This is a genomic window from Parasediminibacterium schistidii (genome assembly GCF_046546515.1).
In the GTDB taxonomy this organism is placed as follows: Bacteria; Bacteroidota; Bacteroidia; order Chitinophagales; family Chitinophagaceae; genus Parasediminibacterium.
Genome location: NZ_JBKHKJ010000023.1, coordinates 1 through 57,671, shown reverse-complemented (window position 1 = coordinate 57,671; position 57,671 = coordinate 1). Strand labels below are relative to the sequence as shown.

Genomic DNA, 57,671 nt, shown 5'->3' with positions numbered 1-57,671 from the left:
CATTTTTAAGAAAAGCACGGTAAAAAGGCACGTCCTGGCTTATCCTGTCTATAATTACAGCATAGCCAGAAGCTTCGCCCTGCATCACTTTGCTTATCAGTACAGGCTCGGCTACAATACCTTCTATATTTTTGCTATTGATAGTGGCTATCAATGCCTCGGGAAAACTACGTTCCTTGCCATAAAGGATACCAATCTTTTTCATAAGCCAATATATTGGCTATAAATATATGATTTTTTTCTTTTTATAGAAATGGAAAAATGGCTATTACGCATGTGTAAGTTTGGTTAATCTGCCACAAAGGCTCGAAGACGCAAAGAGGCACAAAGTTTTAAGGCAAGAAGATGAAAAGAAAAAAAAAGAAAAAGTATGTTATCAATCCCTTTAACCTATTTTTATTTATGCTTCTTTGTATTTTGAGACTTTATGGCTAACCTATTTTTATTCAAAAAATGCCTTTATCGGTTTCAGCCCCCTTACATTTTTACAATCTTCCATGCTCAATGGTTTTTCAAAAAAGCCAATTACGTGTGGGTATTTAGTGGCTTTTTGCTTGTCCCGCATATCAATGGATGATGTTACCATTACTACATACACAGGTGGTAAATCAGGTTGGTTTTGCAGCCCTTCAAGAAAACCCCACCCATCCATTACAGGCATATTTATGTCGAGCAGTATTAAGTATGGGTCATTTTTTTTATTTTCTGAAAGCATTTGCAATGCCATTTGCCCATTGATGGCCGATAAAGGATTTTCTGACAATCCACTTAGTGCCAATATCTCTGTATGTAAAAAAACAACAATATCGCTATCATCTACAATTAGTACTTGCAATTCCATTCTCTCGCGTCGTTTAAGGGGTTTATCGTAATACTTAAAAATAACAAAATGATTTCAAAAATGTACACTACTAATAATAACCCCTAGCCTATATTTATAGCATTTAGTGCTACAACTTGGTGTATATTTCATCAGGATATTTATTTAGTACTCAAACAATCGATAGTGGACTCAATTGTTTGAATACTAAAGATATATAATTGGCAAATAAAACAAATAAAAATTTGAATAAAAACAAATAAAGCAGATAATTTTTTAGCTAAATTCCAATCACTGTAACATAAATTATTACAACCGCCAATCCTGACCCAAATATCTAAAACAAAAAGCCCGCACAAAATAGCACGGGCTTTGCATATAATCGTATATTCCTTTTATGCCTTTGCAGTTGCATCAGGCCTTGGCAGCAATGCCTTGCGGCTTAGCTTGAATTTGCCAGTACGTGGGTCAATTTCCATTAACTTCACTTTTACCTTGTCGCCCTCTTTCAGCACACCTTCCATTGTTTCCAAGCGTTTCCAGCTTATTTCACTTATGTGTAGCAAGCCTTCTTTCTTAGGTAGGAATTCTACAAAAGCACCAAATTCCTTAATGCTTTTTACAGTACCTTCATATTCAGTACCTACTTCAGGCACCATCACTATGCCTTTAATCCAGTTCAGTGCTTTTTCCACGGCTTCTTTGCTGCTGGAGAAAATGCTTACTTCACCCCTATTGCCTACTTCTTCAATATTAATAGTAGTGCCTGTTTCTTTTTGTATTTCTTGTATTATTTTGCCACCTGGCCCTATCACAGCACCAATATATTCTTTATCAATGCTAATTTTAATTACGCGAGGCGCATGAGATTTTACTTCTTCACGGGCAGTCGGCATCGCTTCGTACATGGCATCCAATATATGCAAGCGGCCAGCGCGGGCTTGGTTTAATGCTTCACGCATTACATCCATGCTCAATCCATCAACTTTAATATCCATCTGCACGCCGCAAATACCTTCACGGGTACCTGTTACTTTAAAGTCCATGTCGCCCAAATGGTCTTCATCACCCAAAATATCTGTAAGGATAGCATATTTGTTGTCCTCACGGGTAATCAACCCCATTGCCACGCCACTAACGTGTTTTGGTATTGGCACACCAGCGTCCATCAATGCAAGCGAACCTGCACAAACAGTAGCCATAGATGATGACCCATTGCTTTCTAAAATATCGCTTACAATACGTACTGTATAAGCATAAGTGCTGCTATCTGGCATCATTTGTTTTAGAGAACGTTGGGCAAGGTTGCCATGCCCAACTTCGCGGCGGCTTTGGCCACGCATCATTTTTACTTCACCTGTGCTGAACGGAGGGAAATTATAATGAAGGTAAAATTTGCTGTCAACAGATTTTGCTGCGCTTTCTACCAGCAGTTCATCTAATGGCGTACCGAAGGTAACCGATGTAAGTGATTGTGTTTCACCACGGGTAAACAAAGAAGAACCATGTGGCCCAGGCAAAATATCTACTTCCATGGCCAATGGGCGCACTTCGTCTAGCTTCCTTCCATCCAAACGGAAACGGTCGTCTATTATCATGCTCCTTACTACTTCCCACTGCAAATCGGCGTAGTATTTTTTGGCCAATTTCTTTTGAACATCCGTAATTTCTGTGCCTAAGCTACCAATCAGTTCATCTTTCAATGCACTGTACGCATCGCTTCTTTCATGTTTTGCAGAGCCTTTGCGGGAAATTTCGTAGATTTTGTCTTTTGCAAAAGCTTCAACTTTAGCTTTTATATCAAGGTCTTCAACAGGTTTTTTATAATCCCTTTTGGTAGTGATACCTTTTAGTTCCTTTAATTTTTCCTGTGCTTTTATTTGTACACGGATAGCATCGTGCGCTAGTTCCAATGCTTTAATAAGGTCTTCCTCGCTGCATTCTTTTGCTTCTCCTTCTACCATCATCAGGTTCATTTCAGTTGCTGCGATGATAAATTCCATGTCGGCCTTTTCTAATTGAGACCTTGTAGGGTTTACTACAAATTTTCCGTTTATGCGGCCAATACGTACTTCTGAAATAATTTCCTTTACAGGTATGTCAGAAACTGCTAAAGCTGCCGAGGCTGCTAAACAAGCCAATGCATCTGGCATTACTTCAGGGTCGCTGGAAATAAGGCTGATTAATACTTGTACATCGCACAAATAATCTTCTGGGAACAGAGGGCGCAATGCCCTGTCTATCAAACGGCTGGTTAAAATTTCGTAGTCGTTCAAACGTGCTTCACGCTTGAAAAAAGAACCGGGGATGCGGCCAGCTGCAGCAAATTTTTCCTGGTAATCAACACTCAAAGGGAAGAAATCCTGACCTTCTTTTGGGTCTTTATTAGCGACAACAGTTGCCAATAATATGCAATTGCCTTGGCGCACGGTAACAGAACCATCGGCCTGGCGTGCCATTTTGCCTGTTTCGATGATTACTTCGGAACCATCAGGCAGTAGAAAACTAGATTGTATAGGTTGTGATAACATTATTAATGAAATTGAAGATGTAAGAGCGAAGGCCTGCAAAACAAAACCATTGGCAAATACAAATTATGTGAATATGGGTTAGCAAAATAGAACAAAAACACAAATCCCAACATCGTTGAGAAGTTGGGATTTGCATATAGCCAAGACTTTTCTTGGTGTATATGAATGTCTCCAAACCCCCCTTTGTAAAGGGGATAAGGAATTATTTTCTTAAACCTAATTTTTCAATCAAGGCACGGTAGCCCATCAAATCGGTCTTTTGCAAGTAACTCAACAAACTTTTACGCTCGCCTACTAAATGTATCAAGCCACGTTGGCTAGAGAAATCTTTTTTATTAGCTTGCAAGTGCTTGCTAATATCAAGGATACGTTCAGTTAATAAGGCTACTTGCGCTTCTGTAGAACCTGTGTTGGTTGCAGCACCACCATATTGGGTAAAGATGCTTTCTTTTTTTTCTTTAGTAATTGCCATTGTATTTACGTTTTAGGCAAACGGTATTGCCTTTTGTCATTTTTTTTATGGCTGCAAATGTAAGTGTTTTAAGTAAAGTACGCAATATTTAACAAACTATTTTTTTGAACAATGTTGATAACGTATTTAATAGCCACAAAATCTCAAAGACGCAAAGTAGCACGAAGGGAAGAAAGAAGAATAAAAAATTTGAAGCAGCTAATCTTATTTTTTGAAAAACCAATTGACTAAAATAAGCAACATTGCTATTAAATTTTATTGAATAAAAAAAGTTTAAATCAACTGTAATAATTTTTCTGCAATAAAACAAATAATTAGAAAATAAATATTACAAAGCTGTAATAAAATTTCTGCAATAATTTTATTTATTACAACCATTTTATTACAATTGGATTTGATTAGAATTTTATTCAAAAAAACTTTATGAAGTTTCATTTTCTTATTTAGTCCTCTTCTTCATTTACTTTATTTCCAAAAAACTTTTATGCCAATGTGTTGTGGGTATATATTTGCGATTGTTCCAAATGAGACTGCAATTCATTTTTAAACCATCAACAAATTGCCTCGTATTTTATTAACAGTTACCAATGATTTAACTTATGACCAGCGGATGCAGCGCATTTGCACGTCGCTTTCACAGGCTGGCTATGAAACAGTGCTTATTGGCAGGAAACTAAACAATTCAACTGATTTAAAGCTACAGTCATTTGCCCAAAAACGCTTATACTGTTTTTTTTCAAAAGGTATTTTATTTTATACTGAATACAACCTTCGGCTTTTCATCTATCTGTTATTTGCCAAGGCTGATGCGTTTTGTGCCATTGATTTAGACACCATCATGCCTTGCTACCTTGCCTCTACCATTCGCAAAAAGAAAAGGATTTACGATGCACACGAATTGTTTACAGAACAAAAAGAAATTGTTACCCGCCCGCTTATACACAAGGTTTGGTTGGCTATAGAGCGGTTTGCAGTGCCTAGGTTCCGGCATGGCTATACGGTGAACTTTTTTATAAAGCAAGAATTGAACAGGAGGTATGCTGCGGACTATGAAATAGTAAGGAACCTCCCCACCCAACAAACATTAGCTAAAGTTGAAAAATTTGCAACACCTACCCTTATTTACCAAGGAGCCGTGAACGAAGGGAGAAGTTTTGAAACCCTTATCCCTGCCATGAAGCAAATAAACGCTACGCTTTTAATTTGTGGCGTTGGCAATTTCTTAACCCAGGCAATGGAACTGGCAAAAGAACATGCTGTAGAGGATAAAGTCATTTTTAAAGGAGCTGTAGCACCCGCTGCATTGCAACCGCTTACACAGCAATGCCATATAGGCATGATGCTGTTTGAAGATACTGGCCTGAACCAATATTATTCCTTGGCCAACCGCTTTTTCGATTATATGATGGCAGGCATACCACAGGTTTGCGTTGGTTACCCTGAATATGCAGCCATCATCAAAGACCACCCGTTTGCCTATCTTATTCACAACACAAGAGAGGAAACAATTGCCGTCGCAGTGAACAAACTATTACAAAACAATGTATTGTATAATGAATTGGAGAAGAACGCAATTAATGCCTCTGGGATACTTAACTGGGGGCAAGAGGAAAAAAAATTGATTGCATTTTGGAAAGCAGTATTTGAAAATTAAAAAGAATGTTGCTACTCAAGTGCAAGTTTGTTTAATCTGCCACTAAGGCACAAAGACTCAAAGAGGCACAAAGTTTTAAGGAAGAAAAAAAGAAGAAAAAAGATGTTATCAATATCTTTTAACACTTGTCTTGCTTCGTGTTTTTGTGCCTTTGTGGCTAAAAAGCATATTCGATACGGTGAGTAGTAGAAAATTATTCAATCATTGATATACCCATCTGTTTATTTTGGAAAAACACCTACATATTATTACGCTCAATGTACCTTACCCGGTAGATTACGGAGGTGTATTTGATTTGTTTTACAAGCTGCCTGCCCTGCAGGCACAGGGCGTAAAAATTCACCTGCATTGCTTTGAATATGGACGGGGTGAGCAGGAAGAATTGAATAAGTATTGCGCATCTGTAAACTATTATAAACGCCAAGAAGGCCATAAGGGCATTTCGAGCCGCTTCCCGTATATTGTTGCCAGCAGGAAAAACGAATTGTTATTTAATAATTTATTGAACGATGATTACCCTATTTTCATGGAGGGCATCCACTGCACTTACCTACTGGCTGACCCTCGTTTTGCAGGGAGGAAAAAATTTGTACGGGTACACAATGTGGAGTACCAGTATTATCATGAATTGTTCCACCACGCCTCCTCCCCTCTTAAAAAAATATATTATTACTGGGAAAGCCGGCTGCTAAAAAAATATGAACAATCAATCGTTTCAAAAGCCACGGCATTTTGGGGCGTTACAGAGAAAGATGTAGCTGTTTATAGAAACGAGCTTGGCTGCAAAACCATAGATTACCTACCGCTCTACCTGCCACCAAACTGGGAAGTGAACTGCTTGGAGGGTATTGGCCATTTTTGCCTTTACCAAGCAGATTTAAGCGTGGATGTAAATGAACAGGCAGCCATTTGGCTAATACAAGAAGTATTTAGTAAAATAAAAGTACCATTGGTAATTACTGGCAAAAAACCATCAAAAAAATTAGAGGAATTGGCTCATGAGCAAAAACATACCTGCCTTGTAGCCAACCCTGATGAAAAAGAAATGCAGGAAATGATTGCCAAAGCACATATCAACATCCTGCCATCTTACCACAGCAGCGGTATTAAGCTAAAATTATTGAATGCTTTGTACAATGGGCGGCATTGCCTAGTAAACGAAGCAACAGTAGTTGGTAGTGGGTTAGAAGCTGCTTGCCATATTGGTAGCAATGCCAACGTTTTTGCCAATATTGTATTGCAATTGAAAAACCAGCCTTTTACTACAGAGGAAATTACATTGCGGAAAAAAATATTAGCTGGCATGTTTAACAACGAAGCAAATGCCAAACAACAGGTAAAGTGGATTTTTGGATAATTATGAATTATAAATTATGAGTTGCATTAGATTTTAGAACAAAAGAATGAAAAGTTGAAACAACTTCAGTAGCAAAAAATATCTAAATAAAAAAGTTTGCTGTACCAACAGCTATTATTTTTGCAGGATGAATAGATGTTTTGTGCCGCTGCTTGTTGTATTTTTTATAGGCTGCAAGAATAATACTGACCAAAAAAATCCCCCCGCTGCAAATGGAACAACTACACCTACTTATGTTGCCAATCTGGGGAAGGCTGTGCAACAAAAACCAGACAGCACGGGGCTAAGGTTCAACTATGTTACTGCACTTGATAGCATTGGCAATTACAAGCAGGCATTGGCACAACTAGATTCGCTTATTGTGCGTGACAAGGGCAACTACGCCCTTTGGTACAAAAAAGGGCAGGTATGCCAACACGCTGGGGACACAACGTCAGCCATACGCTATTACACCACAGCAGTTAATATTTACCCTGCGCAGGATGGGTTGCTAGCACTAGCCAACCTTTATGCAGAAACCAAAAACCCAAAAACACTCGTTATATGCCAGCAGATAGACGAGCTACGGCTTGGTAGGGAATACGATGCGTACACTGCTTTTTTTGCAGGCGTGTTTTTTGCACGCTCTGGCAACAAGGAAAAAGCCCTTTTCTTTTTTGACAAAAGCATCGATAATAACTATACATTCATGGACGCCTATCTTGAAAAAGGCTATGTATATTTCGACAGCAAGAAATACAACGAGGCATTGAATGTATTTAGCACAGCAGCAAGCGTAAGCAACAGGTTTGCCGATGCTTATTACTGGCAAGGCAAATGCTATGAGGCATTATTGAAAAAAACAGAAGCCATTGCCAAATACCAGCAGGCTTTTGCTTTAGACAACGCCATGGTAGAAGCCGAAGCGGCTATTAAACGGTTGCAATAACTTTAAAAAATTACACATGCCCATTATCGCTCCTTCCCTACTAGCATCCAACTTTTTAAGATTGGCGGACGAATGCAACATGCTGAACAACAGCGAGGCAGACTGGCTGCACTTAGACGTGATGGATGGGCGTTTTGTGCCCAACATTAGTTTTGGCCTGCCCGTTATAGAACAAATAAGGACAGCCACGACCAAAATACTGGACGTACACCTAATGATAGAAGACCCGGGGAATTATGCGGCAGCATTTGCAACGGCAGGTGCAGATATACTTACCGTGCATATAGAAGCTTGCCGCAACCTGCATCGCAACATACAACAGATAAAAGGGCTGGGCATGAAGGTTGGGGTAGCCGTAAACCCGCACACACCCATACACCTGCTAGTTGATATTATAGCAGATATAGACTTGGTAAACCTGATGAGCGTGAACCCAGGCTTTGGCGGCCAGCAGTTTATACCCTATACACTAGAAAAAATAAGGCAATTAAGGCAACTGATTAATGAAAGAGGGCTGGCTGTTGATATTGAAATTGATGGAGGGGTTACGCTTGCCAATGCGGCTACAATTGTGGAGGCAGGCGCAACGGTATTGGTAGCTGGCAGCTCCGTTTTTAAAGCTGCTGACCCCATCAAGGCCATAGCAGATTTGAAAAATGTAGTTAATACTCACCACATAGGCACATAGGAAACTAGCAAGAAAAAGAAAGAAAAAATAGTATGTTGCCTTTCTTTTTTAGCCCCTAGTGGCTTATAAAGAGATAGCAATAAGGTTAAAAACTATTTTTTCTTTTTTTTACCGGTTTAAAACTATGTGTACTATATGCCTATGTGGTGAATAATAAGTGTGCCTTCGTGGTAATATGTAAACCTCTATTTTCGCAAAAATTGAACTTGTTTGACTAGTCCTTCAGTAGCTATTGTAATTTTAAACTTTAACGGAAAGCAGCACCTGCAAAATTTCCTTCCGTCTGTGCTGGGCAGCACTTACGCCAATAAGCGTGTGGTTGTTGCAGACAATGCTTCTACAGATGAGTCTATTTCTTTTGTAAAGGAACATTTCCCTAGTGTAGAAATACTGGTTAATAACAAAAATGAAGGGTTTGCAGGTGGCTACAACTGGGCATTGAAGCTGGTGGAGAGCGATTATTATGTATTGCTTAATTCTGATGTGGAGGTTTCTAATAACTGGATAGAGCCTATTATTAGCCTGATGGAGGCAGATGCCAGCATAGCAGCCTGCCAACCCAAGCTTATTTCGTACAAACACCGTCATTTGCTGGAATATGCAGGCGCATCTGGTGGGTGGATAGACAAACTGGGATACCCCTTTTCGAGAGGGCGTATTTTTGATGTTTTGGAGGAAGACAGGCACCAATATGACGATATCCAGGAAATATTCTGGGCAAGCGGGGCAGCCATGTTTGTGAAAAGCAAGGTTTTTCATGCGGCAGGCGGTTTTGATGACTTCTTTTTTGCACACCAGGAGGAAATAGACCTCTGCTGGCGGATGCAGCTAATGGGCTACCGCATCATGGGTTGCCCGCAATCTGTTGTTTACCATGTGGGTGCAGGCACCCTGCCACGGGGTGGCCGAAAAGTTTTCCTCAATTTCAGGAACAACTTGCTGATGCTTTCTAAAAACCTTACTTTCAAAGAGAAAATTACCATTATCCCTTTACGTTTTTTGCTAGACGCTATTTCTGCATGGAAAGGGTTGTTCCATGGCGACAAGTATTTTTTTGCAGCTATCAGCAAAGCCCACTTTTCAGTATTGGGGATATGGCTCCGTGGATACAAAACACATTCACTAAACCGAGTGCCTATTTGCCAGTTGAAAGGCGTATATAATGGCAGCGTAGTGTACCAATATTTTATATTAAATAAACAATATTTTTATCAGATTGTGGATAAAAAAGAATAAATAAAAAAATGTTTCAAGCATGGCATCGTTGTATATGCTTGAGCCTTATTTTTGCACCGTAATTGAGAAATATATGAGCAACCACTTGATAGAAAAAGAAGAAAACAAAAAAGACTTTACCAAAAATTGGGTAAACTCGTCTAAGTTCTTGTTTTATTTAACTGTATTTTGTTTTATATCTTTTGTATTTGGCAGTTGCTACAAGTTGTACCAATCACGCTACAAAGGGCATCCTGATGTAGAAGTACAAAGCAGTTCAAAATACGTTCCTGAATACAAATAAAAAAAAACAGTAAAAAATAAAGAAAAATTTTGCAGATAAAAAACAACACTTATATTTGCACTCCCAAAACAAACGAAAAGGTCTTAAAAATGCGAAAGTAGCTCATTTGGTAGAGCGCGACCTTGCCAAGGTCGAGGTGGCCAGTTCGAGCCTGGTCTTTCGCTCTCTTAGAAAATTCCATCCAAAAAGATGGAATTTTTTTTTCAGCCTTGGTGGTGGAACTGGTAGACACGCAGGACTTAAAATCCTGTTCGACGCAACTCGAGTGCGGGTTCGATTCCCGCCTGAGGCACATAACCCGCTTTTATAGCGGGTTTTTTTTTGCCTGAAAATGCTTATGCTTGAGGTAAAGTACTGCGACCGTCAACAAGCCAATATAACTTGCAAGGAAAGAAACTAAGGGTGCAGCAACAGATAAAATAATTAGCCTATAAAACTCAATCATGCAATCGCTTCAAATAATACGGACGGATTTATTGAATTACTTTGAGAAAAAAGTAAAGGTTATCGATTCAGTAGCATTATTTCAAAACTGCCCTAATTAAAATACAACCAAGCTCAAAATAGCCATAAGCAGCAAAATAAATAAAGCCTTTCAAAATCAATCGATTTTAAAAGGCTTTAATGGTAATTGTCGGGATGACTGGATTCGAACCAGCGACCTCACGCCCCCCAGACGTGTACGCTAACCGGACTGCGCTACATCCCGAATTTGCAATGGGCAGCAAATATAAGCGTGTATCGGCTTTTTACGTTTATATTGCACAAAATTTTTAGGGCATTCGATGAAATTACTGATTAAAAAGGTATTAATAGCTGATAAAAATTCTCTTTTCGCAGGGCTGGTAAAGGATATTTTGGTGGTGGATGCCACAATAGCCATGATTGATGATGCTATTGTTACTGAAGCCGATGAAACAATTGAAGCACAAGACCTAGCCATATCGCCGGGATGGGTAGATATTTTTGCAGATTTTGCCGACCCTGGCTACGAACACCGTGAAAGCCTAGAAAGCGGCGCAGCAGCAGCACTTGCAGGTGGCATTTCCCATGTGTTTGTGTTGCCCAACACTAAGCCAAGCCTGCAAAACAAGCCCCAAGTGGCTTATATAGTAGAAAAGCAAAAGCAATTGCCCGTGCACCTCTACCCTATTGGTGCCATTTCTAAAAATATTGAAGGCAAAGACCTTGCAGAAATGTACGAGATGCAGCAATGTGGTGCTATTGCTTTTTCTGATGGGTTGCAGCCTGTGCAGTCATCTGGCTTGCTGCTGAAAGCATTGCAATATATCAACGCATTTAATGGCACTATCATCCAACTGCCCATTGACAAAAGCATCGGGGCTTTTGGCTTGATGACAGAAGGTATTATTTCTACACAAATGGGCTTGCCCGGCATCCCCGCACTCGCTGAAACAATGCTTGTAAAGCGGGATATTGATTTACTGCGATATACAAACAGCAAACTGCACATAACAGGTATTTCTACAGCAGAGAGCGCGGCATTAGTAGCCGAAGCAAAAGCTGAAGGCTTGGCTATTTCTAGCAGCGTTACGCCTTACCACTTATTTTTTTGCGATGAGGATTTAGAAGGCTATGACACCAATCTAAAATTAAACCCACCTCTGCGAAAGAGAGCAGACATGATGGCCTTGAGGTCTGCCGTGGAAAATGGAACGATAGACTGCATCACCAGCCACCACCTGCCACAAAACTGGGACAATAAAACCTGTGAGTTTGAATATGCAGCCCATGGCATGATTGGCTTGCAAACAAGTTTTGCAGTCGTTAACCATCTTTTTGGTCATTTGCCGGAAGATAAATTGGCCAAATTGATGGGGCAAAATGCACGACAATTATTCAATCTGCCGGATGCTACAATAGAAATAAGTGCAATGGCCGATTTTACAGTATTCAGCAAAACAGGCACTACTATTTTAAATAAAGAAAACAACAAAAGCAAAAGTGCCAACAGCCCATTTATAGGAATACCTTTAACAGGAAGTATTTCAGGCGTGTTCACCAAAGGCAAGTGGAATGGGAATAAATAAGCAAGTTTAACCGCAAAGAAAAGCAAAGGCTTAATTAGGAATAAGAAAATCGCAACACTTATGAATTCACAAATAAATTAATGGACAAACAGAAAACACATATAAAAAAAGGGGTAGTGATTGCAGCAATATTGGTGCTGCTGGATATTGTGCTGCAACTAACCCATCAAAAACTACAGCCTTGGGTCATGTATGCAAACAGCGGCATACTAGCAACGGGCGTGTTAACATCGATATTTATCAGTAATAACAGCAACCCGGAAGATGTAACCTTTAGCTTTCAGTTTGGCTATGGCTTTAAAGTAGCCGTGGTGGTGGTTTGCATCTTGTTTATTTACACGCTTTTATCTACATATATTGTTTTTCCAGGTTATATAAACGACCTTTACCAGCAGCGAATGCTGGAAGCTAAGCAACAAATGACTAAATTAAATGTTGAAGAGGCAAAAGCGCAACAGGCAATGGCGATAAAAGTAATTGGCCTGATGGTAATGTCGGGCATGGTAATGCTGAACCTTGCAGTGGGCATTGCCGCTGCATTTGTTGGATCGGTAATTGGGTTGTTGATGAAGAAAAAAGCAAATAGTCACCAAATAGGCACATAAAAATTATAAAGAAACTGGTTCATGGACATATCTATTGTAATCCCTTTATTGAATGAAGACGAATCGCTGCCCGAATTGTGCGCATGGATAGAAAGGGTAATTACTGCACATCAATATACTTATGAGGTAATACTTATAGACGATGGTAGCACAGATGATAGCTGGGAGGTAATTAAAAAAATATCCCATCAAAACAACAATATCAAGGGTATCAAATTGCAACGCAATTATGGCAAAAGTGCAGCCCTAAACGAAGGCTTCAAAGCGGCAAAAGGGAACGTGGTCATAACCATGGATGCTGATATGCAGGATAGCCCAGACGAAATACCAGAATTGCGAAGGATGATTGTGGAAGATGGTTACGACCTAGTAAGCGGCTGGAAGCAAAAAAGGTTCGACAATACATTTACCAAGAACCTGCCTTCCAAATTGTTCAATGCTGCTGCCCGCAGAAGCTCTGGCATTCAACTGAACGACTTTAACTGTGGCCTAAAAGCCTATAAGAAAAAGGTAGTAAAAAGCATTGAGGTATTTGGCGAAATGCACCGCTACATACCTGTTCTCGCCAAATGGGCAGGCTTCCGCAAAATTGGCGAGAAAGTGGTAGAACACCGTGCAAGGAAATATGGCACTACCAAGTTTGGCTGGGAAAGGTTCATCAATGGTTTCCTAGATTTAACAACCATTACATTCCTCAATAAATTTGGCAAACGGCCTATGCACTTCTTTGGGTTGTATGGCACGCTTTGCTTCTTGATTGGCTTTGGGGTAAGCGTTTACTTGTCAGCTCATAAACTAATGGACAAAGAGTTTTCGCTCACCAACAAGCCTGCCTTTTATATTGGGCTAACGGTGATGGTAATAGGCATACAATTATTCCTGACAGGTTTTATTGCAGAGCTGGTAAGCCGCAACAGCAGTGAAAGGAATAATTATTTGATAGAAGAAAGGCTGGGGATTGAGTAGAGGTAATTTTTGATAAATTGCGATATAAAACTTAATTTTGAAATGCAAAAGATGTAAAAATGGGAGCAACAATTTTAAAAATAGACACATCGGTAAAAAAACCCCTTACCAAAAAGCAAAAGGCAATGATTGAACTGTTATTAAGTGGCCCCACAATGACACCAGAACAAGTAAAGGAATATGAAAAAAGGCATCCATGGTTGAAGAAAATAAATGATTAATTTACCTTGATTCATCGGTGCTAATTGACTATTTTAGAAAACCCAACAAGGAAAATACTTTTTTTAGTTACCTTTCTAAAGATTATGACTCTTTTTTAGTTTCAGTGATTATCCAATACGAAGTATACATAGGTGCTACTATTTTACAAAAGCCATTTTGGGATACTGTATTCAATAACGTTAGTTCTGTTCCATTTACTTCTGAGGAAATGTTTACGTCTATCCAAATCCAAAGCTCTTTAAAACCCAAAAGAAAGTCAATTGATTTTAAAGACTTGATTATAGCCGCTACTGCTTTGCACCACAATACTCCACTTGCTACCATCAACGAAAAATATTTTATCTATATTGATGGCTTGCAAATAATAACCCCATCTTCCTACTTACCATGAAGCAACAACAAGTGATTATTATTGGCCCTGCGCACCCGCTCCGTGGTGGTTTGGCTTCGTTTGACGAACGCCTTGCGCGCCAGTTCCAGCAGCAAGGATTTGATACAACCATTTATACATTCTCGCTGCAATACCCAGGCTTTTTATTTCCGGGTACTACGCAATACTCGTCTGAACCCAAGCCCACAGACATCAATATTAAAGTTTGTATCAACTCTGTAAACCCATTAAACTGGCTAAAAGTGGGCAATGAATTGCGAAAGCGTAAACCTGCTATTATTGTTATCCGTTACTGGCTGCCCTTCATGGGGCCATGCTTAGGCACTATTTTACGTTGTGCAAAGTTGAATAAAACAACCAAGGTTGTTGCCATTGCCGACAATGTAATACCGCATGAAAAGAGGCCAGGAGACACCCTGTTTACCAAATATTGCTTTAAAACGGTGGATGCTTTTGTAACCATGAGTGAAAAGGTCTTGGCCGATTTAAAAACGTTCGCCAAAAAACCAGCCCAACAAATTGTACACCCCCTTTACGACAATTTTGGCGAAGGCTTGCCAAAAGCTGAAGCAAGGCAACATTTAGGCATCCCTGCCGAGGAAAATGTAATTTTGTTTTTTGGCTTTATCAGGAAATACAAAGGGCTGGATTTATTACTGCAAGCCATGCAAATTTTAAAAGCCCACCAGCAAAATGGCCAGTTTAAAGGCTGCAAGCTGCTAGTGGCTGGCGAGTATTATGAGGATAGGAAGCTGTATGACGACCTGATAAAAGAACTTGCTATTGAAGACCAGTTAATATTAAGAACCGATTTTATATCGGACAGTGAAGTACGGTTTTATTTAAGTGCAGCCGATTTTGTAATACAGCCTTACCGCAATGCTACCCAAAGCGGGGTTACACCCCTCTCCTACCATTTTGAAAAGCCTATGCTAGTTACCAATGTTGGCGGTCTGCCGGCATTGGTTCCTGATGGAAAAGTAGGCTTGGTGGCAGAACCCAACCCAGAAGCCATTGCTGCCAAAATAGAGGAGCTATACCAATTGGGGGAAGCACATTTTCTACCGCATTTACAAACAGAAAAATTAAAGTATAGCTGGAAAATATTGGTTGATACGATTGTTAGGCTTGCCAAAGTGTAGGTATTCTTCTTGCCATATAGAGTTTGTACTATTTTACCTTTTGGGCAACATAGCGGTCAGCTTTCTTTTTTTTGCAACAGACTACTTACAACCTGCAACTCATAATTTATAATTCATAATTCACAACTAGCTATACCTTTACACTCACCTTTCACTTTTAAAACAAAAACGATGTTCCTCATTGTACTTGGCATTATTGTTTTCGCAGCCGCATTCTCCCTTAAAAAATCAAACACGCCATTTGCCCAATTTGCTGGCGGCATACGCATATTGGGTATAGTACTTGTGTTGCTTGGCTTTTTTACAGCTTGTGTAAAGCAAATTAACGCAGGGGAAGTAGGCGTGAAATCGTTGTTTGGCAAAGTGCAGAACGATGTCTTGTACAGCGGGCTGAACGTGGTGAACCCATTGATGGAAGTAAGCAAAATGGATGTAAGGACCCAGAACTATACTATGAGCGCCGTGCACAACGAAGGCGACCAAGTTGGCGACGATGCCATCAGGGCATTGACAGCCGATGGGTTGGAAGTAGTAATTGATTTGACTGTTTTGTACAGGGTATTGTCAACCGAGGCGCCCAATATTGTGCGGGAAACAGGCTTGGACTACAAAGAAAAAATTGTTCGCCCCCTCACCCGTACCAAAATAAGGGACAATGCTGTTTACTATTCAGCAGTAGATTTGTACAGCACCAAGCGTGACGAGTTTCAAGCAAGGATATACAAAAGCATTGAGGAAAGCTTTAAACAGCGTGGCTTGGTATTGGAGCAATTGTTGGTGCGCAATATTTCCTTGCCAGCCATGGTAAAAACATCCATCGAGGAAAAGATAAAGGCGGAGCAAGATGCCCAGAAAATGGAATTTGTGCTTCAAAAAGAAAAACAAGAAGCGGAACGCAAGCGCGTGGAGGCCCAGGGTATTGCCGACTACCAGCGCATCATGAGTTCTGGCCTTACCGACAAGCAGTTGCAATATGAACAAATACAAGTAATGAAAGGTTTGGTAACTTCGCCCAACAGCAAGGTTATTGTAATGGGCAACGGAAAAACACCTGTTATATTGAATGGGGACAAGTAGGAAGATGTTTTTTTATTTACCTTCACATACAAATGAGCAAGAAATTAATAAGATTTGATTGGGCTATTAAAAGGCTGCTAAGAAATAAATCGAATTTTGTTGTGCTGGAAGGCTTTTTGAGTGAGTTGTTGTTTGACACAATCAAAATAGAACAAATACTAGAAAGCGAAAGCAATAAAGACACTGACGAAGACAAATATAACAGAGTAGATATATTTACCTTGAACGCTAAAAACGAATTGATTATCATCGAAATACAAAGCACTTATGAAATAGATTATTTTCATAGGATGGCTTATGGTGTTTCAAAAAGCATTTCAGAAAATTTAAAGCTTGGGCAGCGTTATTCAGAAATAAAGAAAGTAATTTCCATTAATATCGTTTATTTCGACCTTGGACAAGGGCAAGACTATATTTACAAGGGCAGGACAAACTTTAGGGGCTTGCACCAAAATGATTTATTGGGATTGTCTGACAAACAAAAAAGCACCTTTCTAAAAGATGAAGTTGCTGATATTTTCCCAGAATTTTATATTTTAAAAGTAAACCAGTTCAACGATATAGCTAAAGACACGCTGGACGAATGGGTTTATTTTTTAAAAAACAGCGAAGTAAAAGATAATTTCAAGGCCAAGGGCTTAAAAGAGGCTGGGGAAGTACTAGATATAATGAGGCTACCAAAAAGTGACCAATATAGCTACAACCGTTACCTTGATAGCTTGCACCTAAAAGCGAGTGAGCTTTATTCATTGCAAACGGAAGCAGAATTTAAGTTAAAGGAAGAAATAGCAAGGAAATTAATAATTAACGGTGCAAATAATAACCTAATTGCCATCTCTACTGAACTGCCCATCCAAACAACAGAAAAGTTAAGGTCAGGGTTAGCAAAATAATTTTTCATCTTGTAAAATCCTAACAGATGTCTGCAATTGGAGAAGGGCTTGTTTACTTTATTTACTTTATATTAGGGTTTGGTTGTATCATTTACTTATTGCTGGCTTTAACTTCTAACAAGAAAACCAAGCTTTGGGCTTTTCCTTTAATTCTCTTTTTTGGCTATTTATTTTTTCTTTATAAGTCCTATTTATTAGAGTCTTATAACCAGATGCAGTTTAATGATGTTGGAATTTATTATTTAACGAACTATCCAAATTGCCCATCTTGCTATCTTGAATTAAAAGAAAACATGACCTACACGGTTATGGATAGTTGCAAAATAGTTGAAAGCAGCAATTGGCATTCGGAAGCAGGAGGAGATTATTTTATTACTTATTAGCATAATGATAGAGGTCAACTTGGTTTTGGGGATTATCAATACTATCGTTTATGGGGGAATTTTGGGATGCTCATGGGGGAAATATGCCCCCATATAGGATTTTACTTTTGGACTATCCCTGACGGTAGACTAATTTACAGCGTTTTATCAACAGGGGGACTTGGCAACCTAAAATGAATCACTTTTAATACATCATAAATCATCATTGATACACGATAAATACACATTGATACACAATAAATCATCATTAAATCCACAATAAATCACCATTAATTCACTGTAAAACCTTCGTCACTAATGAATAAAACAACTGTATATCAATGAGTTACATCAAACAAACAATCTGAAAAAATTGAAAATTAAAAAAACAACCCTGAAAAGAACACAAAAGGAGGCCTGCGGCAGGCTTTGGTCTTTCAAAAAGTTTTACTTTTTCATAAACTTTGTGGCTTGACAAAGGTCGTTCGCAGCTGGACACAGGCTATTGGTTGACAAAATTCGTTCACAGGTCGACACAGGCTGGGTTCGAGAAAACAAAGGATGGCACACCCTGCATAGACAAAACGGCCGATAACATGGGTATTGCCGCAAGCAGGGGTGACGGAAAAAACTTCATCTTTTTCTTCTTTGCTTGGCTTTAGTTCCAGCTTGACGTTATATATTTGGCTTATGGAAAAACATCGGCAATATTGCAATCACCAGCATCAGTCCCGGGCTGACCCAGCACTATGCCCCTGCCTGCAGGCAATACCTTGCTCGATACAAGCTAAAGTATCCAGATACAACTAGCAAAAGGAATACTAACCCTTAATAAATATTTATTTTCCACCCCCGCCAATCCCAAAGAAAAAAAGCGTTGCTTTGCCTCGGCATTTTTTTGGCTAGAAAATGATGAAATAGCTGCACAATGTAGCCCGATTATATAAAAACAGGAAAATGATTTATCGCAGCAAAGCACCATTGCGTATTGGCTTGGCAGGTGGGGGCACAGATGTTAGCCCATATAGCGACCAGTTTGGAGGGGCTATCTTAAATGCTACCCTATCCTTGTACGCACATGCTTCTCTTGAATTGATTGAAGGCAATAGCATAATTATACAGGCACTTGACCGCAAGGAAGAAGAAATATTTGAATGGGCAAAGGAATTACCCATAAATGGTCATCTGGATTTGCTGAAAGGCGTTTACAACCGTGTCCATAAAGATTACGGCTTCCCTGAAAAAGGGTTCAGGTTGAGTACTTTTGTAGATGCCCCTGCAGGTAGCGGCTTGGGTACATCTTCTACGCTAGTGGTGGCCATCATCGGTGCTTTTGTAGAAATGCTGAAACTGCCCTTGGGCGATTATGACATTGCCCATTATGCCTATGAAATAGAGCGGAACGACCTTCAATTGAGCGGCGGCAAGCAAGACCAATATGCAGCTACCTTTGGCGGGGTAAACTTCATGGAGTTTTACGGTGGCGACAAAGTAATTGTAAACCCATTGCGCATCAGGCAGGAATACTTGAACGAACTGGAGAACAACTTAGTATTATATTATACTGCTACAAGCAGGGAAAGTGCTACTATCATTAAAGAGCAGCAAAGCAACGTGTTGCAGAAAAATGTAGCATCCATGGATGCCATGCACCAGCTAAAAGAACAATCACGCATGATGAAAGAAGCTTTGCTAAAAGGCAGGCTGCACGAGATAGGGGAAATATTGGACTATGGCTTTGAGCAAAAAAAGCTAATGGCCAAAAGCATTAGCAACAACATGATTGAGGAAATATATGCTGCTGCTAAAACGGCAGGTGCAAGTGGCGGTAAAATTAGCGGTGCCGGTGGCGGGGGGTTTATGACTTTTTATTGCCCAGGCAATAACCGTTATAAAGTAATAGATAAATTGCTCACTTTTGGTGGAGAAGTGAAAAGCTACCAGCTTACACAGCATGGGTTGACAACATGGACAACGCAATAAATAATAAAGAAGAACGATTTATGATTAGGCGATATGAAAGACAAAATACATGAACTGATTAATGACTCTATTAGTGTAAAGCAACAATTGTTGAAAGATACTAGCTTGATGCAAACGATAGAAACGGTTGTGGGTGTAATAACCGATGCTTTTAAAGCTGGCAACAAAGTGTTGTTTTGTGGCAATGGCGGCAGCGCGGCCGATGCTCAGCACCTAGCCGCAGAATTTAGCGGCAGGTTCTACAAAAACAGGAAAGCACTGCCCGCAGAAGCATTGCACTGCAATACAAGCTATTTAACCGCCGTGGCGAATGATTATAGCTTTGATGTTATCTATGCCCGATTACTTGATGGCATTGGCGTAAAAGGCGATGTGATACTAGGCTTTAGCACATCGGGCAATTCGACAAACATCATTAAGGCATTTGAAGTAGCAAGGGAAATGGGCATCGTAACCATTGGGCTTACTGGCACCACTGGTGGAAACATAAAGCCATTAAGCGATTATTTGTTCAATGTGCCTTCCACCACCACGCCACGGATACAGGAAAGCCATATTTTGCTGGGGCATATTATTTGCGAATTAGTGGAAGAACAGGTATTTGCCACCCCCAGCCCCTAAAGGGGGGGCTAAAACGTACAACTTATAACGTACAACGTATAACATTATATGAGTGAAGCAATCATCCTTGCCGGCGGCCTCGGCACACGCTTGCGTAGTGCAGTACCAGACTTGCCCAAGTGCATGGCCCCTGTAAATGGCAGGCCATTTATTGGCTATGTAATTGACTATTTCTTGCAAAAGGGTGTAAGCAAATTTATTTTGAGCCTTGGGTATAAAAGCGAAGCTGTTATTGAATATATCAAAAAAGATTACCCAGTATTGCAAGTGCAGTATGCAATAGAGGATGAGCCGCTTGGTACTGGTGGCGCTATAAAGCTTGCCTGCACAAAAGCAACCGAAAAGGATGTGTTTGTAACCAATGGCGATACCTTTTTTGCAGTTGACTTGAAAAAATTATTGGAGCAACACACCCATACCGCTGCAGCTTGCACCCTTTCATTAAAACCAATGCACAATTTTGACAGGTATGGTGTAGTTGAGTTAAACGAAAACCAGTCAATTGCCTCATTCAAAGAAAAACAACATTATGACAAAGGGCTAATCAATGGTGGCTTATATGTATTGAAGGTCGCAGCCTTCCTTTCGGAAGCTATGCCCCAAAAATTCTCCTTCGAGAAGTCATATATGGAAGCATTGTACCTTGAACGGAAGATGTTTGGGCAGGTGCAGGATGCTTATTTTATAGATATTGGCATACCGCAGGATTATTTGCAGGCACAGGAGGATTTTAAAAAGATTGTCTGAACCTAGATTTTGTAGTATTTGGTGGATTAAACGGAATTTGATGGTAAAATAAATTAGTATGTTCGATTTAAACAAAATAGATAAAACTTGGACCCTATTCATAGACCGTGACGGTGTATTTAACCATGAAAAAAAGGAAGACTACATCCTGAACTGGGGTGAATTTTCTTTTTATGAAGGCGTATTGGATACCGTAGAAATACTAAACAAAAGGTTTGGCACTATTGTAATGGTTACCAACCAAAAAGGTGTTGGCAAGGGGTTGATGACTGTTGACGACCTAAACCATATCCACCAAAACATGATGGAGGCTATTGTGAGTCATAAAGGCCGCATCGATAAAATTTATTATGCACCCGATTTGGCAAGCGATGCCCCAAACCGCAAGCCCAATGCAGGGATGGCATTGCAGGCAAAAAATGATTTCCCTCATATAAATTTTTCAAAAAGCATCATGGTAGGAAACAAACTAAGCGACATGGGCTTTGGGCGCAATGCTGGTGCATATACCGTGTTTTTGGCCACTACAAACCCCGAAACCCTATTCCCACATCCTGATATTGATGCTCGGTTTGCCAACCTTCCCGCCTTTGCTGCTGCATTAATAAAAGCCTAAAATTATAAGGTTACTGCCAAAATAGCTTTTCTCATGCAAGAGAATGCTACCTTAGTAATCTATTCAGCCACACAATGAAACAAATCTTTTTTTTAATTCTTTGCTTCACAGTAATAGGCAGTGCATTAGCACAGCCCATCGCCAAAGAAAACAAGCTAACCCTGCCCCAGATAGAAAAAAAAATAAAAGGGTATAGTTACGACATGATCAATGCTGACCATTGGTTCATGCGCTTTGAGGCCGATAGCCTTTTTACCCGTGGGCTAGTCCGTGCGCTTAAAATGCCCTATTCTTTTTACTACCCTTTCGATTCTTTAACAAGCATTTCTAAACTATATGCACCCGACAGTAGCTTCCGCATTTTCACATGGCAGATGATGAAAGACTATACCTATTACCGCCAGCGTGGGGCCATACAAATGCGTACCCCCGATGGTAGCCTAAAACTATTCCCGCTTTTTGACGTGTCAGACTTTACAAAAGCACCAGGCGATTCTATACGCAATATTAAAAACTGGATTGGCGCTATCTACTATAAAGTATTGCTGAACATGGACGGGAACAAGAAAGTATATACCCTGCTGGGCTATGATGAAAATGGGCCTAGGAGCAATATAAAATGGATAGACATCTTGACTTTTGACGAGAATGGGATACCCCATTTTGGTGGAAATTATTTTAAATTTGAACCTTCAGATACATCCAGACAGAAAGGGATTGCTTATAGGTATGGGCTGGAATATAAAAAAGAAGCTAAGCTAAGGATGCTATACGATGGCGAAACACAGATGATTGTGTTTGACCATTTGGCAAGCGAAAGTGATGAACCAGAAAGCAAATATACTTACGTGCCAGATGGCAGCTACGAAGCCTTTAAATGGGAAAACAACCATTGGGGGCATGTACCCAAATTAGCAACGCTATCGCTTGGCAATGGCAATGCACCATTGGAAGCCATGATACTAGATGAAAACGGCAACCTTGACCAGAAAAAACTGGACGAGCAATCGCGCAGGAATATGTTGTTGCAGCAACAAGAAAGCCAGCAAACAACAACAGAGCCAAAAGAACCAAAGAAAATAAAAACTACTAAAAAGAAATCATCACAACCGCCAGAGGGCGAATACTAAGCATTTATTATTTCGCTACAAAGGCACATAACCACATAGTTTTAAGTGAAGAATAGGAAGAAAGCATAATTATTTACCTTGTCTCCAACTTTCATTATATACACTGAAAACCCAAAAACACAAGTAACTACTATATTTACTCTCTTTTTTTTCTTGCCTATGTGTGCCATTTCCCTATGTGGCAAAAGAAAAACAACTTTAGTTATGTATTCAATTTCATCATAAAAAAAGCAATGGCGCTTACCAATATTATAAACCCAAGGCAAAGGGTAATGTAGCCAGCCACGCCCATGTCATTTGTGATGTTTTGCAAGCGGCCAGGCGCTAATCTTTTGATAAAAGGCCTCAGCTTGTTGAAATTTTTGTTTTCGGTCAATAAAACGCCCGTTGTGCCGTCAAGGTAAGCTGCCAAAATTGCCCCAATGGTTTCATTGTCGGCAAATGCAACTATTTCCGTCTCAGCGTTGGCCGCCTTCACGGCATTATAAATGTTCACCTTGTTTTGCTCGTCAGGTATTGTGCCTAGCACAATAAAAGCAGTACTTGCATCAATATGCAGCAGGCAACTTTCGCCCTTGTAAAAAGAAGTGATGCTTATATACTTGCCAAACTTTGCAAACAAGTACATTTTTAGCCGTGTAACGGCCAAATAATCGCTGTGGACAATAAATAAATTTATTTTAGTATCAGCCATAAATAATTAATAATTGATAATTGATAATTACTGTGGAATTAATTCCCCAGCAGGCATTCGGTATCGCATAAATGAAGCAGAAAGCCTTTATACACTGCGTATTTTACAGATAGATTGCCTATATACTTAATGGTAATTTTTCAAAGACCTTGCCAGAAGTAAAAGTGTGCATACATGTTGCTTTGCCTGCTCTTTCCTTGAACCTTTGAGTTTCTTCATGCCTTTACAGCGAAATATTACTGTGCAAGCAATCGTTTCCCCTATCTTCGCCGACTCGAAACAAAGATCTTTTTTGAATGATTAGTAGAAGAAACATCAGGGTTAAAGTAATGCAGCTACTGTACATGATGGATGCTGGCAAAGGGGACAATGCCATCAAAAACCCTGTGGCTGAATTGGAAAAAAGTTTTGAAAAAACCAAGGAACTACTCGTTTATCTGCTTTATTTTACCACGGAAGTGGCACGCTATGCAGAAACAGACGCAGTGAAAAAAGCAAACAAGCATTTGCCTACGTTAGAAGACTTGAACGTAAACACCAAGCTGGCGGGCAACGAGCTGTTGTGGCAGATAGTAGAAAATGAATCTTTTAAAAAAGCAGTTGAGAAAGTAAAGCCAGAAAACCTTATCAACCCCGATTTCCTAAAAAGGATATACAACAACTTAGTAGCAAGCAGCGAATACCAGTTGTACATTAACGCACAAAGCCGCGAAAAACAAAAGGAAAAAGAAATATTGCGTTTTATTTTTACCAATTTGATGCTGCCAGACGAAGTTTTTACATCGCACTTGGAAGAACTATTCAACAATTGGGACGATGACTGCGAGATGATGGACCAAATGGTAAACAATTACCTTTCTAAACCTAATGGCTATAACCTACAGGAGATAATAAGCGAGGAAAAATGGGCGTTTGCCAAATCGCTGCTGATAAGCACCTATAATAAAAGGCAGTATTTGCTAGACCTTATTAAGCCCAAACTGCAAAACTGGGATTCGGAAAGGATTGCCTCGCTAGACATGGTGCTGATGCAGATGGGGGTTTGCGAGTTCTTGTATTTTGAAACCATACCTACTAAGGTAACCATCAACGAATACATAGACCTTGCAAAAGAATACAGCACCGAGCAAAGCGGTTTTTTTGTGAACGGTATATTAGACAATATACACAAGGAACTGGCACAGGCCGATAAATTGAACAAAATAGAATTTAAGCAAAAAAAATAAAATGCAGGGTTAAGGGCATTTTAACGTTGATTATTTTGATTTGAATGATAAAAATTGAAGATTTGCAGCAAATAACACTGCTATTGAATAAAACAATTTTTCATTATAAAAATTAGATAAAACATGAAAACATTACTGGCTGGTTCATCATTACTTATTTTACTAGCCTTTGCTTCCTGCAACGGAGGTACAGCGGAGGTGCAAAAGAAAGCTGCGGTTGACACTGCCAACTTCACAACCGTGCAATGGCTAGATACGCTGGTAAGCATTGGTACGATAAACATGGGCGAAAAAGCTCAAGTAAAATTCCTCTGCAAAAACACAGGTACTAAACCTTTGATTATTACCAGTGCCAAACCTGGTTGCGGCTGCACAGTGGCAGACTACACAAAGGAACCAATAGCCCCAGGCGGCGAAGGCTGGGTAACAGGTGCATTTGACAGCAACAAAATACATGGTGGTGGGGATATTCATAAAACAATCATCGTAAGCACCAACACCAGCAACGGAACGGAAAAATACCTCGTATTCACCGGAAATGTAAAAGGTGCACCGGGCGACAAAGTGGTATTGCCTACAAAGCCAGTGAAATAATTCTTGACCGTTCACCGTTGACAGACCACCTTGTCGTCAGTGAACTGTTATCAGTAAAAAAGTTCTTTTAAAACAAAGCGTAAGTCGGTGAACGGTTATCGGTCAACGGTTAACGTAAAAAAACAAATAAAATGACGCATTTGAATTTGCTATTATTAGCAGCAGGGGACCCCAAGCAAGGAGGTTCTATCCAATTTGTATTGATGGGTGGTATCATATTGGTATTTTGGCTATTCATGATTAGGCCGCAAGCTAAAAAGGCAAAAGAACAAAAGAAGTTTATTGAGGAATTGCAAAAAGGTGCAAAAATTGTAACCATTGCAGGCATACACGCCAGTATTTTTAAAGTAAATGAAGACGGCACTTTAACGATAGAAGTAAACCCAGGCAGCTACCTGAAAATTGAAAAAAGCGCTATCAGCCAAGAATGGACAGCAGCTTTGAACAAACCAGTGGTAGCGGCTAAATAAGTTATACATTATTAGTTTTACGTTGTAAGGTGTAAGTTATAAGTATTTTGAAAAAACCCAAATTGCAGGTGTAATTTGGGTTTCTTTGTTTTTATAAAATCTTCGCTGTTCCCCTCCTCTGAGTTACTGTACCTAAATCATTCCCCTCTTGAGGGGTGGCCAAAGGCCAGGGTGGTTTCTGCCCTTTGCGAAAAAACTTCGTGTACTTTGTGGTTAAATACCCTATACTATGCTAAAAATAGGATTAACAGGTGGTATTGGCAGCGGCAAAAGCGTAGTGGCTGCAATTTTCAAAACGTTGGGCATACCAGTTTTTGATGCGGACAGTGCTGCAAAAAAAATAATGGAGGAAGATGCCAGCCTGATAGAGGCCATTAAAACAGCATTTGGCAATGCGGCGTACACCACCGAAGGCAAGCTAAACAGGAAATACATTGCCGATATTGTTTTTAACGATAGCTACCAGCTAGAAGTTTTGAATAATATCACCCACCCTGCAACAATCCGTGCTGCCGAAGCATGGATGCAGCAGCAACACGCCCCTTACTGCATAAAAGAAGCCGCCCTGCTTTTTGAAGCAGGAACGGCCGGCAACCTAGATTATATTATTGGGGTTTCTGCCCCTGAAGCCTTGCGCATAAACAGGGTGATGCAAAGAGACAACACAGGCAGGCAAGATGTGCTTACCCGCATAGGCAAACAAATAAAGCAAGAGATAAAAATGCGCCTCTGCGATTTTGTGATTCTAAACAATGAGCAGCAACTATTGATACCCCAAGTGATGGCAATACATGAAAAGCTAGTGGTAAGTCGTAAGTCATAAGCACAGGCTTATGAAGTTTTTACTATAATTTTTGTGTCTGTCATTAATAAGACTATTATTTCCTTTCGACTTAAGACTTACAACTTATCACTTACCACTTATGACTAATTTTAATACTTTTAAAGCTACGCTTGCCATTGCCATTCCTTTGATACTTGGCAATCTTACACAAGTAGCTTATGGCTTGATAGATACAGCCATGATTGGCACATTGGGCTACAAACAATTGGCTGCTGCTTCTTTAGTTGTAAACGTGCTGGCCATCCCCCTAGTAATTGGCATTGGGCTTACCATGGCTATTACGCCATTGGTTGCCATTGCCAATGGTCAAAACAATCCCCACAAGGCATCCCATGTATTGTATAATGGATGGACACTAAGCCTTGTTTGTGGCGTGGTGCTGGCATTGGTGGTACATGCTATTTCTTTCTACCTTCCTTATATGGGGCAAGATCCGGAAGTGGCGGCATTGTCAAAAAACTATTTAATTATCATGGGCTATTCGTTAATACCCATGATGGTATTTGGTGCCAGCAAAAACTTTGCTGATGGGTTGCAATACACCCAAACAGCCATGGTTTTGTCTATGGCTTCGCTTCCATTAAATGCATTTTTGTGCTGGGTATTTATCTATGGACATCTGGGCAGCCCCACCTTCGGCGTTTTTGGTGCAGGCATGGCTACTTTTATTTCACGGGTACTATTGGCCATTGCTATGGCAATAGTGGTGCTGAAACACAAAACCTTCCATCCTTTTATTAGTTTGCGGAAACAGGCTTGGCAACTAAACAAAGCAACTTTCAGGGAAATGCTAGGCATAGGCATACCTAGCAGCCTTCAATACTGCATGGAAGCTGGGGCGTTTTCTATATCAGGCATCATGGTGGGCTGGCTGGGGGCTGTGCCACAGGCTGCACACCAAATTGCCCTCAACTGTGCTTCTACAACATTCATGGCTTCGCTTGGGTTTTCGATGGCGGGGTCTATAAGGGTGAGTGATGCCTTTGGCAAGGGCGATGGCAAGTCCCTTGCGTTAATTGGAAAAAGCACGGCAATCAGTGGACTGCTCTATGGCTTCCTTGCAGCATTATTAATGGTTGCTTTTGGCAGTTACCTGCCTTATGCTTTTACTAAAGATGCAGAAGTGGTTCGGGTAGCAAGTATCTTACTTGTTTATGCCGCTATTTTCCAAATTTCAGATGCAACGCAGGCGATAGGCGTTGGGCTTTGCCGTGGGGTAAAAGACGTGGTGATGCCCACCATTTATGTAGCCATAGCCTATTGGGGCATAGGCATACCTGTCGGGTATCTGCTGGCATTCCATTACCAAATGGGCGTTAGCGGTATATGGATTGGCTTTGTAACCGGGCTTACCTTTTCTGCGGTGCTGCTTAATTTTCGGTTTTTTAAGAATCTTCATAAGATTGTGGCGAGGCTTTAATTGCCACAAAGGCACGAAGGCTCAAAGTAGCACAAAGCTCCCTACGGCTTTTTTAATTCTGAATGAAAACTGCCTTCGTAATCTTCACCGCAATCGCAAATCCAATCATGGTCGAGGTCTATGCAGGTAATCACGGTTACTACATTATCGCATGGGGCAACAATTATCCTTACATGTTGATTATGGTCTTTGGTGTATCCTTCTAAAGCGTATTTCTTTTCGCAGCCTACCTCGGCCAGGTCACTTTTTTTATAATTTACCGTGCCATTTTTCAATATATCCAGTACTTCCGTTTCATTTATATGCCTGCACTCCATTCTGCACCGGGCATGTTTTGTATAAAAAGGCGTTTGAGTGGCTCTTAAAATGCCATCACCTTTTTCTGCTGGTGCTACTCTGGTGCTGTCCTGTATATTTTTACTTGATTCCGGGAGGTTGCACCTTTTTACAATCAAGAACACAATAAACACTACAAATAAAAATATGTAGGAATATAAAAGTTTATTTGGCTTATGCTCAGGCTTTGCTTCCATTATCTATTAACACTTCTATTTTATACAGGAACGAGTATTTCGTTAAATAAAAAACGCTTCCCAATTTCATTATTTACCGCAAAATATGCAGAAATTATCTAATTGGGCAGCGTAGTTATGCACTTTTCTGCTTATGCGTGTATAGACCGGGCAACTCCTAATTCCAGCCCCCTTAATTCTGCCAATCCACGCAAACGGCCAATGGCACTATAACCGGGGTTTGTTTTCTTTTTCAGGTCGTCAAGCATTTGGTGTCCATGGTCTGGCCGCATGTTTATGGTGGTTTGCCTTTCTTGCATTACTTCCACCAATGCTTTCACCACGGCATACATATCTACATTTCCTTCTAGGTGGTTGGCTTCATAGAAGTTGCCTTCCTCGTCCCTTTGCGTACTGCGTAGATGCACAAAGTTTATCCTGCTGGCGAATTGTTTCACCATGGCTGGCAAGTCGTTGTCTTCCCTTACGCCAAATGAGCCTGTGCAAAAGCAAAGCCCATTGCTTTCATTAGGCACGGCATCAAACAAAGCTTGTACATGCTTAGCAGTGCTAACTACCCTCGGCAATCCAAAAATAGCATAAGGGGGATCGTCTGGGTGAATCACTAGCTTCACTCCTACTGCATCGGCCACAGACGTTACTTGTTGCAGAAAATAAATCAGGTGCTGTTGCAGCTTGGCTTCATCTATCCCCTTGTAATTGTCCAATGCTTCTTGGAATTGCCCAAGGGTAAAACTTTCCTCGCTGCCGGGCAAGCCCGCTATGATGTTTTTTTGCAGTAGTTGCTTTTCCTCATCAGTCATGCTGTCTAATTTGGCTTGGGCTTTTTCCAATTCCGCCGGAGTAAAATCCTTTTCGGCATTAGGGCGTTTGAGTATCAGCGCATCAAAAGCAACCATGGCAGACTTTTCAAAGCGCAATGCTTTGCTGCCATCGGCACAGGTATAACTAAGGTCGGTCCTTGTCCAGTCCAGCACTGGCATAAAGTTGTAGGTTACAATCTTTATACCGCAGGCAGCTAGGTTTTGCAGGCTTTGCTGGTAGTTGTTGATGTATTGTAGGTAATTGCCTTTTTGGGTTTTAATGTCCTCATGCACAGGCACGCTTTCCACTACATCCCATGCTAGCCCAGCCGCTTCTATTATTGCTTTGCGCTCTCTAATATCTTCTACGCTCCATACCACCCCATTGGGTATTTGGTGCAGCGCAGTAACCACGCCCGTGCAGCCAGCCTGCTTAATATCCAATAAACTTACCGGGTCCTTAGGCCCAAACCAACGCATGGTTTGCTTCATTTTCACCATAATATTCAGTTTTTATCTTGTATTGCTTTTGTAATTTACTAGAGGCAACAATCCTTTATAAATAATGCTGCCAAAATACGGAAACCTTTTTTTTGGGGTGAATCTTTTTTGGGAAAATGTTTCTCAAACAATAAAGTAGTGCTTCTAGGCTTGAAGTATCTATCAAAGTGCTACGCCTAAAGTGTGCTTTAGCACTCATCATCAATTTTTAGCTTGCGCTAATGGTAAACGAAAAGCCTGAAGCAAAAACAGCATGTAAGAAAACTATCTCACATGCTGTTTTTTATTTTTGGTGGGCTAAAACTTTTAAAAATTAAATGCTAACCGAGCAAACAAACGCCGCCCATTTGTACCCATTTGCACGGCATCCCAAGGACCGCCGGCTTCGTCGTTAAAAGCCCAGTATTTGGCTGATTGCAAAAAGCCATAATCGGGATGTGCGTTAAACAGGTTATCTGCCCCAATAAAAAAGGTAGCAGCCTTGCACAGTTTATACGATAAGTATATGTCTGTTGATATTTTAGGATGGTAAATATATTCGTCCCTCACAGGGTGGTTGTCTACATCTGCTGGCACATATGCAAGCAAATCGCCATTCTGGAAATTGTTTGAGAAATCGGTAGGAGTGCCATCACCATAGCCAAACAAGTCTATTTTGCCAAAATAAGTGAAGTGGAGGCCTGCACCTAGTTTTTTGTAAGTATAATCAAAACCTAAGGATATCTTGGCCGGAGGTGCAGATGCAAGGATGAAATTCCTTTCCCTGTAGCTTAAGAAGGTAAGCCTATGTGAATCGTTGTCATTCAATTTTGCAGGGGTATTGATATCATCAATAGTCATGTGCTGCAGGTTGCCTGCCAACAATACCTTGAATGATTGCTTGTTCCATTTTTTATTGTATTCCAAAACAATGTCCACCCCTTTGTTGGTGGTGTTTACCGCATTGGCAAAAAACTGTGCAGAGCCTACTTTAAGGTTATTTAAAGTAGTTGTAAGCCCAGCATCCAACGTTGGGTCTGATGCGCTAAACTGGCCAGAAAGCACTACCCTGTCTTTTATTTTTACATAATAGCCGTCTACTGTGATGCTGAGTTCCTTTACAGGTTTCCATGTAAACCCTAGGCTTCCATTTTGGGATTTTTCTTGTTTCAGGTCGGGGATGCCTGCAGCTTTTGCAATGGGGCTGTAGTTGGGGGCAATTTTTACGTCGAAACTATTCGGACCTTGCACGGTAGTAAATGTGTTACTAAAATTGATTTGCTGTAAAGAAGGCGCACGGAAACCTGTACTGAACGAGCCACGCACATTAAAATTGTTGGTTATCTTGTAGCGGGAGGCTATCTTGAAATTGGCAGTGGAGCCGAAATCGTTATAGTTTTCAGCACGTAAGGCCAAGCCTACCAGCCATTTTTTGGTAACATCCATTTCTGCATCGGCATATATGCCGCCCACATTCCTTTTTGCATCCACCACATCTGCTGGCTGGTAGCCAGGATAGCCTTGGGCGCCTGAAAGTTTATTGGGGTCATAGTTTTTGTAAGAGGCTTCTTCCCCTTTGTATATTTTGTAGTTTTCAAAACGGTACTCTGCACCAAATGCAATGTTGAAGCCCGAAGCAACGTTTGGCACTTCCTTGCTTACATTGAAATTCGCAGTGTTTTGAAGGAAATTGAACCCACCATCATCAAAATGGGTTTTGCTTGTACCTAGAGAAGCATTAAAGGTTTTGTCGCCATAATAATGAAAATCGTTCCTCCCAATCACATTGCTCAAATCCCAGTTCCAACTATGTGCCCAAGTGCCTTTAAGGCCTGCGGCAAATGAGAAATCACTAATATGTGTTTGGATATGTGGGTTGTAAAACGTATCAGTGCCATCAGGTGTTACGTGCATGATACCACTTACCAAAACTGGGTTGCCATTGGCATCGGAAGGGAATTTATCTGGGCGTGAAGGGTAATTCCTAGAAAAGGCAAATGCATCAGAAGCCTTATAATTTGCCCCGCCAAAAGTATAGAATGTAGTGCTGCTGCTTACAGGTATCTCGGCATTTATAAAAACCCCACCCCCGTTCATGGATGCATCGCCATTTGCCCTTCTCACATTATTGATGATGAGGGCATCTTTGTTCCCAAACAAATTAGATGTGTCCAGCACCTGCCTAAAGGTTTTGCCCACGGCACTAAAGCCACCAGTAACATTTATAAACCCACCTTGCTTGCCAATAGGCAAGCCATAGTTGAGGTTTACCGACAAGGTATTGCCGTCTATCGGGCTGCCATATTCGTACTGGCCAAGCGACCTGCCATACCAGCTATTGTATTTTTTGTCGTTGTACCCGCTCCAGCCAACATTGGCACTTAATTGCTTGATGTCTTTTTTCAGCACAAGGTTTATTACGCCCGCAATGGCATCGGAGCCATATTGTGCCGATGCGCCATCACGCAAAATTTCCACATGGTCTATCGACCCTTCTGGTATGGCATTCAAATCTGTACCGGAATTGCCCCTGCCTCTTGTGCCAAAAACAGCTACAAACGCAGTTTGGTGGCGGCGCTTTCCATTTACCAGCACCAGTGTTTGGTCTGGCCCAAGCCCACGCAAGGTGGCAAGGTCTACATGGTCTGCCCCATCGCTGCCACTTTGCTTGTTGTAGTTAAAAGAAGGCGCAGCAGCATTTAAAACAGAGGTAAGGTCCATTTTTGCGGTAGGTAAACTTGCCTGACTCATATTTACTACATCTACAGGAACGGCTGTTTCTGTTTTTACCCTGCCTGCCCTTCGGCTACCTAAGACCACTACTTCTTTCAAATCGACTGAACTAGCTTCCAACACAATAGAAAGCCCCGTGGTTGTATTGGTTACTTTAACCTTTTTGGTAGCATAACCAACGATGCTTATTTCCAATTCATCGGATGGGGCTACAGAAACACTGAAAGCCCCCGCACTATTGGTGCTGGAAATAGTTTTAGACGATTTTACTTTTATCGTGGCATTTTCCAAGGGTGTGCCGTTATTACTCGTAATAGTACCGCTTATTTTAGTGGCTTGCGACCACGCAAATAACGAACAACAAAGCAACAAAAAGGTAAACAGTGATTTCATGGGGTTTGTTTTCGATTTAATAATATATGATTGCAGTTGAAGCCCTAAAATACAAATTCTTGTTTAATAAACCATTTAAAATATCTATTTGTTTAATTATAAGGGTATTTTAATCTAAAAAAACTTTCCATTTTTGCATGTCATTGCTTTATATGGGTGCATTTCAAATCTTCGCTTTTCATTGGCTTTTTTTATTTAGAAGAAGCTTTATTATGTGATTGTGAAAGCCCCATCTTACATCCCGACCTAAACACAGCCTCCCCGAAAGGAGAGAGAAAAAGAACAAAGGAGGGGATAGTTTGAAATAGGTTATTTTTCATTTTTTGTGATTTATTTTTTTTACTGTCTTCCTTTTTTCCTGTAATTCATTGATATTCAGTTATTTATATTTTTTAAGTCTCATTTTTTATTATAATTTAAGTGAGTTTTATGATAGTTTATTGATAAGAAAATGATAGTTTATTGATAATATACTGATATGATTTTGATAGTGAATTATCATTTTCCAAGCCAACTAACATCCGATTTGAGAGGCAAGGCCAAAATGCCCACAGTTGCTCCTTTAATGTAAAATTGGCATGGATAGGCATATAACCCAAAATAAAAATCCTATATGGGGGAAATATGCCCCCATGAGCATCCAAAAATGCCCCCATATAGGATGCTTGCTGGGCAGCAAGAAAAAGCGAAATTTTTTAAATGCACCCGTACAATGTTTATAGAGGGGTGCATAAAAGTTTTTCGCTTCGTGGCGATATTCCCTAATCTTTAAAAACCTTATCTTTGTGCCAGAAATGCACTTGCTAAAAAACCTAAATTAAATGCATTTTAAAAGCTATCAACTAGTACTTGCATCAAAGTTATTTTTTTATTAATATTAAGATAGTTTTAGCTTAAAAAATTAGCCTTGTATTGATGGCTGTAAAATAAGCAAAAACTACGCACAAAATGAGCATAAAATATGCAAAAAGTATGCACAAATCACTCAAAAAATAGGCACAAAATAGGCACAAAATAAGCATATAATTTTGCCGTTATTGTTGATAATCAATCACTTAAAGGCGAGGAAACAATTTTTCAAACAATTGCGAATAGGAAATAAGACCGAAAATTGGCAAAACTGAAACTATTTTAATAAAAACTCTAAAAAAAGTAATAGTGTAGAAATTGTATAAGTGTCTCGTTTTGCATCCCATCTTCTTGCCCGTGGGGTGTTTGTTCCAGCTTTTTGGGATAAGTGGCGGGCAGGTTGGTACTAGGGTATTTTTTCACTAAAAAGCGAAAAACTTTTATGCACCCTTTATAGAGTGCTAGCGGCAATACTTGTTTATATATTTGTATATTATTCTAAAAATTGGGAACACTGAGACTCAAAACAATTCAACCATGAAAAAAACAGCATTAATAACAGGGGCATCCAGCGGCATTGGGCTTGAACTAGCAAAAATCCATGCTTCAAAAGGGGGCGATTTAGTTTTAGTGGCAAGAAACAAAATAAAACTTGACGAACTTAAAACCCAGCTGGAAAATAAATACAAGATAAAAGTGTACACAATTGGCAAAGACCTTTCTGCTCAAAACGCAGCCCAAGAAGTGTATGAAGAAACATCAAAAGAAAACATTCAAATTGACTACTTAATCAATAATGCAGGCTTTGGTGGCTATGGCTTGTTTACAGCAACAGGCTGGGGCAAAGAGTTGCAAATGATAAACCTGAACATTACTACTTTAACGCTGTTTACCAAGCTCTATCTTCAAGACATGGTAAAGCGTAAAGCTGGCAAAATAATGAATGTAGCTTCTACTGCTGCTTTCCAGCCGGGCCCCACAATGGCTGTGTATTGCGCAACAAAAGCCTATGTATTAAGTTTTACAGAAGCAATCAGCAATGAGGTAGCAAACTTAGGGGTTACCGTAACTGCCCTATGCCCTGGGGCAACCGAAAGTGGTTTTCAGGAAGCAGCATCGATGGAAGAAAGCAAAGTTGTAAAAGGCCGAAAAATGCCAACATCCAAAGAAGTAGCCGAATATGGGTATGCTTCCATGATGAAAGGAAAAACAGTTGCCATACAAGGGTTTATGAATTACATAATGGCAAATTCAATTAGGTTTGTACCACGAGCTTTGGTTTTAAAAGTTGCCCGTAAAATTTTGGATAAATAGCGTTTTAAACCACTATTCCATTACTTCTTCCGGCTGCTCCCTTGTCAATTGGAGTTGGTAAAGTTCAGCATAATAACCTTTTTTACCCATCAATTCCGCATGATTTCCCTGCTCTGCAATGGCACCATTTTCAAATATAATAATATTATCGAACCTGAAGGTGGAAAAAATGCGGTGTGTAATAATGATGGCCGTTTTCCGCTGCAAATATTGGTACAGGTTATTGATGATCTCGCTTTCGGTTTTGGCATCCACGGCACTCAGGCAATCGTCAAACACTACTATCTCTGGGTTTTTAATCAGGCTGCGGGCTATGGAAATCCGCTGTTTCTGGCCGCCGCTAAGGGTTACGCCCCTCTCGCCAATCATGGTCTCGTATTGGTTTTCAAAACCCAATATTTCTTTATGTATGCTGGCAAACTTTGCTGCTTGTTCCACCGCATCTTGTGATGGTTTTTCGCTTAGCCCAAAGCCAATATTGTTGGTTACTGTATCGCTGAACAAAAACACATCCTGCGGCACATAGCTTATTTCTTCCCTTAATTGTTTAAGAGGTATTTGATTGAGCTGTTTGCCACCTATGCTTATATTGCCTTCGTCAGGATTATAAAAACGCAATAGCAATTGTGCCAATGTCGATTTGCCGCTGCCTGTTTTACCAATCACCAATACCTTTTGCCCTTCTTTAATGGTTAAAGAAAAATGCTGTATGGCATTAATACCCGTATGGGCGTAGGTAAACGATACATTTTCAAATACAATATCCCCATTCAAAGACGTAGTGCTTTCTTGCCCCTCTCCTTTGTTCTTGCTCCCTCTCACTTCTAAGAGGGCTGGAGTGAGGTCGGATTGGGGTGAGGTCTCTACAATCAACGATTTTGTCTCCAAAAATTCATTTAACCTTTTTTGCGAAGCCGCTGCCCTTTGTATCATGCTGGCCGTCCACCCAATGGCACTAACTGGGAACGTAAGCAGGTTTACATAAATAACAAACTCGGTGATAGTTCCTGCCGAAACGGTTGGCACATGGCCAGAAGCATGGTACCAACCGCCAATAGCAATGGTTAGGAGTGTACTGATACCAATTAGCAAAGCCATGGAAGGGAAATAAACGGCTTCTAGTTTTGCAAGGCTGATGGCATTCTTTTTATATTCTTCGCTATTGCTATTAAAAAAAAGCAGCATGGCTTTTTCCTGTACAAAAGATTTAATTACCCTTATGCCTGAGTAACTTTCTTGTGCCGTAGTGGTTAAGTTAGACAGCAAAGCCTGTATGCGTTCACTTTTCCTATGTATGACTGTGTTTACCGAATAAATAGTAATGGCTAAAATAGGCAGTGGTGCCAGTACATACAACGTAAGCTCGGCATTTTCTTTCCACATATAAAACACGCTAAAGCCAATAGTTGCCAATAGGTTAATGACATACATTACAGCTGGGCCTGTGTACATCCGCACACGGCTAATGTCTTCAGAAATCCTGTTCATCAAGTCGCCAGTGCTGTGGGTTTTGTAAAAGCCAGCATCTAACTGCTGGTAATGCGTATATACTTCATTTTTCTGCTCATATTCTATATGGCGGCTCATCACAATGATGGTTTGCCGCATCAGGAACATAAAAAAACCACCAAGCAGTGCCAAAATAAGCAACGTTATGCCGCTATACACAACCATGCGCCCAAAACTGGTATGGCTATCCTCCACCCAACTTACCAGTTGTTTTACCAGCCCATCGTAGTTTAGGTTCCTCCCATGGTGCGTAACTGCCAACCCATTTTTTATTTGAATGGCTTGGGTTACCTTATCCACAACATAGCCCGAAACCTGCGGGCTTAAAATCCTAAAGTAGTTAGATAAAACGATGAACAAGATACCAAGGAACAAACGGCTTTTGTATTTCCAGAAATATTTATTTACGGCTACTAAGTGCTTCACGCAATTTTTTTTGGCGAAGGTAGCAGAAGTTGGTACTGACTACAATTTTATAATAAGTTAAACCTATACGCTATAAAAAAAATATGCAACGTTTCATGCCTATTTAGTGTCAATTAATGTACTAATACTTTTTATAAAAAAAGAATTAGATGCCTATTGATAAATATACATAAAATAATGTTCTACATAATTTCAGAAAACTTTATACCCCCCATCACATATGTTATTAGACGACACAAATTCATCGTCCATACTAGACGATTTAATTTCCTTCATTATTGCCTACGGGCCGATTTTGTTACTGGTTTTTTGCCTCTTAAAACTCATACTTCTTTTTTGGTACAAGCCTAATAAGCTAGGTTTTGTAGCCAAAAGTTTTTTGCGTGTATATCCTGCCACAACTGTTTCAACCAGAGGCAACCAGAAATGGCCCTTTTTTAAAAAAACACACAACTCGCTTACCATTTCAATGTATGTTTTATTAATAGTTTGGGCTTTCCTTTTTGCACTTATTAAAATGGCTAAGTCTTAGCTATAAAATTTAGCCTCAAATCCTTGGCCTGGTACAAACATCATCCACTATTTGCAAGTTCCTATTTCCTTAAATCTTTCCCCTGTTTTTTTAACGTTTAACTCCTATATTTGCCGCTCAAAATTTTGAGCAAGTGCAGACTAAATTTTCCAAGGAAACCTACATGTATTGGTATGAGCTGATGCAACTGATACGCCAGTTTGAGTTAAAGGCAGAAGAAATGTACAAGATGGCTGGCAAAATACGTGGGTTTTTCCATGCGTATATTGGCCAAGAAGCCATTGCTGCTGGCTGCATGACGGCTACGATACCAGAAGATCCTTTTATCACGGCTTACCGCGATCATGGTTTAGGCTTGGCAAAAGGCATTAGCCCTAATGCAGGTATGGCCGAGCTGTATGGAAAAGCTACTGGTTGTGCTAAAGGCAAGGGGGGCAGTATGCACTTCTTTAGCAAAGAGCATCACTTTTTTGGGGGCCACGGCATTGTGGGGGCCCAGATAGGCACAAGTGCTGGTCTGGCTTTTGCTGAAAAATATAAAGGTACTAACAACGTAGTGCTTTGTTTTTTTGGGGACGGTGCTGCAAGGCAAGGCATGCTGCACGAAACATTCAATATGGCGATGTTGTGGAAACTGCCTGTCGTTTTTATTTGCGAGAACAACAACTATGCAATGGGTACTTCCATAGAAAGGACAAGCAACGTGGTAGATATTTATAAATTGGCTGATGCGTATGAAATGCCTGCCGATAAGGTCGATGGCATGGTGCCTGAACTGGTACACGAAAACGTAGCCCGTGCCGTGAAGCGTGCAAGGGAAGGCGGTGGGCCAACACTGCTGGAAATGAAAACGTACCGCTATAAAGGGCACTCTATCAGCGACCCGCAAAAATACCGCAGCAAAGACGAGGTTGATGAATATAAAAATCAAGACCCATTGCATAAGGTATTGGATACTATTCTTACCAATAACTACGCCACACAAGAAGAAATTGATGCAATAGATTCAAAAATTGCAACCCTTGTAGATGAAAGCGTGAAATTTGCCGAGGAAAGCCCTTGGCCAGATGATAGCGAAGTATATAAAGATATTTACATTGATGCGAATTATCCTTTCGATGTAGATTAATAAAAGAAAAAACGATTCTTCAAAAATTTGAACATTTACAATGAGTGACAACGAGGTTGAAATACCAGTATTAGAGGCAGATGACGTGCTATTGAAAGCACAAGGCTTTATTCAAAAGTTTGGTAAAAAATTTGCCATTGGCCTAGGTGCAGGTTTGTTGCTAGGTGGTGGCGTATTTGCTTACGGGGCATTTGTTACCAAGCCAAAAGAAGAAAAAGCGGCAGAGGCTATTTACAAGGCGCAGCAATATTTTGAATTGGATAGTTCCAAGCTAGTTTTAGATGGCGATGGCGCATCAAAAGGGGTTTTGTACATCATCAAAAATTATAGCGGCACAAAATCTGCCAACCTAGCTACTTATTATGCAGGTGTTAGCTACTTGAAACTAGGCAACTTTGCAAAGGCAATAGAATACCTAAAAGATTTCAAGACCGATGCAAAGCAAATCCAAATGGTAGCTTATGGTAGCCTTGGCGATGCTTATGCCGAGAGTGGCAAAAAAGATGATGCCGTTGATTATTACATAAAAGCAGCAAACACTTTTGAAAAAGACGAAAGTATTTCTGCCGAGTATCTGTTCCGTGCAGCTTTGCTAGAAAAAACACTTGGCAAAGATGATAAAGCACTGGAGTTATTTAAAGAATTGAAAGAGAAATTCCCAAGGACGGAAAAAGGCTCGCAAGTAGATAAGTATATTTATCAGATTAGTGTTGAAAAACCTGAGTTATAGCATGGCTACACAAGGAAATAAATCATTGCACGAAGGCATCCCTGTTATTAAGGATGCCTTTGTAGTTATAGTAAAAACTGAATGGAACAGCCCAATTGTGGACAAGCTAGAAGAAGGTGCTGTGGCCGTATTGCAAAATGAAGGCGTCTCTTTTAAAACCATTTCTGTGCCAGGTGCTTTTGAATTGCCTTATGCCATTAAAAGTTACCATGCATGGGCAAAGGAAAAGGCAAGTGCATTTATTGCACTAGGTACTGTAATAAAAGGCGACACCCCACATTTTGACTATGTATGCAAAGCTGTAACAGACGGTATCCTGCAAATGAACCTGCTGCTAGACGTGCCTGTTGTTTTTGGCGTTTTAACCGTGAACACAGAAGAACAAGCACTGGAACGCATTGGCGGCATACATGGCCATAAAGGCGAGGAAGCAGCCATTACAGCCTTGAAAATGATTGCACTAAGCGAGTCTTTTAAATAGCTGACCATTTATCTTGTTTATGAACGTACAAATTTTTATACCTTGCTTTATAGACCAGCTTTACCCGCAGGTAGCATTCAATATGGTAAAAGTATTGGAGAAGGTAGGCTGCACAGTAAAATACAATCCCAACCAAACCTGTTGCGGCCAGCCAGCATTTAATGCTGGCTTTTGGCAGGAAAGCAAGGAAGTTTGCACCAAGTTCATAAATGATTTTAGCGGTGCCGATTTTATTGTAGCCCCTAGTGCTAGCTGCGTTGGCTTTGTACGCAATTATTACCCCAAATTATTTGAAGCATCTGCGAATAGTACGGAAATAGCACAATTAGGGAAACGCATATATGAATTTAGCGAATTTTTGGTAGATGTGCTGAAAGTAGAAGATATTGGGGCAACCTTTACCGGCAAAGCCACATACCATGATAGTTGTGCCGCATTGCGTGAATGTAAGGTAAAAACAGGGCCACGCAAATTGCTAAGCCATGTAAAAGGGCTGGAATTAATTGAAATGAACGATGTAGAAACATGCTGTGGCTTTGGCGGCACTTTTGCCGTGAAGTTTGAACCCATTAGCATTGCCATGGCTGACCAAAAAATAACAAATGCCTCCGATACACAGGCCGAGTATATTATAAGCACAGATATGAGTTGCCTAATGCACATTGATGGGCGCATAAAAAATACTAATGCTAATCTGAAAGTATTGCATTTGGCGGATGTACTGGCAAATCAAGGATAATTCAAAAACAGTTAAATTCCCCTCTCGGGGGTTACCGTTTACGCACAGAAGCTCATAGGAGAGGGACAGGAGTTAAGCAAAGAGGAATTAGCGAAGTTTTGAAATGCCCCCCTAAAAGAGAGTACTTGAAGCAGAGCTAATTGTGCTTATACAAAGGCTATTTATTGGTTTCAAAATAAGATTCCCAATTATAAGGTAATAGCCTGTTCACGGCTAAAGCCGAAATTGCCCCATTTATACCCCCCATGCCTTTAGGCAGTCCTTTTTTTAAAATCAACATTATATCTCCGGCAATGTTAGCCTTTTTCGCTTTGAATATACCCTGATAGCCGTAACCGTAACAATACAAATAACTAGGTTGGTATTGTGGGGAACAATGGTATGCTTTAGCAATATGTACAATGCACCACCAATGGCACTGGCAGTAGCATACAACTCGCCCCTTTTCAATAGTGTAGGGATAGAACTGCACAATACATCGGCCACCAAACCGCCAAAAGTGGCTGTAATAACACCCATTACCAAGGCATAAGGCTGGTTAACGCCATTTTGCAGGCTTACTTCTATGCCTGTGGTGGTAAACAAGCCTAGCCCAATGGCATCGGTATAAAAAAGCGTAGCCCTAAAGCGGTGTACGTTTTGTTTTAGCAAAAACGTAATGCCTGTGCCAGCCAGTACTAACAGCAGGGCTATATTGTCATTTACCCAGTTTACACGTTGTGCTCCAATAAACATGTCCCTTACAGTGCCACCGCCATAAGCCGTGGCAAAAGCCAATACAATACCTCCAAAAACATCCATTTTAAATGTCCGCGCTTTTAATGCACCAGTAAGGGCAAAAATGTAAATACCTGTATAAGAAATTATTTTTAAAGCTGTCATAAAAAACTTTCAAATGAACGGAGAGGAAACATAACTATTTGATAATGCCCATTTATGTTTCTAGCTGCAAAGATTCGGTTGTTTTGCTGACTATAAAATATAATAGTGATAATTAGTTACAAATCACCGCAGAGGCATATAGAACACATAGGCAGGAAAAAGAAAAAAGAGAGAAAACATCTATGTTTTCTCTCTTTTTTAGCCATTATAATTAAGAAAATGATTGAGCAGCTTTATATTACGTTAAATGTAATATTATATTTTGCATAAAAAATCAAAGTATTGAACATACTTGCACACAAAAAACATCCTTTTTTCTGCAATAAATAGAAATAATAGCATTTTTTCTGAAATAATTTAAGATTTATTTTGCTAAAAATAAAAAATTAGTATTTTTAACCTTTATTTCAATTTTCTTAAAACAATTAAAAAACACCCCACAAAAATGAAGTTCACGAAACAACTGTTCGTAATGGCAATAGCCGCTATTACATTCCTTTCTTCCTGTACAAAGGATTTGACATCAGACCCTGCAAACTCAGTAGCAACGGGCAGCGTAAAAAACCATAATACAAATGATGTGTTTGGCACAACCATTACCGAAGGCTTTGAAACTGGTTCCAAAACTTCCTATGCTATTGCTAGTGTTACCCTAGGTACAGGAAGCTGGACAATGGACGATGCCTTGATAGGTAGTTCTACTTCCGATGCTAAAAATGGCACCCAATCTGCACGTATCCGCAACACAGGTTCTGTTTACATGAATTTTGATGTAACAGGTGTTTCCACGGTAAAAATTTCCCACGCTACTTATGGCACTGATGGCAGCAGTACTTGGCAGTTATGGCAATCGACCAATGCCGGCAGCACCTACACCCAAGTGGGAACTACAACCATTACCTCATCCTCCACTACCTTGAGCCAAGCCACTTTTACCGTTAATGTAAGCAGCAGTGTACGGTTTTCTATACGCAAGATTTCAGGCGGAACTAATCGGATTAATATAGATGATATTACTATTTCACCTACTACCACAAATTACCCCCCCGATGATGACAATGCATTGATGGGCAACCCAAGCGGCGCAACTGCCGATACTACCAAGCCCAATAACTATTTGATGAACAAAGGTTATTACTTGCTTTGCTACAACAAATCCAGGGCAATACCAAACTGGGTAAGCTGGCATATACAATCAAGCGATTTGGGCAGCACTGCAAGGCAAGACGATTTCAGGTCTGATAGTTCGTTGCCTACAAGCTGGTATCATGTAGGCGCATCTAGCTATAGTGGAAGTGGTTTTGACAGGGGGCATAACTGCCCATCGGCAGACCGTACAAGTACTGTACCTGCTAACCAAGCTACTTTTTTAATGACGAACATGATGCCGCAGGCACCCAACAACAACGAAGTAACATGGGGCAACCTTGAAGACTATACACGCAGCCTTGTAACAGCTTCTGGAGATGAAGTATATGTTATTTGTGGTTCTTATGGCACCGGTGGCACAGGCAGCAGCGGATCGGCCAATACGGTAAACAGCGGCAATGTAACGGTGCCAAGCAATACCTGGAAAGTAATTGTGGTGCTTACCAATGGCTCGTCTGATTTAAGCCGCGTAACTACAACAACCCGTGTAATAGCTGTAAACATGCCTAATGTAAATACCATTAGCAGTGATTGGAAAATCTACCGCACATCGGTGGATGCCATTGAAGCTGCAACTGGGTTGGATTTATTGTCCAATGTTTCTACTTCTATCCAATCTGTAATTGAGGCACAAGTAGATAACCAATAAACAAGATATTATTTTATAAAATATAAACCTTACCCCAACTCCTCTCTAATGGCGAGGGGCAAAATGAAAACTTAAAGTGTTAAGCAAGAAAGGCATCATCCGCAAGGGTGGTGCTTTTTTTATGATTGAGAGATAAACCGCACCTTTGCAGCATCATATTGAATAAAATGCCTGAAATAGATTTAGACAATTGGGAAGAAAAAAGTGCCGCCCACAGCAAGCAATACAAATATTTTTTGCAAAAGGCAGATAAAAACAAGGTATTAAAAAAATTGCCTTCTTTGCATGAAGAAGCATTTAGCAAAATAGATTGCCTGTCTTGCGCAGCTTGCTGCAAAAATTATTCGCCTAGGTTTAAAACCACTGATATTAAGCGCATTAGCAAACATTTAAAACTAAAAGAAAGTGTTTTTATAGATACTTACTTGAACTTGGACAGCGATGGCGACTATGTGGCAAAAAAAGCACCCTGCCCATTTTTAGGCGCAGATAACTTTTGTAGCATTTACGAGCAAAGGCCTGGCGATTGCCACCGCTTCCCTTATACCGATGAAGATGTTTTGCTAAAACGTCCTGCCATTACATTGAAAAATGCAAGTTTTTGCCCCGCTGTATATTTTGTGCTGGAAAATTTGATAGCAAAGTAAGCTTTAACCCGGATTTTGTAGTTGACTTCTTTATGAAAAAAGTTATATTCAGAAATGGGGACGTTATTTTAAAAGTATTACTAATGCAAATGTATTTACACTAGTTTTTTAAGATAATAACTTTATCAGAAGCACTCCTATTTTGCAAAGCGGAATAATATACCCCTCCACCAAAAACCATTTATAATTTATTACTCATAATTCATAACTCCCCATTTACCTTTGGTACTTCACTTTATCAAACATTCATGAACAAAATTCCTTTCCTTTTTGCAATAAGCTGTTTATTTTTTACAGATACATTTTCCCAAAGCCCAGCCACCTATAGCAGTGCGGACATTTACCTGCAACTGAAAAAACTGAATGTACTCGGTAGCGTATTGTATATTGCAGCACACCCCGACGACGAAAACAATGGGCTGCTCCCCTATTTTGCCAAGGAAAAGCTATACCGTACTGCCTACCTAAGCCTTACCCGTGGCGATGGTGGACAAAACCTGATAGGCAGCGAGCAAGGCATAGAACTAGGGCTAATCCGCACGCAAGAACTATTGGCAGCCCGCAGGATAGATGGGAGCGAACAATATTTTAGCCGTGCTTATGAATTTGGTTTCTGCAAAAATGCAGCCGAAGCCCTGAAAATATGGGGCAAAGACAAGATTTTAAGCGATGTGGTCTGGATTATCCGGCAGTACCAGCCAGATGTGATTATAACCCGTTTCCCGGGTGATGCCCGTGCCGGGCATGGCCACCATGCGGCTTCTTCATTATTAGCAAATGAAGCCTTCACGGCAGCAGCAGACCCAACAAAATTCTCAGAGCAATTCCAATACGGCGTAAAGCCTTGGCAAGCCAAAAGGATATTGTGGAACACCTTTAATTTTGGAGGAACCAACACAACAGCAGACGACCAGTTGAAAATTGATGTGGGCAGCTACAATCCGTTGCTTGGCAAAAGCTATGGCGAAATAGGCGGCGAGGCAAGGAGTATGCACAAATGCCAAGGCGAGGGCAGGCCTAGAAGGCGTGGCGAATACATAGAGTATTTTAAAACAACTGGCGGCGATGCCCCTCGAACTGATCTGATGGAAGGTATTGATATTGGCTGGGGAAAGATACCCGAAGGGCAAGCTATTGCAACAAAAATTAATGAAATAGTGGCTACTTTTAATTTTGAAAAGCCAGCTTTGAGCGTGCCTATTTTGATACAGGCTTACAAACTAATACAAGCAACGCCTGCAAGCAATTGGCATACAAAAAAACTACAAGAGGTACAGGATATTATAGAAGCATGTAGCGGTTTGTTTGCCGAAGCCACCACGGCACAGCAAATGGTTGCACAAGTAGACACGATAAAACTGTCTTGTTTTTTAAACAGTCATAATGGCTTAAACATTGCTTTACAACATATTGCAATAGGCAATTGGGATTCTGTTGTAAATAACCCATTGGGGAACAACCAGAACTTCATCATCAATCATAGCTTGCCCGTGGCAGCCAACAAAAAAATAACACAGCCTTATTGGTTGGAATATCCGTTTGCAGGTGGCAGCTTTGACGTGCGGGACCAAACATTGATTGGAAAGGCAGAAAATGATGCACCTTATTATGTTACTTATGCTGTGGTGATAGAAGGCGAAACATTTATGATTAAGAGGCCAGTTGTATACAAAACAGTAGACCCAGCCAAAGGCGAACTGTACCAGCCCATTGCCATTATCCCCAAAATAGAATTAAGCTACAATAAAGACAATTTTGTATCTATCAATGGCAACCCCGTGAAAGCGGAAGTGCATTTTAAATCGAATGTAAAAGACAGTGTTTTGTACCATATCAACCAGCAATACTCACCCGCTTGGAAATTCAGCGAAGCGAATATTAAAGTAAACCCTTTCAGCTTTTCAGAAAACACATGGACGGGTTATTTTACACCGCAAACTAAAAATACAAATGCCGCAGAAGTGGCTAGTTTATATGCCAACAATGGCATTTATGATGGTTATACCAAAACCATTGCCTACGACCATATACCTACTATAACTTATTTCCCCAAGGCAAAAGCCAACCTTGTAAATGTTGACTGCAAGATAGTGGGCAAGAAGATTGGTTACATACAAGGCCCAGGCGACAAAGTGCCGGAAGCATTGCTGCAAATGGGATATGAGGTGAAAATGCTTGGCGAAGCCGATATCAACGAAGCCACTTTGGAAAAATACGATGCTATTATTACTGGTGTGAGGGCATATAATCTGTTTGAGTACCTGACCAACAAGCATGAGATATTGATGGCTTATGTGCGAAATGGCGGCAACCTGATAGTGCAATATGCCAAAAGCAACCAAGTGGGCAGCAAAAACATCAAGATAGGGCCATACCCTTTTATTGTGAATAGTTTGTCGAGGGTAACGGAGGAAGATGCAACAGTACATTTTTTATTGCCAAACAATCCCCTTCTAAATTACCCCAATAAAATTACTGCAAAAGATTTTGAAGGATGGGTACAGGAACGCAGCACTTACCAAGCAGAACAGGCAGATCCACGCTACGAAGCCGTGCTGGGGATGAAAGACAGCGGCGACAAGGCAGAAAGCACAGGCAGCCTACTTACCACGCAATATGGCAAAGGGAGGTTTAGCTATGTAAGCCTAGTATTGTTCAGGCAATTGCCCGCAGGTGTGCCAGGGGCTTATAGGCTAATGGCAAATTTGATTGGGCAGAAAAAGGGTAAATAAAGAGGCAACGAGGCAATGGGCAAAGGAGGCAAAAAGTAGCATATTCCTCACTTACGACTTATGACTTACCACTTATGATTATGGAACGAAAAGGCATTAGCATATTTGTAATACTTGTTATTGCATGGGTTATTGGAGAGTTTTTGAAGAATGTAAAATTAGGGTTACTGATAGGGCTGGCTTTGGGGCTATTAATGAGTGGTTTGCTTAAAATGAAAAAATGATGGCAAACAAAAACAACATACCTTTTTTCTCTACTTGGCGGCAGTGGTATATCTTTATCATTGTAGTACTAATTGCATTAGTACTATCATTCACATGGTTCACTAAACACTTTGCATGAGCACATTAGACTGGATAGTATTAGTGGCTACCCTTGGCTGCATCATTGGCTATGGGCTGTACAAAAGCCGCACTACCCGGGACTTGGAAGGTTATTTCCTAAGCAACCGCAGTATGCCTTGGTACTTGGTGCTGCTAAGCATCATGGGCACGCAAGCGAGTGCCATTACTTTTTTATCTGCACCCGGGCAGGCTTTTACCGATGGTATGCGGTTTGTGCAATATTATTTCGGGCTTCCATTGGCAATGGTGGTGCTTTGCATCAGTTTTGTGCCATTGTTCAATAAACTAAAAGTATTCACGGCCTACGAGTTTTTAGAAAAGCGGTTCGATAGTAAAACACGGACCTTTACCGCTGCACTTTTCTTACTGTCAAGGGGCTTGTCAACTGGCGTAAGTATTTATGCACCGTCTATTATTTTATCTTCTTTACTCGGCTGGGATATTTTCTGGACAAATATTGTGATGGGTGGGCTATTGATTATCTATACCGTTAGCGGTGGTGCCAAAGCTGTGGCCTATACTCAGCAGATACAAATGGTTATCATTTTCATGGGCATGTTCACAGCAGGATATTGCATGGTGCATTACCTGCCTTCGGGTGTTGGGTTTATGCAAGCCTTGCAGCTAAGCGGCGCAGGCGGCAAGCTAAATGCCATCACCACAGGCTTCACAGGCAAAGGGTTTGACTGGAAGGACAAATACAATATTATCAGCGGCACCATTGGTGGCTTTTTCTTGGCACTATCCTATTTCGGCAGCGACCAATCGCAGGTAGGCCGTTACCTCACGGCCAAAGATACCACAGAAAGCAAGCTAGGTTTGTTGATGAACGGGCTAGTGAAAGTACCAATGCAGTTTTTGATATTATTATTAGGGGGAATGCTTTTTACTTTTTACCAGTTTAATGCTGCGCCTGTTTTTTTCAATAAAGCCCTAGCCGACAAAGGCAAGCAAACAGTTTACAACAGTAAGCTGTCTAACCTAGAAAAAGACTACAATACCTTCCAGATCCAGCAGGAAGCCAATAGCAAACAATACCTTGCCAACACCCAAAGCCCACAATTGAAAGCCAATTTAAAAGCAGGTGCCGCAAAGCTGGCTGGTGTGCAACTGGAATACAAGGCCACGCTGCAAAAAGCCTTGCCAAATGAAGACACCAACGACACTAACTATATTTTCCTAAGATTTGTAATTGATTTTTTGCCTAAGGGGCTAGTTGGCCTATTGATAGCCATTATTTTCATGAGTGCGTGGGGTTCCATTGCTGCTGCCTTGAATGCCTTGGCTTCTTGCACCATGATAGACGTGCACAAGCGGATATTCCCCAATAACGAACGTTTTGTACATAAAGAAGCGCAATGTGCTTATGAGTACAAAACTTCTCGCCTATATACGCTTGCATGGGGCATATTCAGCATCATCACTGCCGAGCTATCTTCTGGCATTGGCAGCCTGATAGAAGCTGTGAACATTATGGGGTCATTGTTCTATGGCGTTATCCTCGGTATTTTCCTGGTAGCTTTTTACCTCAAACAAATACAGGGCAATGCTGTTTTTTATGCCGCCATTTTAAGCGAACTATTGGTGATCACCCTTTTTACCCTTGATAAAAACGGCATTATTGGTTTAGGGTTTTTGTGGTTGAATGTTGTTGGGGCATTGAGTGTGGTAGTGGTGGCTTGGGTGTTAGGAATAGCAGGGCTGAATAAGGGCTTGTCAACTACAGCAATGCAATAATTATGTGGGTGCATTGCCTTAAATATACCTTAATGATTTATTTTCGTAGGCGTATTTGTAAATGAATGAAAACAAATTGCCTGATAGGCCATTTGTGAATTGGGTTAAAATATGCGTAAAGACAATGATAAAAAAATAGTGTTCACTACTTCTAAAAAACTAAGCCGCAAAGCCGCAGAATGCTATGTACGCGTAATTGCTACTTTATTGCCTCGGAGGTATTGGTACAAATCAGCTTATAAATCAGCCTTTTTATTAGCTGGCTTGTCAAGGAAAGTAATATTAAAAAAAGCTAAAATTAATTATTATGCAGCCCAAAGATTAAATGCATTTCTTGGTCTCTTTACAGCTAAAGGAAAAGAATTTTATATACCTACAAGAATAAAGGGAGCAGAATACCTCAATAGCCAAAAGGAAGGTTTAGTTATTTGCACGGTACATTTGCCACTTGTAAAAGTGGGCTTTGCAGCAATTTTGAAAGAAGGTTATGAAATACATGGAGCAATAGCTCATAAGCAAATAAAAGACAGGTTAATGCAATTTTGGGGATGTACCCAAACAGCTCCTACTATATTGGCAGATAATACTGCTTTACTAAAAACAAGGGCAATTCTAAAAAGAAAAGGCACTGTTATTGTGATGATTGATGCACTTTTAGGAATGGCATTCTCACCAAATATGCTACGCCTAGCAGGAAAAATGGAAGTTAAAGTTTTATTTTTGATAGCCAAGTTATCGCCAGATGGGGTTATAGATGCCGAGTTTCTCCAGCCACCTTACCCAATATGCGACACCGAAGACAAAATAAAGGAAAATTTAGATTTCTTGAGGAAACAAGTAAACGATACGATGGCAGCTTATAGCTAAGGCCTTTAAATCACTTAGTTATCGGTCAACATCTTCATAGCAATAAAAAAGGCCGATGCAAACATGCATCAGCCTTTTTTGAATAAAATAATTTCTAATTAAAGTAATTTAATACCTACACCTACTTGTATTTGTTGACTTTTCCATTTATCGGTATTGTAAGCAACTTTTGCATCATTTTGATCACTTAAGCCAACAACATAACGGGCATAAACCCTTAATGAACTAACATGAACCTGAGCACCAGCTACTATTGCAAAATCTCCGCTCTTAAATGCATCATTCACGTTATCAACACCACTTTTACCTTTGTTTAAAAGGATACTATATTGCGGTCCCAAGTTGAAGGTTAATATTTTAGCAACATTATACCTTAATAAAACTGGTATTGAAAGATAGCTTAACTTAATGTCAGTAGAAAAGCTACTTGCTACACCACCTACAGTTGTAGCAGTAGAATAAGTAGTATTGGTTTGGCTCAGCAGCAATTCTGGTTGAATACCAATTGTACCTAACAAATCAACTTCTGCAAATGCACCTGCCTGATAAGAAAGCTGATAGCCTTTATCAAAAGAGTTCCCATCAATTTTTGTGCCTATTGCACCAGCTTTCACGCCAAGGCTAAAACTTTGGGCATTAACAGAAACACAGATAGCAGCAATAGCTAAAGAGGATAACAAAATTTTCTTCATATAATTAATTTTTTCAAAAATAGCTCCAATCATTGTACCAAAACACAAACCGTAAAAGTTTGTTGCTTTTTTTTAACAGATTTAAAGGTTGTTTTTTACCACATAGGCATATAGCACACATAAGAAAGAAAAAAAATGAAAAAGCATAGTTTTTATTATCCCCTACTTTTCCAAAATACTTTTTAGGTTACCCAGCCCAATAGCAAGGTCGCCGCCAATCATTTTTTCCATGTCCATAAACAGCAGCATAAGATTCATGGGATAGTTCATTTTGCTTTGGAAACCCCATGTTACTTTTGTTTTGGTACTGTCAAGTGCAATAGTAGTTATTTCAGCATCTGCAAGGCCATCAAATGGCTTTATGAAGTGTATGCCCATTTCTAGTTTTTCGCCTTCTGTTATCTTTTTTATTTCCTGTATGCCTTGACCTACATCTTTTTTGTCGCTTTCCCATGCTGAGGTAAACCCAACAGTACCATCTATACCTTTGTATTCTTTTCTCATTTCTGTGTCCATCTTAGCCCATTTGCTATAACTATCTTGGTTTTTTAGATACTTAATATAATTAAAAACCTGTGCCTTGGGCTTGTTAATTACAATTTCCCTTTCTACAGAATAGGTTTTCTTTGCAAATGCAGCAACAATCAAAGCAACGGCAACAATAGCTACCAATACAATAAAAATGATTTTTAAGGCTTTCATCTGGGGGGCAGTTTTTTGTTTTATTTAAAGTTCAATGTTAAGACTTATTTTTAAATTAATAAAAAATAAAAAAATGGATGGCAGCCTATAAAAGCTACCATCCATTTATACTTTACATTACCCTGCAAGGCAACCGCAGGGGTTGCCCCTATAATGCCAATTTTATTTTCAACTCTACTAGTTGTTTATCATCTATGCTGCTTGGTGCATCCAGCATTACATCCCTGCCGCTATTGTTTTTAGGGAAGGCGATAAAGTCACGGATGCTCTCGCTGCCGCCTAGAATGGCACAAAGCCTGTCAAACCCAAAAGCTAGGCCCCCATGTGGCGGTGCGCCATATTCAAAAGCACCTAGCAAGAAGCCGAATTTATGGTTGGCTTCTTCCTCTGTCATGCCTAGGGCAGCAAACATTTTCTCCTGCAATTCCCTTTGGAAAATACGGATGCTCCCCCCTCCTATTTCGTTGCCATTTAGCACCATGTCATAAGCATTTGCTTTGATGTTGCTATATGGGTGTTCTAGGTATTTTGCTGCATCTTCAATCAATGGGTTATTATTAATCATTACATCAATCTGGTCTGGCTTAGGCGATGTAAAAGGATGGTGGCGGGCTACCCATCGGTTATCTTCCTCTGCATATTCAAACAGCGGGAAGTCAAGCACCCACAATAGTTTAAATTCGTCATTCTTCCGCAAGCCAAGGCGTGTGGCCATCTCCATGCGCAAGTCGCTGGTGGCTTTGCGGGTGCGTTCCTCTGCACCAGCCAATATCAATATCAAATCTCCTGGTTGTGCTTTTGCGGCAGCAGCTATGGCTTTTAGCTTGTCCTCGGTATAAAATTTGTCAACGCTGCTTTTAAGAGTACCGTCTTTGTTGCACTTTATGTACACCAAGCCTTTCATGCCTATTTGTGGCCTTTTCACCCATTCTGTTATTTCGTCAGTTTGCTTGCGGGTGTACTCACTACAGCCGGGGATGGCAATTGCTAAAACCGTTTCGGCATCATCAAAAACTGGAAATCCTGTAAGTACCCCTGCATCTTCTAAAGAACTTGTCTTTGAAAGGAAAGCATGTTGTGGAAATTTTAAATTGCCTATCTCCAAGCCAAAACGGATGTCTGGCTTGTCATTGCCATAGTTCCACATCGCATCTTCCCAAGTGATGCGTTTTACCACATCGGTATAATCAATATTTTTAACGTCCTTAAATATGCGTTTGATTAACCCTTCAAACATTTGGAGAATATCCTCTTGTTCTACAAATGCCATTTCACAGTCAATCTGTGTAAATTCTGGCTGCCTGTCTGCACGCAAGTCCTCGTCACGGAAGCATTTTACTATCTGGTAATAGCGGTCGTAGCCACTTACCATCAGCAACTGCTTAAATGTCTGTGGGCTTTGTGGCAATGCGTAAAACTGTCCTTCGTTCATCCGGCTTGGCACCACAAAGTCCCTTGCCCCTTCAGGGGTGGATTTAATAAGGAATGGGGTTTCTATATCCATGAAACTGTTCTCGTGCAGGTAGTTCCTTGCACTGCGGTTTACGGCATAGCGCAATTCCAAGTTGCGTTTTACTGCATTCCTGCGTAAATCGAGGTAGCGGTATTTCATGCGTATGTCATCCCCGCCATCGGTATCGTCTTGTATAGTAAAAGGCGGCACGGCACTTTTGTTCAGTATCTTATAATCGCTTACCAATAACTCTATCTCACCAGTGGGTATATTCAGGTTTTTATTGCTACGTTCGTTTACTTTACCCGTTGCTTGCAATACAAATTCGCGGCCTAGCGGCTGTGCATCTAATTTAGCATTGAGCGATTCGTTTAATAACAATTGGGTGATACCATACCTATCCCGAAGGTCCACAAAAGTAATGCTCCCAAATTTCCTTACTGTTTGCACCCATCCTGCAAGGGTAACAGTTTGCCCGGCTTGCCCAATCCTCAATTCGCCACAGGTATGTGTCCTATACATTGTATCCTATTTTTTTGAGCGGCAAATATAGAGAAATGAAGGGAGGTAGAAAGGAAGGAAATACACAACCAAAATTACCATATCATGTCCTGAAATACGTTTACCATTTTTTGTTAAGAAAATCGTGTTTTTCAATATTCCTGATGTTGCCCTTCGGGCAACTTTGCTTTTTTGAATAAGACTTGTATGTATGTTCTTGCTTTCGTGGGCATGATTTGATGCCTGCATTTCTAGGCAGCAGCGCCTTCTTTCCACATTACAAATTTGCACGGCTTCCTGCAGTATCTTGTTTAAAGTTGCCAAGTCTGGGATATAGAACGGAAGAAAATGTAGCTAAGCTTTAAACCCGGATTATGCAGTTGACTTCGTTATGAAAGGCTCAAATGCAATAAATACAAGTATTTGAGCCGAATTTTTGGTCGAAAACATAGTGTACTATGGCAAGGCCAAAAAATCAAGCAAATGCTTGTGTTTGAAGTAGTTGAGTCTTGCAATAGATTTCAACTGCAAAATCCGGGTTAAAGCATATAAAACATTTAAGTTAATTTTTCTTAAGTAATAAGCCATAATTACCTTAATATAATTCTGCGAGGGTTTGGTTCTTGCCCCTCTCCTTCGGAGAGGGGTTGGGGTGAGGTCTCTAAAATAAATAGTATTAACTTAATTAAGTCTGCATACTTAGCTAGTCATAGTCTTTCAAAAAAGCAAATGCTCGGGATAGATATAGCAATAATGAGCATAACAAATTTCACTTTAATCTATAAAATTCCATAAATCCTGGTTCAGACATGGCCTTTTAAACAATATTTTTTGTTTATAATGCTTCTACCATTAATTTAGGCACGTAATCAACAAAAGATTTATGAATTTTATCAAAAACCCTTTACGCCTGCTAGCAGCTTTCCTTGTTATTGCACTAAGTTCAAATGCACAGCAAGCAGCTCCTTCCAAGTACGACCAGCACAAAGTATTTAACCCGCTTTTTTACACCACCAATGGCAACGAATACCGTACTGCTGGTGGTGAGCCGGGCGTGAAATACTGGCAAAACAAAGCCGATTATAAAATAGATGTAACGTTGGACACGGCTTCGCATAGGATAACTGGTAGTGCCACTATTACTTATACCAATAACAGCCCAGACAAGCTGCCTTTCCTATGGCTGCAACTGGACCAGAATATTTACAAGGAAGACTCCCGTGGAGAATTGACTAGCCCTGTAACAGGTGGACGCTTTTCGGCCAAAACCTTTACCAAGGGCAGCGAACTGAAAACAGTAACCGTTATACAAAACGGAAAAGCCGAAAAAGTAGATTATCTAGTAAACGATACCCGCTTGCAGCTAAAATTGAAAGATACCCTAAAAGGCAACGGTGCAAAAATTACCATTAAAATAGATTATTCTTTTGTGCTTCCAGAATATGGCACTGACCGTTGCGGCAGGCTAAACACAAAAAACGGCTGGATATACGAAGTAGGCCAGTGGTACCCACGGATGGAAGTGTATGACGACATACTTGGCTGGAATACACTGCCTTATCAAGGGGCAGGCGAGTTTTACCTAGACTATGGAGATTATGACTATACCATCACTGCACCAGCCAACTTGGTTGTGGTAGGTTCTGGCAGCTTGGCAAACCCTACCGAAGTTTTGAAACCTGCTACTATTGCAAAATTGGCTAAGGCCGCCAGCAGTGATGCAACTGTTTCTATTAAAGATTCAACAGAAATTACAGGTAGTTCTTTTTATCCAGCCAAACCAAGCCTTACTTGGCATTTTACTTGCAAAAATACCCGCGACGTAGCATGGGCAGCATCCAAAGCGTTTATTTGGGATGCAGCAAGGATTAATTTGCCTAGCGGCAAAAAAATATTGGCACAATCTGTTTACCCAATAGAAAGCAAGGGCAACGATGGCTATGGCAGGAGCACGGAATATGTAAAAAACTGTATTGAGCTATATTCGGATGAATGGTTTGAATATACCTACCCAGTGGCTACCAATGTAGCGGGTATAGTAGGCGGCATGGAATACCCCGGCATTGTTTTTTGTGGACACAATGCCCAGAAAGGCGAGTTGTGGGAAGTAACCAACCACGAGTTTGGCCACAACTGGTTCCCAATGATTGTAGGCAGCAACGAGCGTAAATATGCTTGGATGGACGAAGGTTTTAATACGTTTATCAACGGTGTTGACACCAAAGTATTCAACAAAGGCGAATATGTAGAAAAAGAAGACGTGCAGCAAAAAGCAAAATATGCTTTTGGCGAAAAGGCGGAAGCCATCATGAACATACCTGAAGTATTAAGCCCCAACTTCCTAGGCGTCGCTGCTTATGATAAGCCAAGCGTTGGTCTTAATATACTGCGCAACCATATATTAGGCAAGGAAAGGTTCGACTATGCTTTCCGCACTTATATCAAACGTTGGGCATTTAAGCACCCAACCCCTTGGGACTTTTTCCACACCATGGAAAATGTATCTGGTGAAGACCTAAGCTGGTTTTTTAGGGAATGGTTCTTGCACACCTGGAAGCTAGACCAAGGCGTGAAAAAAGTGGTTTATCAGGAAAACGATGAAAAGAAAGGTGCTTTAATAACCATAGAAAACCTAGAAGAAATGGCACTGCCAGTGGTGCTTGCCATAAAAGAAGAAAATGGCAAAAAAGACACCATCCATTTACCTGTTGAAATATGGCAACGTGGCGGCACATGGACATTCCGCTACAAATCAACTTCAAAAATTACCAATATCACTATTGACCCTAACCATGAATTCCCGGATGTGAACCCAGACAACAATGTATGGGCAGGGGCGAATACCAAAGCAGTGCCTGCTGGCACCACGGTAAAAAAAGTATTTGACAACTACATCAAAGCCATTGGCGGTACCGAAAAAGTAAAAGCCATTACAGACCTTTCCGTGGCTTCTGTTGGCACCATACAAGGCGTGGAAGTAAACATGACCGTGAAGCAAAAAGCACCGGACAAATATTTTCAGGAAATAGCCATACCTACCATGAGCATGGTACCTTTTAAAATAATCATCAATGGCGACAGCGTTTCCGTATTCCAAAACGGACAAGCTGCTCCATTGCCAGACGAGGCAAAAGCTGGCTTTAAAAGCAATACAAAAATATTTACTGAATACGATGCCAACCTAGCTAGCTTCCAGTTGGCGCCTAACTTAGTTATTGCAGGTGATGGGCTTGCCTACCTAGTAACAGAAACAAAAGCAGACGGCAACAAAACCGAACGCTACTACGATGAAAAAACAGGCCTAAAAGTAAAAGAAGCAACCATAAAAGGCGGCAATACTTCTAATACAGAATACAGCGATTATAAAGAACTGCCCAACGGCGTAAAAATACCCTACACCCGCAAAGGCGAAATGGGCGGCTATTTAATAGAATTTAAAGTAAAAGAAGCAAAAGCAAACAGCAATATTGCGGATACAGACTTTAAATAATAGTACACACCTTTTTTAAAAGTTATCGGCCTGCCAGTTTTAAATTGGCAGGCTTTTTTTTGTTTTATTGGACAATTTGTTGTGAAATAAAATGCTTCACACGCTCGTACAAGTCCATCATTTTATGCCCATTTTAAGAAAGAGGAAATTGAAGAACTAGCGAAGATTTGAAATGGCTGTTTTTCTGCTTTTTCCCTGATTTATTTTTTTTCTGTCGTGTCTTTTTGCTTGTAACGCATTGTTATTCAGCTATTTTATGTTTTTTAAACCTCGTTTTTTATGATAATTTAAGTGAATTTTATGATAGTTTATTGATAATGAAATGGTAGTATTCTAATAATGGAATGATAGTTTATTGATAATAAACTGATAAGATTTTGAGGGTGAATTATCATTTTCCCAAGCCATCTACCAACTGGTGCAGGAGCTAAAGCTAATGTGGCTAGTGCCTGTTTTACTGTAAAGTTGGCATGGAATAATATATAGCCCAAAATAAAAATCCTATATGGGGGAAATATGCCCCCATGAGCATCCCATAATTCCCCCATATAGGATTGTGCTTTTCAATATCCCGTAAATTATTCCCAATTTTACATTATATGGCTCCTTTGCCCACATTTGGTTCCAACCGAACCGGTTGCCCTAGCCTTGTGGCACTATTTTTAACATTAAAATAAAAAAGTTATAATATGTTATTTTTACTCAAAAAATACGCAGAAAGTAAGCACAAAACATGCATTAAGTATGCACAAAACACGCAAAAAGTAGGCACAAAATACGCATAAAATACGCACTCATAAAAAACGTAAACTACTGTATTCCAATGAGTTATGTTCATGTAAAGCCTAATATTTAAAATTTAGGAAAAAATGCCTTGCCAAACCATAGTGCAAATGAAAGCTATTCCTTTTGAAAAAATACTCAGATGACACTCATTACAAATTTGCATATACACACCCGCTGGCTAGGCCGCAACCTGTTTGAGCCACCCCAAACCCTGCTGCCCGAAAACATAAGCCCCACCACAGCCGAAAAAAACCTGCAGGCACAAATAGCTACGCTGCAACAGCAATTGGCGGATTTGCAAAAGGAGAATGCGTTGTTGAAGGAGATTTCAAATAGCTAGGGGGCAACTTCCCGAAAGTTCCAAA

At 40.4% G+C, this 57,671-nt stretch carries 51 protein-coding genes and 3 tRNA genes (1 of these 54 running past the window's edge); 40 read left to right on the top strand and 14 right to left on the bottom strand.

The annotated features are described in order from the left end of the window. The 4 genes from ACHFIY_RS13620 to rpsO form a co-directional block, all read right to left on the bottom strand. Window positions 1-205 carry the 5' portion of an ATP-grasp domain-containing protein gene (locus tag ACHFIY_RS13620; protein WP_410846654.1) on the bottom strand. Its footprint begins 755 nt before the window's first position, so only the first 205 of its 960 coding nucleotides appear in the window; it begins with the start codon at window positions 203-205; its stop codon lies beyond the left edge, outside the window. A gap of 237 nt (window positions 206-442) precedes the next feature. Further along, complete coding sequence (locus ACHFIY_RS13615; protein WP_410846653.1) at window positions 443-841, bottom strand: response regulator; 399 nt, start codon at window positions 839-841, stop codon at window positions 443-445. Between the two features lie 374 nt (window positions 842-1,215). Next, window positions 1,216-3,351: a polyribonucleotide nucleotidyltransferase gene (gene pnp, locus ACHFIY_RS13610; RefSeq protein ID WP_410846652.1), complete on the bottom strand. Its 2,136-nt coding sequence runs from the start codon at window positions 3,349-3,351 to the stop codon at window positions 1,216-1,218. Between the two features lie 202 nt (window positions 3,352-3,553). Beyond that, entirely contained in the window at window positions 3,554-3,823 is a 270-nt protein-coding gene (gene rpsO / locus ACHFIY_RS13605) for a 30S ribosomal protein S15 (protein WP_410846651.1), read from the bottom strand. A gap of 559 nt (window positions 3,824-4,382) precedes the next feature. Here rpsO and ACHFIY_RS13600 point away from each other — a divergent pair. The 8 genes from ACHFIY_RS13600 to ACHFIY_RS13565 all read left to right on the top strand — a co-directional run bounded on the left by ACHFIY_RS13600 (window position 4,383) and on the right by ACHFIY_RS13565 (window position 10,261). Next, on the top strand, window positions 4,383-5,477 hold the full coding sequence (locus ACHFIY_RS13600) for a glycosyltransferase (RefSeq protein WP_410846650.1): 1,095 nt from the start codon (window positions 4,383-4,385) through the stop codon (window positions 5,475-5,477). A gap of 226 nt (window positions 5,478-5,703) precedes the next feature. Then, window positions 5,704-6,834 carry a glycosyltransferase gene (locus tag ACHFIY_RS13595; RefSeq protein ID WP_410846649.1) on the top strand — a complete coding sequence of 377 codons (1,131 nt, stop codon included), beginning with the start codon at window positions 5,704-5,706 and terminating at the stop codon, window positions 6,832-6,834. A gap of 127 nt (window positions 6,835-6,961) precedes the next feature. Further along, window positions 6,962-7,762: a tetratricopeptide repeat protein gene (locus ACHFIY_RS13590; RefSeq protein WP_410846648.1), complete on the top strand. Its 801-nt coding sequence runs from the start codon at window positions 6,962-6,964 to the stop codon at window positions 7,760-7,762. Between the two features lie 16 nt (window positions 7,763-7,778). Continuing rightward, a complete protein-coding gene (gene rpe, locus ACHFIY_RS13585) occupies window positions 7,779-8,450 on the top strand; it encodes a ribulose-phosphate 3-epimerase (RefSeq protein WP_410846647.1) in 672 nt (223 codons plus the stop codon). Window positions 8,451-8,660: 210 nt separating this feature from the next. Then, window positions 8,661-9,686, top strand: coding sequence for a glycosyltransferase family 2 protein (locus tag ACHFIY_RS13580; RefSeq protein ID WP_410846646.1), 1,026 nt, complete (start codon window positions 8,661-8,663; stop codon window positions 9,684-9,686). Between the two features lie 19 nt (window positions 9,687-9,705). Continuing rightward, a complete protein-coding gene (locus ACHFIY_RS13575) occupies window positions 9,706-9,969 on the top strand; it encodes a hypothetical protein (RefSeq protein ID WP_410846645.1) in 264 nt (87 codons plus the stop codon). 91 nt (window positions 9,970-10,060) lie between these two features. Next, window positions 10,061-10,133: transfer RNA gene (locus ACHFIY_RS13570), tRNA-Gly, on the top strand. A 42-nt stretch (window positions 10,134-10,175) separates the two neighbouring features. Continuing rightward, a tRNA-Leu gene (locus ACHFIY_RS13565) sits at window positions 10,176-10,261 on the top strand. A 342-nt stretch (window positions 10,262-10,603) separates the two neighbouring features. Here ACHFIY_RS13565 and ACHFIY_RS13560 read toward each other — a convergent pair. Then, a tRNA-Pro gene (locus ACHFIY_RS13560) sits at window positions 10,604-10,678 on the bottom strand. A gap of 76 nt (window positions 10,679-10,754) precedes the next feature. On the opposite strand from ACHFIY_RS13560, the gene ACHFIY_RS13555 reads away from it, so the two are divergent. From ACHFIY_RS13555 to ACHFIY_RS13485, 15 genes are all read left to right on the top strand, one after another. After that, complete coding sequence (locus tag ACHFIY_RS13555) at window positions 10,755-12,020, top strand: dihydroorotase (RefSeq protein WP_410846644.1); 1,266 nt, start codon at window positions 10,755-10,757, stop codon at window positions 12,018-12,020. 80 nt (window positions 12,021-12,100) lie between these two features. Continuing rightward, complete coding sequence (locus tag ACHFIY_RS13550; protein WP_410846643.1) at window positions 12,101-12,625, top strand: DUF4199 family protein; 525 nt, start codon at window positions 12,101-12,103, stop codon at window positions 12,623-12,625. Window positions 12,626-12,646: 21 nt separating this feature from the next. After that, window positions 12,647-13,591, top strand: a complete 945-nt coding sequence (locus ACHFIY_RS13545) for a glycosyltransferase family 2 protein (RefSeq protein WP_410846642.1) — start codon at window positions 12,647-12,649, stop codon at window positions 13,589-13,591. Window positions 13,592-13,650: 59 nt separating this feature from the next. Next, window positions 13,651-13,812 carry a hypothetical protein gene (locus tag ACHFIY_RS13540; RefSeq protein WP_410846641.1) on the top strand — a complete coding sequence of 54 codons (162 nt, stop codon included), beginning with the start codon at window positions 13,651-13,653 and terminating at the stop codon, window positions 13,810-13,812. Beyond that, a complete protein-coding gene (locus ACHFIY_RS13535) occupies window positions 13,812-14,204 on the top strand; it encodes a type II toxin-antitoxin system VapC family toxin (RefSeq protein ID WP_410846675.1) in 393 nt (130 codons plus the stop codon). The genes ACHFIY_RS13540 and ACHFIY_RS13535 overlap by 1 nt, the downstream gene beginning before the upstream one ends. Then, a complete protein-coding gene (locus tag ACHFIY_RS13530) occupies window positions 14,201-15,346 on the top strand; it encodes a glycosyltransferase (protein ID WP_410846640.1) in 1,146 nt (381 codons plus the stop codon). The genes ACHFIY_RS13535 and ACHFIY_RS13530 overlap by 4 nt, the downstream gene beginning before the upstream one ends. 171 nt (window positions 15,347-15,517) lie before the next feature. Beyond that, entirely contained in the window at window positions 15,518-16,423 is a 906-nt protein-coding gene (locus ACHFIY_RS13525; protein ID WP_410846639.1) for a prohibitin family protein, read from the top strand. A gap of 32 nt (window positions 16,424-16,455) precedes the next feature. Further along, entirely contained in the window at window positions 16,456-17,316 is an 861-nt protein-coding gene (locus ACHFIY_RS13520) for an Rpn family recombination-promoting nuclease/putative transposase (protein WP_410846638.1), read from the top strand. A gap of 26 nt (window positions 17,317-17,342) precedes the next feature. After that, window positions 17,343-17,699, top strand: coding sequence for a hypothetical protein (locus ACHFIY_RS13515; RefSeq protein WP_410846637.1), 357 nt, complete (start codon window positions 17,343-17,345; stop codon window positions 17,697-17,699). A 443-nt stretch (window positions 17,700-18,142) separates the two neighbouring features. After that, on the top strand, window positions 18,143-18,340 hold the full coding sequence (locus tag ACHFIY_RS13510; RefSeq protein ID WP_410846636.1) for a hypothetical protein: 198 nt from the start codon (window positions 18,143-18,145) through the stop codon (window positions 18,338-18,340). Window positions 18,341-18,635: 295 nt separating this feature from the next. Continuing rightward, window positions 18,636-19,661, top strand: a complete 1,026-nt coding sequence (locus ACHFIY_RS13505) for a GHMP family kinase ATP-binding protein (protein ID WP_410846635.1) — start codon at window positions 18,636-18,638, stop codon at window positions 19,659-19,661. Window positions 19,662-19,694: 33 nt separating this feature from the next. Then, a complete protein-coding gene (locus ACHFIY_RS13500; RefSeq protein WP_410846634.1) occupies window positions 19,695-20,282 on the top strand; it encodes a D-sedoheptulose-7-phosphate isomerase in 588 nt (195 codons plus the stop codon). A 48-nt stretch (window positions 20,283-20,330) separates the two neighbouring features. Next, complete coding sequence (locus ACHFIY_RS13495) at window positions 20,331-21,029, top strand: nucleotidyltransferase family protein (RefSeq protein WP_410846633.1); 699 nt, start codon at window positions 20,331-20,333, stop codon at window positions 21,027-21,029. 58 nt (window positions 21,030-21,087) lie between these two features. Then, a complete protein-coding gene (locus ACHFIY_RS13490; RefSeq protein ID WP_410846632.1) occupies window positions 21,088-21,645 on the top strand; it encodes a D-glycero-alpha-D-manno-heptose-1,7-bisphosphate 7-phosphatase in 558 nt (185 codons plus the stop codon). Window positions 21,646-21,719: 74 nt separating this feature from the next. Further along, a complete protein-coding gene (locus ACHFIY_RS13485) occupies window positions 21,720-22,775 on the top strand; it encodes a hypothetical protein (protein ID WP_410846631.1) in 1,056 nt (351 codons plus the stop codon). Between the two features lie 202 nt (window positions 22,776-22,977). On the opposite strand, the gene ACHFIY_RS13480 is transcribed toward ACHFIY_RS13485, so the two are convergent. Further along, entirely contained in the window at window positions 22,978-23,469 is a 492-nt protein-coding gene (locus ACHFIY_RS13480; RefSeq protein WP_410846630.1) for a hypothetical protein, read from the bottom strand. 296 nt (window positions 23,470-23,765) lie between these two features. Here ACHFIY_RS13480 and nusB point away from each other — a divergent pair, with 296 nt between their 5' ends. The 5 genes from nusB to ACHFIY_RS13455 all read left to right on the top strand — a co-directional run bounded on the left by nusB (window position 23,766) and on the right by ACHFIY_RS13455 (window position 28,023). Further along, window positions 23,766-24,695, top strand: a complete 930-nt coding sequence (nusB, locus tag ACHFIY_RS13475) for a transcription antitermination factor NusB (RefSeq protein ID WP_410846629.1) — start codon at window positions 23,766-23,768, stop codon at window positions 24,693-24,695. Between the two features lie 123 nt (window positions 24,696-24,818). Beyond that, window positions 24,819-25,289, top strand: coding sequence for a DUF1573 domain-containing protein (locus ACHFIY_RS13470; protein WP_410846628.1), 471 nt, complete (start codon window positions 24,819-24,821; stop codon window positions 25,287-25,289). A 131-nt stretch (window positions 25,290-25,420) separates the two neighbouring features. After that, a complete protein-coding gene (gene yajC, locus ACHFIY_RS13465) occupies window positions 25,421-25,759 on the top strand; it encodes a preprotein translocase subunit YajC (RefSeq protein WP_410846627.1) in 339 nt (112 codons plus the stop codon). Between the two features lie 229 nt (window positions 25,760-25,988). Then, window positions 25,989-26,582, top strand: a complete 594-nt coding sequence (coaE, locus tag ACHFIY_RS13460) for a dephospho-CoA kinase (RefSeq protein ID WP_410846626.1) — start codon at window positions 25,989-25,991, stop codon at window positions 26,580-26,582. Window positions 26,583-26,682: 100 nt separating this feature from the next. Further along, window positions 26,683-28,023, top strand: coding sequence for an MATE family efflux transporter (locus ACHFIY_RS13455; RefSeq protein ID WP_410846625.1), 1,341 nt, complete (start codon window positions 26,683-26,685; stop codon window positions 28,021-28,023). 41 nt (window positions 28,024-28,064) lie between these two features. Here the strand turns inward: ACHFIY_RS13455 and ACHFIY_RS13450 are convergent, their stop codons facing one another. The 3 genes from ACHFIY_RS13450 to ACHFIY_RS13440 form a co-directional block, all read right to left on the bottom strand. Beyond that, window positions 28,065-28,556 (bottom strand): DUF4258 domain-containing protein, encoded by a 492-nt coding sequence (locus ACHFIY_RS13450; RefSeq protein WP_410846624.1) that lies wholly within the window; start codon window positions 28,554-28,556, stop codon window positions 28,065-28,067. Between the two features lie 131 nt (window positions 28,557-28,687). Further along, window positions 28,688-29,860: a mannonate dehydratase gene (gene uxuA / locus ACHFIY_RS13445; protein WP_410846623.1), complete on the bottom strand. Its 1,173-nt coding sequence runs from the start codon at window positions 29,858-29,860 to the stop codon at window positions 28,688-28,690. Window positions 29,861-30,166: 306 nt separating this feature from the next. Beyond that, the gene (locus ACHFIY_RS13440) at window positions 30,167-32,965 is read right to left on the bottom strand and encodes a TonB-dependent receptor (protein WP_410846622.1); all 2,799 of its coding nucleotides are present in this window, start codon (window positions 32,963-32,965) and stop codon (window positions 30,167-30,169) included. Between the two features lie 1,386 nt (window positions 32,966-34,351). Between ACHFIY_RS13440 and ACHFIY_RS13435 the strand changes: the two genes are divergently transcribed. Next, window positions 34,352-35,128 (top strand): SDR family NAD(P)-dependent oxidoreductase, encoded by a 777-nt coding sequence (locus ACHFIY_RS13435; protein WP_410846621.1) that lies wholly within the window; start codon window positions 34,352-34,354, stop codon window positions 35,126-35,128. 12 nt (window positions 35,129-35,140) lie between these two features. Here the strand turns inward: ACHFIY_RS13435 and ACHFIY_RS13430 are convergent, their stop codons facing one another. Then, the gene (locus tag ACHFIY_RS13430; RefSeq protein WP_410846620.1) at window positions 35,141-37,063 is read right to left on the bottom strand and encodes an ABC transporter ATP-binding protein; all 1,923 of its coding nucleotides are present in this window, start codon (window positions 37,061-37,063) and stop codon (window positions 35,141-35,143) included. A gap of 665 nt (window positions 37,064-37,728) precedes the next feature. Here ACHFIY_RS13430 and pdhA point away from each other — a divergent pair. The 4 genes from pdhA to ACHFIY_RS13410 are packed head-to-tail and all read left to right on the top strand — an operon-like array spanning window position 37,729 to window position 40,674. Further along, on the top strand, window positions 37,729-38,724 hold the full coding sequence (gene pdhA, locus ACHFIY_RS13425) for a pyruvate dehydrogenase (acetyl-transferring) E1 component subunit alpha (protein WP_410846619.1): 996 nt from the start codon (window positions 37,729-37,731) through the stop codon (window positions 38,722-38,724). Between the two features lie 40 nt (window positions 38,725-38,764). Then, the gene (locus tag ACHFIY_RS13420; protein ID WP_410846618.1) at window positions 38,765-39,454 is read left to right on the top strand and encodes a tetratricopeptide repeat protein; all 690 of its coding nucleotides are present in this window, start codon (window positions 38,765-38,767) and stop codon (window positions 39,452-39,454) included. Window position 39,455: 1 nt separating this feature from the next. Further along, window positions 39,456-39,935, top strand: a complete 480-nt coding sequence (gene ribH / locus ACHFIY_RS13415; protein ID WP_410846617.1) for a 6,7-dimethyl-8-ribityllumazine synthase — start codon at window positions 39,456-39,458, stop codon at window positions 39,933-39,935. 19 nt (window positions 39,936-39,954) lie between these two features. After that, a complete protein-coding gene (locus ACHFIY_RS13410; RefSeq protein WP_410846616.1) occupies window positions 39,955-40,674 on the top strand; it encodes a (Fe-S)-binding protein in 720 nt (239 codons plus the stop codon). 279 nt (window positions 40,675-40,953) lie between these two features. Here the strand turns inward: ACHFIY_RS13410 and ACHFIY_RS13405 are convergent, their stop codons facing one another. After that, window positions 40,954-41,556: a trimeric intracellular cation channel family protein gene (locus tag ACHFIY_RS13405; protein WP_410846615.1), complete on the bottom strand. Its 603-nt coding sequence runs from the start codon at window positions 41,554-41,556 to the stop codon at window positions 40,954-40,956. Window positions 41,557-42,001: 445 nt separating this feature from the next. On the opposite strand from ACHFIY_RS13405, the gene ACHFIY_RS13400 reads away from it, so the two are divergent. From ACHFIY_RS13400 to ACHFIY_RS13380, 5 genes are all read left to right on the top strand, one after another. Continuing rightward, a complete protein-coding gene (locus tag ACHFIY_RS13400; protein WP_410846614.1) occupies window positions 42,002-43,354 on the top strand; it encodes a DNA/RNA non-specific endonuclease in 1,353 nt (450 codons plus the stop codon). A 167-nt stretch (window positions 43,355-43,521) separates the two neighbouring features. Next, on the top strand, window positions 43,522-44,001 hold the full coding sequence (locus ACHFIY_RS13395) for a YkgJ family cysteine cluster protein (RefSeq protein WP_410846613.1): 480 nt from the start codon (window positions 43,522-43,524) through the stop codon (window positions 43,999-44,001). Between the two features lie 248 nt (window positions 44,002-44,249). Next, window positions 44,250-46,733, top strand: a complete 2,484-nt coding sequence (locus ACHFIY_RS13390) for a PIG-L family deacetylase (protein ID WP_410846612.1) — start codon at window positions 44,250-44,252, stop codon at window positions 46,731-46,733. Between the two features lie 339 nt (window positions 46,734-47,072). Beyond that, the gene (locus ACHFIY_RS13385; protein WP_410846611.1) at window positions 47,073-48,815 is read left to right on the top strand and encodes a sodium:solute symporter family protein; all 1,743 of its coding nucleotides are present in this window, start codon (window positions 47,073-47,075) and stop codon (window positions 48,813-48,815) included. Between the two features lie 111 nt (window positions 48,816-48,926). After that, on the top strand, window positions 48,927-49,682 hold the full coding sequence (locus ACHFIY_RS13380; protein ID WP_410846610.1) for a hypothetical protein: 756 nt from the start codon (window positions 48,927-48,929) through the stop codon (window positions 49,680-49,682). Window positions 49,683-49,780: 98 nt separating this feature from the next. Here ACHFIY_RS13380 and ACHFIY_RS13375 read toward each other — a convergent pair whose 3' ends face one another. From ACHFIY_RS13375 to aspS, 3 genes are all read right to left on the bottom strand, one after another. Continuing rightward, on the bottom strand, window positions 49,781-50,374 hold the full coding sequence (locus tag ACHFIY_RS13375; RefSeq protein ID WP_410846609.1) for a porin family protein: 594 nt from the start codon (window positions 50,372-50,374) through the stop codon (window positions 49,781-49,783). 162 nt (window positions 50,375-50,536) lie between these two features. Next, a complete protein-coding gene (locus tag ACHFIY_RS13370; RefSeq protein ID WP_410846608.1) occupies window positions 50,537-51,076 on the bottom strand; it encodes an SRPBCC family protein in 540 nt (179 codons plus the stop codon). A 148-nt stretch (window positions 51,077-51,224) separates the two neighbouring features. Further along, a complete protein-coding gene (gene aspS, locus ACHFIY_RS13365; protein WP_410846607.1) occupies window positions 51,225-53,051 on the bottom strand; it encodes an aspartate--tRNA ligase in 1,827 nt (608 codons plus the stop codon). An 862-nt stretch (window positions 53,052-53,913) separates the two neighbouring features. Between aspS and ACHFIY_RS13360 the strand changes: the two genes are divergently transcribed. Together ACHFIY_RS13360 and ACHFIY_RS13355 are read left to right on the top strand one after the other, a co-directional pair. After that, entirely contained in the window at window positions 53,914-56,520 is a 2,607-nt protein-coding gene (locus ACHFIY_RS13360; RefSeq protein WP_410846606.1) for a M1 family metallopeptidase, read from the top strand. A 925-nt stretch (window positions 56,521-57,445) separates the two neighbouring features. Continuing rightward, window positions 57,446-57,646 carry a hypothetical protein gene (locus tag ACHFIY_RS13355; protein ID WP_410846605.1) on the top strand — a complete coding sequence of 67 codons (201 nt, stop codon included), beginning with the start codon at window positions 57,446-57,448 and terminating at the stop codon, window positions 57,644-57,646. Window positions 57,647-57,671 lie beyond the last annotated feature (25 nt).

Excerpts from the sequence above, each read along its gene's own strand:
- nusB (WP_410846629.1), top strand. The coding sequence starts at position 23,766 with ATGATTAGTAGAAGAAACATCAGGGTTAAAGTAATGCAGCTACTGTAC.
- ACHFIY_RS13390 (WP_410846612.1), top strand. The coding sequence starts at position 44,250 with ATGAACAAAATTCCTTTCCTTTTTGCAATAAGCTGTTTATTTTTTACA.
- pnp (WP_410846652.1), bottom strand. The coding sequence starts at position 3,351 with ATGTTATCACAACCTATACAATCTAGTTTTCTACTGCCTGATGGTTCC.
- ACHFIY_RS13450 (WP_410846624.1), bottom strand. The coding sequence starts at position 28,556 with ATGGAAGCAAAGCCTGAGCATAAGCCAAATAAACTTTTATATTCCTAC.
- ACHFIY_RS13480 (WP_410846630.1), bottom strand. The coding sequence starts at position 23,469 with ATGGCTGATACTAAAATAAATTTATTTATTGTCCACAGCGATTATTTG.
- coaE (WP_410846626.1), top strand. The coding sequence starts at position 25,989 with ATGCTAAAAATAGGATTAACAGGTGGTATTGGCAGCGGCAAAAGCGTA.
- ACHFIY_RS13355 (WP_410846605.1), top strand. The coding sequence starts at position 57,446 with ATGACACTCATTACAAATTTGCATATACACACCCGCTGGCTAGGCCGC.
- aspS (WP_410846607.1), bottom strand. The coding sequence starts at position 53,051 with ATGTATAGGACACATACCTGTGGCGAATTGAGGATTGGGCAAGCCGGG.
- ACHFIY_RS13545 (WP_410846642.1), top strand. The coding sequence starts at position 12,647 with ATGGACATATCTATTGTAATCCCTTTATTGAATGAAGACGAATCGCTG.
- ACHFIY_RS13400 (WP_410846614.1), top strand. The coding sequence starts at position 42,002 with ATGAAGTTCACGAAACAACTGTTCGTAATGGCAATAGCCGCTATTACA.
- ACHFIY_RS13490 (WP_410846632.1), top strand. The coding sequence starts at position 21,088 with ATGTTCGATTTAAACAAAATAGATAAAACTTGGACCCTATTCATAGAC.
- ACHFIY_RS13375 (WP_410846609.1), bottom strand. The coding sequence starts at position 50,374 with ATGAAGAAAATTTTGTTATCCTCTTTAGCTATTGCTGCTATCTGTGTT.
- yajC (WP_410846627.1), top strand. The coding sequence starts at position 25,421 with ATGACGCATTTGAATTTGCTATTATTAGCAGCAGGGGACCCCAAGCAA.
- ACHFIY_RS13380 (WP_410846610.1), top strand. The coding sequence starts at position 48,927 with ATGCGTAAAGACAATGATAAAAAAATAGTGTTCACTACTTCTAAAAAA.
- ACHFIY_RS13520 (WP_410846638.1), top strand. The coding sequence starts at position 16,456 with ATGAGCAAGAAATTAATAAGATTTGATTGGGCTATTAAAAGGCTGCTA.
- ACHFIY_RS13360 (WP_410846606.1), top strand. The coding sequence starts at position 53,914 with ATGAATTTTATCAAAAACCCTTTACGCCTGCTAGCAGCTTTCCTTGTT.
- ACHFIY_RS13505 (WP_410846635.1), top strand. The coding sequence starts at position 18,636 with ATGATTTATCGCAGCAAAGCACCATTGCGTATTGGCTTGGCAGGTGGG.
- ACHFIY_RS13555 (WP_410846644.1), top strand. The coding sequence starts at position 10,755 with ATGAAATTACTGATTAAAAAGGTATTAATAGCTGATAAAAATTCTCTT.
- ACHFIY_RS13395 (WP_410846613.1), top strand. The coding sequence starts at position 43,522 with ATGCCTGAAATAGATTTAGACAATTGGGAAGAAAAAAGTGCCGCCCAC.
- ACHFIY_RS13500 (WP_410846634.1), top strand. The coding sequence starts at position 19,695 with ATGAAAGACAAAATACATGAACTGATTAATGACTCTATTAGTGTAAAG.
- ACHFIY_RS13550 (WP_410846643.1), top strand. The coding sequence starts at position 12,101 with ATGGACAAACAGAAAACACATATAAAAAAAGGGGTAGTGATTGCAGCA.
- ACHFIY_RS13435 (WP_410846621.1), top strand. The coding sequence starts at position 34,352 with ATGAAAAAAACAGCATTAATAACAGGGGCATCCAGCGGCATTGGGCTT.
- ACHFIY_RS13515 (WP_410846637.1), top strand. The coding sequence starts at position 17,343 with ATGTCTGCAATTGGAGAAGGGCTTGTTTACTTTATTTACTTTATATTA.
- rpe (WP_410846647.1), top strand. The coding sequence starts at position 7,779 with ATGCCCATTATCGCTCCTTCCCTACTAGCATCCAACTTTTTAAGATTG.
- uxuA (WP_410846623.1), bottom strand. The coding sequence starts at position 29,860 with ATGGTGAAAATGAAGCAAACCATGCGTTGGTTTGGGCCTAAGGACCCG.
- ACHFIY_RS13540 (WP_410846641.1), top strand. The coding sequence starts at position 13,651 with ATGGGAGCAACAATTTTAAAAATAGACACATCGGTAAAAAAACCCCTT.
- ribH (WP_410846617.1), top strand. The coding sequence starts at position 39,456 with ATGGCTACACAAGGAAATAAATCATTGCACGAAGGCATCCCTGTTATT.
- ACHFIY_RS13470 (WP_410846628.1), top strand. The coding sequence starts at position 24,819 with ATGAAAACATTACTGGCTGGTTCATCATTACTTATTTTACTAGCCTTT.
- ACHFIY_RS13615 (WP_410846653.1), bottom strand. The coding sequence starts at position 841 with ATGGAATTGCAAGTACTAATTGTAGATGATAGCGATATTGTTGTTTTT.
- ACHFIY_RS13420 (WP_410846618.1), top strand. The coding sequence starts at position 38,765 with ATGAGTGACAACGAGGTTGAAATACCAGTATTAGAGGCAGATGACGTG.
- ACHFIY_RS13405 (WP_410846615.1), bottom strand. The coding sequence starts at position 41,556 with ATGACAGCTTTAAAAATAATTTCTTATACAGGTATTTACATTTTTGCC.
- ACHFIY_RS13530 (WP_410846640.1), top strand. The coding sequence starts at position 14,201 with ATGAAGCAACAACAAGTGATTATTATTGGCCCTGCGCACCCGCTCCGT.
- ACHFIY_RS13385 (WP_410846611.1), top strand. The coding sequence starts at position 47,073 with ATGAGCACATTAGACTGGATAGTATTAGTGGCTACCCTTGGCTGCATC.
- ACHFIY_RS13590 (WP_410846648.1), top strand. The coding sequence starts at position 6,962 with ATGAATAGATGTTTTGTGCCGCTGCTTGTTGTATTTTTTATAGGCTGC.
- ACHFIY_RS13410 (WP_410846616.1), top strand. The coding sequence starts at position 39,955 with ATGAACGTACAAATTTTTATACCTTGCTTTATAGACCAGCTTTACCCG.
- ACHFIY_RS13440 (WP_410846622.1), bottom strand. The coding sequence starts at position 32,965 with ATGAAATCACTGTTTACCTTTTTGTTGCTTTGTTGTTCGTTATTTGCG.
- ACHFIY_RS13485 (WP_410846631.1), top strand. The coding sequence starts at position 21,720 with ATGAAACAAATCTTTTTTTTAATTCTTTGCTTCACAGTAATAGGCAGT.
- ACHFIY_RS13370 (WP_410846608.1), bottom strand. The coding sequence starts at position 51,076 with ATGAAAGCCTTAAAAATCATTTTTATTGTATTGGTAGCTATTGTTGCC.
- ACHFIY_RS13575 (WP_410846645.1), top strand. The coding sequence starts at position 9,706 with ATGGCATCGTTGTATATGCTTGAGCCTTATTTTTGCACCGTAATTGAG.
- rpsO (WP_410846651.1), bottom strand. The coding sequence starts at position 3,823 with ATGGCAATTACTAAAGAAAAAAAAGAAAGCATCTTTACCCAATATGGT.
- ACHFIY_RS13525 (WP_410846639.1), top strand. The coding sequence starts at position 15,518 with ATGTTCCTCATTGTACTTGGCATTATTGTTTTCGCAGCCGCATTCTCC.
- ACHFIY_RS13455 (WP_410846625.1), top strand. The coding sequence starts at position 26,683 with ATGACTAATTTTAATACTTTTAAAGCTACGCTTGCCATTGCCATTCCT.
- ACHFIY_RS13495 (WP_410846633.1), top strand. The coding sequence starts at position 20,331 with ATGAGTGAAGCAATCATCCTTGCCGGCGGCCTCGGCACACGCTTGCGT.